Below are 57,671 nucleotides of genomic sequence, written 5' to 3'. Positions count from 1 at the left end.
TTTCACTCAGGAGCAGGGTCGTATCATTAGGCAGCAAACTAGTCTGCGTAATGATAAAAGAGTCGCAGGCCAACTGATTCGCCAGGATTTCTACAGAAATACCAGTATCGAGGGGATTACAGCTCTCTAAAAATACAAGTGTTGTGTCTGAATCGCTACAGCCAGCGGAACAGGTGCCAGGACTGAAGATTTCCAAATCCACTGTGCAATCGGTCTGGTCCAGATCAAAAACCGTAATAGTAGTTGAGGGAATATTAGCAGGGAGCGGCCCCAAAACAAAGGTACTGTCGTACAAACCAGTTGTATCTAACAGGCCGCTTATGCCAAAGCTGCTTCCATTATTGACACCTGACAAGGTAAGCTCCGCTGTGAAAAAATCATCCTGAGCGGTGCCCGGGGTGCTGTTATCCTCACAAGCCAGTACATTTACAGCAGCTTCAAGGGTACAGGAATCCGAGCAGGAAGCCGGAGGTGCAACGGTCAGAATGGAAAAACAGCTGGTCAGGTTTTCGTCAATAAAAGCCAGGTTGATACTGCCTCCTGATATGGGATAAGCTCCAATGACGGTAGGTATGCCAAATTCACCGTTCTCCATACCCGTAGGTGGAACCGTGAACCACCCCTCTGTGCCAACCGGATTGTTTACCTCAACGATGAATTCGAACAAGTCATCAGTAGGGTCGCTGGCTGTCCCGTTATCCAGGCAGTAGGTGTCCAGCAAAGTCACAGTCAATGCACACGAATCTGAGCAGGAACCCGGACTGGAAAGGTTAAAGCTACTGCTACAGTTGCCATCATTATTATCGGTAATCACTACATTAGAAATGCTAACGTCCGTACTTCCGGGAGGAAGACTAAATGTAGATGTCGTGCCGTAGGTACCTTGTGCCGGAGTGATTTCCCCGTTTACGGAGCTTAAGGTATAATTGCCTGCGGTATTGAGGCCATCAACCATCAAACTAAAAGTAACCCGGTCATCGTTTGGGTCACCGGGGGTGCCATTATCATCGCAGATAATATCCGTTGGGTTGACTTCCGTAAGCAGGCACTCATCTGAACAGGTGCCGGGATCTGCAATCACAAAAACCTGGCTGCAGCTGGGGGTACTTAAATCTCTCACAACAAGTGGCACATTCCCTCCTCCTGCACTTCCTCCGGGCATACTGAAAGTACTGGGTGCTCCGTAAATGCCTGTGCCGGAAAGCAGGTTGCCATTGGCTAGCTCCACCGTATAGCTCGTGCCGTACACAGAAGTGACCAGTAATTCTACTTCAATAAAATCATCATCAGGATCAGATGGTGTCCCGGCATCATTACATGTAACATGCTGTATATCCAAGCCGGTGATTTCGCAATTCTTGCAGACGTTGTCCACCGTGAGAATAAACTGGCAGTCCGCGACGGTACTGTCGGTAATAACAATTTCATACTGATCGGGTAAAGGCTCTGCCGGGAGGAAGCGGAAAGTCGTGGTTTCGCCAAAGTAGCCTACCGGGCTGCCAACAATCATTGCATTATCTATCTGAACACCGTAGATGGTGTCCAGGGCATTTCCAATGGGATTGAGGTCAAATTCAAGTATATCGTTGTCGCAGACTAAATTGGTAAGACCAGCCGATTGTATAACGCAGGTATCCGAGCACGGTGGTGGCGGGGCCAGATTTACTGTCACAGAGCAGTTTGGGGAGACCAGGTCGGTAAAGGTCACATCAATGGGCCCATCGCTGATTAAAAAGGGGCCAAGGCTGGCAATGTCGTCGTAGTCGCCCGCAGTATTACCATTTGGGGTATCTGAAATCCAGCTACTGCCGGACGCCGCAGTAGGATTGGTGATTTCAAATTCCACCCGGTAAGTATCATCATCAAAAATACCGGGTGTCCCACCGTCCTGGCAAAAAAGATTGACTTCGGTGGCTTCAATATTGCAGACCGCTGAGCAGTCTCCGGGGTCGAAGAGAAAAAAGGAAAGTGTACACCCGGGGTTGTTTTGATCGGTCAGCGTAATTGTTGTCCCCCCGTTACCCGCAGAGCCGATTGGGAGGGAGAAGGTCTGCAGCGTGTTATACAGCCCGTTTGATGGAGTTACAGTGGTTCCGGCGGCAGAGATGTTATACCCTGAGGCAGTGCTGATAGCCGGAACGTTAAGGGAAAAGGTGATAAAATCATCATTGACGTTGCTAATCGTACCGTTATTGTTGCATTGAATGCTGGCAAGGCCCTGGTCAAAGATGGTGCAGGCATCAGAGCAGTTTCCTGGTCCGTCCTGGGAAAAGGAGTAGGTACAGGAAGGGTCGTTGTTGTCAATTATGGTAATGTTGACGGCGTTGCTGTTGGCTGTTCCGGCAGGCAGTGTGAAAGTAGCAGGGCTGTTATAATTGCCTCCGGAGGGTATCGTACTTTGTCCGTTGGCTATAATTGTGTAGCCACTTCCCAGGTTTGTACCTGAGGGCTGAAGCGTGATGACCATTTGATCGTCAGCCTGAACGGTGCTCGTTCCGTTATCTGCACACTGTACATTCAGAACGTTGACCCCGTTGAGGTTGCAGTCATCGCACGGATTGTCCATAGCAAAGGTAGAAGTACAGGCACTGTTGTTCACATCTCTGATGGTAACGTTGTAAGTTGAGCTCTGCGGAGTATTGGGCAAAAAGCTGAAGTTTACAGGCGTGCCGAACGCGCCGGAGTTCTGGCCCAGAATTGTCCCGTTTGGAATGGTCAAACTGTATTGTGAACCAGTACTGCTATTGGGCGAAAGCGTAAAGTTGATGATATCGCCGTTTGTACAGCTTATGTTGCCGGGAGTGGCGTTTGTGATATCGCAGGGCAGTGGGGTGGAACAAGGGGCGGTGTTATTGACAAAAACCTGGGTAGTGCAACCGGGATCCTGAGTATCCGTGAGCGTTAGCGTGAAAGAGGGCGGTGCTGCTGCCGCATTAACCATTCGGAAAGTAGTAGGATTATTATATGTGCCGATCGTATTCAAAAAAGTCAGCCCCGGCCCGCTGATGGTGTAGGCATTACTGGTACTAATGCCAAATGGGTTAAGCGTTATCAGCAACTCATCATCATCGGGGTCATTGGGCGTATCCATATCATCGCACTGAACCCCCAGTAAATTGGGCGCTGTAATTGCGCAGGGCGAAACGCAGGTACCAGGGTCCTGAATAGAGAAAATGTATTGGCAGGTCAGATCGCCCTGATCTGTCAGTATAAATGAAACAGGGCCGCTTCCCGCTGAACCCGGTGTGAGCTGAAATAATTCCGGGGTATTGTAAAAACCACTGCCCGGCAGTACCAGGCCCGGCGATGCAATAAGGTTGTATTGAAGACTAACATCTGTACCTGAAGCGATGATTTCCATAGTGATGTAATCGTCCTCCTCCAGGCCTGGAGTATTGTTGTTGTTGCAGCTAACATCCAGGACTTCGACCTGTTGCACTTCACAAGTTGAATAGCAGGGATTGTCAAAAGTAAGGACAAAGGTGCAATTGGGATTGTTCTGGTCCGTAAGAGTGATTTGATAGGTCGGTACAGTCGGATCATTGGGGTCAATAACAAAACCATTGGGAAAGCCATATACTGCTGTGGATGGAGAGATGCTTCCCGAAGCAAATGCGACCGTGTACCCATTACCCAGGTTGTTGCCGGAAGGGTTCAGGAAGAGCGTGAGCCGGTCATCGTCAGGGTTGGTGGGCGTATCGTTATCCAGGCATACCACTCCGCCTAAGCCTGCACTTATAATACCACAGAATTCTAAATCGCCGGCCGAATTTATGGCGCTCCCCCGGCACGACAGAAAGCCAAGAAGGAGAAGCGGTATAAACAGAGCCGTTCGATAGCAGACTTGTTGGGGAATACCTTTCATCACGTGTTTGTTTGACGGAAACCTGACATCATTGCAACACGTATGCTCAGCTGCCTGAGATCAACACAGACTACGCCTAAAAAACCAGATAACCCCTAAATGATTTATTTACAGGGGGTTAAGGGTTTTGTGCATGAGTGCAGTGCTGTGAACATAAGTGTTGTTTATCGCCATCTTGCGACTGTAACGGGGGGTAAAGTCTCAGTGTTTTAGTATCTGGGTTTTTTCAGCTTCAAGCAGTTACCGTTCCGTCGCTTTCTTTACCTGCTAAAGAAAAACGGAGTAGAGTTTGGTGATAGGAAGTTTGTTTTGGGTTGTACTAACGTTGGTTTAGCAGGCTATATTTGTCTGAGCGGTAAATTGCTGTTGGTTTATACGGTTTAAACATAAAAAAGATGCAAAACCAGGACACAAAGGTAAAATACCAACTGGAAAGTGCACAATTATGAGCGCAAATAGGCACTTTAAAATTTCAGGAGGGCACCGTATCTACCCTCCTTATCCGCCTGTTAAGGGGCCATTGATGCCCTGAAGTCAATTATCGGATTAGTGTAATATCTCCTTTTTGCAGGATGATCCTCCCGGTTTGCAGGCGCACCTGTGCGTAATAAGTAAACACTCCAGGCCCCATTGGTTCTCCCCGGAACGTGCCATCCCAGCCCACTGCTACGTTATTCGCTGGAAATTCGGTTTGAGTAAAGACCTGATTGCCCCACCGGTCATAAATTTCCATGCGCTCTATACGGTCAATTTGGCCAGGTGCGCTGAACAGGGTAAACCTGTCATTACGGCCGTCTCCGTTCGGACTGAAAACGTTTGGAGCATAAATGTCAACCATCCGTTCTACTATGATTTGGACATTTGCGCTCACAGAGCAACTCCCGCCGAGGCTCGCAGTAAGCAACAGCGTTGTACTTTCGCTGGCTTCGAGCACTGGGTTTAGGCAATTGCTGCAGCTGAGTTGCCCGGCAGGGCGCCAGTCTATTGTCTCTGGCTCAAAATTGATCAATGGGCGGAGCGTGATGGTATCTCCTTCGTCTAAAATTAGTGGGCCGTCAATGCTTAATTCAGGGCTAATCCCCTCGGCAATGCTCACTGCCTGGGACACGGTACAGCCTAATGCATCTGTTAGTTCCACTGTGTAGTCGCCTGCCAATACATCAATTGTAACCGGAATGGCTGAAAAGACTTCCGGTATTTGTCCGGCAGCGTTGATTGTGTATGGCGCAAATCCGTTTTGCGGCGGCCCGATTTCAATAAGTCCGGTCAAGCCCTCACAAGCAGGGTTGGTTGTAGTGATTTCGGCTTCGGGTTCTGCAAACAATAGCGCAATATCAATGATTACTGAGTCACAGCCGTCAGCAATACTCTGAACCACCTCCTGTCCGACAGGGCGGTCCTGGTCATACACCGTGCCATTAATGACAACGCTTTCACCTGCACACAATGTATCTGTAACCAGCTGGTAATCCGGGTCACTAAACAGTAGTACCTGAGTGGTCACAATGGAATCGCACCCAAACTGATTGGTTAATATTTGGGTCACCGTACCTGTATCTGCCGGATTACAGGACTGGCTGAAGAATACGGTGGTGTCGCTGGGCAGGAGCGTGGTGGTCGTGATGACGGTGGAATCGCACCCGAACTGATTGGCCAGTATTTGCGCGACCGTACCTGTATCCGCGGGGTTGCAGCTTTCGCTAAAGAGCAGTGTGGTATCGCTGGGCAGGAGCGTGGTGGTCGTGATGACGGTGGAATCGCACCCAAACTGATTGGCCAGTATTTGCGCAACCGTACCTGTATCCGCGGGATTGCAGCTTTCGCTAAAGAGCAGTGTGGTATCGCTGGGCAGGAGCGTGGTGGTCGTGATGACAGTGGAATCGCACCCGAACTGATTGGCCAGTATTTGCGCGACCGTACCGGTATCCGCGGGATTGCAGCTTTCGCTAAAGAGCAGTGTGGTATCGCTGGGCAGGAGCGTGGTGGTCGTGATGACGGTGGAATCGCACCCGAACTGATTGGCCAGTATTTGCGCGACCGTACCTGTATCCGCGGGATTGCAGCTTTCGCTAAAGAGCAGTGTGGTGTCGCTGGGCAGGAGCGTGGTGGTTGTGATGACGGTGGAATCGCACCCAAACTGATTGGCCAGTATTTGCGCGACCGTACCGGTATCCGCGGGATTGCAGCTTTCGCTAAAGAGCAGTGTGGTGTCGCTGGGCAGGAGCGTGGTGGTTGTGATGACGGTGGAATCGCACCCGAACTGATTGGCCAGTATTTGCGCGACCGTACCGGTATCCGCAGGATTGCAGCTTTCGCTAAAGAGCAGTGTGGTATCGCTGGGCAGGAGCGTGGTGGTCGTGATGACGGTGGAATCGCACCCGAACTGATTGGCCAGTATTTGCGCGACCGTACCGGTATCCGCGGGATTGCAGCTTTCGCTAAAGAGCAGTGTGGTGTCGCTGGGCAGGAGCGTGGTGGTCGTGATGACGGTGGAATCGCACCCAAACTGATTGGCCAGTATTTGCGCAACCGTACCGGTATCCGCGGGATTGCAGCTTTCGCTAAAGAGCAGTGTGGTATCGCTGGGCAGGAGCGTGGTGGTCGTGATGACGGTGGAATCGCACCCGAACTGATTGGCCAGTATTTGCGCGACCGTACCGGTATCCGCGGGATTGCAGCTTTCGCTAAAGAGCAGTGTGGTGTCGCTGGGCAGGAGCGTGGTGGTCGTGATGACGGTGGAATCGCACCCAAACTGATTGGCCAGTATTTGCGCGACCGTACCGGTATCCGCGGGATTACAGCTTTCGCTAAAGAGCAATGTGGTATCGCTGGGCAGGAGCGTGGTGGTCGTGATGACGGTGGAATCGCACCCAAACTGATTGGCCAGTATTTGCGCAACCGTACCGGTATCCGCGGGATTGCAGCTTTCGCTAAAGAGCAGTGTGGTATCGCTGGGCAGGAGCGTGGTGGTCGTGATGACAAGGCTGTCGCACCCAGACTGGTTTTGGAGCAGATTCTCCACAGTGCCCGTATCTATCGGATTACAGCTTTCGCTAAAAATAACTGTGGTGTCAGAAGGCAGCAGGGAGGTCGTGGTAATGACGATAGAATCACACCCGGTCTGCCCTGTGAGGTTCTGGACCACAGTACCCGTGTCCAATGGGTTGCAGGACTGCAAGTCAATGAGCGTGGTATCGCTGTCCACGAGCAGAGTATTGGTGACAACGACCGAATCACACCCAAACTGATTGATCAGTACCTGCGTCGCTATTCCGGTATCCGCTGGGTTACAGCTGCTTTCCACGAGGAAAATGGAATCGGAGGGCAATAGTGTAGTCGCAGTAATGATGATGGAGTCACACCCGGTCTGCCCGGTGAGGTTCTGGACCACAGTACCCGTGTCCAATGGATTGCAGGACTGCAAGTCAATGAGCGTGGTGTCGCTGTCCACGAGGACGGTATTGGTGACAACGACCGAATCACACCCAAACTGATTGATCAGTACCTGCGTGGCTATTCCGGTATCCGCTGGGTTACAGCTGCTTTCCACGAGGAAAATGGAATCGGAGGGCAATAGTGTAGTCGCAGTAATGATGATGGAGTCACACCCGGTCTGCCCGGTGAGGTTCTGGACCACAGTACCCGTGTCCAATGGATTGCAGGACTGCAAGTCAATGAGCGTGGTGTCGCTGTCCACGAGGACGGTATTGGTGACAACGACCGAATCACACCCAAACTGATTGATCAGTACCTGCGTGGCTATTCCGGTATCCGCTGGGTTACAGCTGCTTTCCACGAGGAAAATGGAATCGGAGGGCAATAGTGTAGTCGCAGTAATGATGATGGAGTCACACCCGGTCTGCCCGGTGAGGTTCTGCACCACAGTACCCGTGTCCAATGGGTTGCAGGACTGCAAGTCAATGAGCGTGGTGTCGCTGTCCACGAGGACGGTATTGGTGACAACGACCGAATCACACCCAAACTGATTGATCAGTACCTGCGTGGCTATTCCGGTATCCGCTGGGTTACAGCTGCTTTCCACGAGGAAAATGGAATCGGAGGGCAATAGTGTAGTCGCAGTAATGATGATGGAGTCACACCCGGTCTGCCCGGTGAGGTTCTGCACCACAGTACCCGTGTCCAATGGATTGCAGGACTGCAAGTCAATGAGCGTGGTATCGCTGTCCACGAGCAGAGTATTGGTGACAACGACCGAATCACACCCAAACTGATTGATCAGTACCTGCGTGGCTATTCCGGTATCCGCTGGGTTACAGCTGCTTTCCACCAGGAAAATGGAATCGGAGGGCAGCAAGCTAGTTGCCGTTATCACAATAGAGTCGCAGCCTTCCTGCCCGGTGAGGTTTTGTATCACAGTGCCGGTATCCAAAGGGTTGCAGGACTGTAAATCAAATAGGGTAGTATCGGCTTCACAAACCACGCTGCAGGGATCGGGAGGTACAACCAACAGGTTGGTGCTACAGCCTGGGTTGAGCTGGTCGGTAATGGTCAGGCTAAAGCTCCCCTGGCTAATCAGGAAGGGACCCAGGTCTACATCCTGATTGTAACTGCCGGTCACCGGTCCAAGGGGCGTTTGTGCGGTCCATCCTGCTGCGCCAACCGGGTTGATGATTTGTATGGTCGCCTGAAAGAAGTCATCTTCCGGCACGCCTGTAGGTATGCAGGTTATTTCCGTCACGAAGGCGTTGATGGCACAGGCATCCGAGCAGGTACCGGGGTCGCTCAGCTGTACGGTAGTGGTGCAGTTGCTGTCTGAGGCATCAGTCAGGATGAGGGTGACAGGGCCGCTGCCCGCACTGCCCGGCAAAAGGGAAAAGCTGCCAAGGCTGCCAAACGTGCCGGTAGAGGGCTGTACGGCCTGCCCGGGCGCTGAAATGGTATAACTGCCAGCGGTGCTAACGCCATCTGCCAGAATGGAAAAGGTAATCAGGTCATCCGTGGGGTCCCCCGGCGTACCGTTGTCCGCACACTGCACATTGGAAACAGCTGCGGAAGTAATCAGGCAGGCATCGCAGGGGTTGTCGAGGCTCACCGTTTGAGAACAGGTGGGATCATTACTGTCGGTAATGGTTAGGGTGAAGTTGCCCTGGGAGAGGTTATTCGGCAAAAATGAAAAGGGGCTAACCTGCCCGTAATTACCGTTTGTTCCTGCGGTGAGGACTCCTCCGGGGATGTTGACTTGGTAGTTGGTCCCAGTCCCTGTGCCATTCACCAGCAGTTCAAAGTCAATAACGCCATTATCGCAAATTGGAATGATGACGGTTGGTGTGTTTAGGTTGCAGGGTTCCACCGAGCAGGGGGCGGGGTTGTCTATGGTAAACTCCAAAAAGCAGTCAGGATGATCTATGTCGCTCAGGATCAGGGTAATGGTAGGCCCTGTATTCGCCGCACCCAGCAGCTGGAAGGCCGTTATCACTCCGAGGTTGCCGAACCCAGGCGTCACAGTGACATCAGGCGAAGAAAGATTGTACCCGATAGGACTCAGTGCCACCCCAATAGGGAAGAGCTCCAGCAGCACGAAATCGTCGCCAGGATTACCGGGGGTACCGGCGTCATTGCAGGTTAGACTTATCACACCGGGGTCGGTGAAGGCGCAAGTCGTATTGGAACAAGTGCCTGGGTCGGGCAGCGTTACCACGATAGAGCAACTTGGGTCATTACTATCCGTAATTGTCAAAGTGATAGGGCCGTTGCCGGCAGTACCCGGGCTGGTCAGGAAAGTGGTGGTAATACCGAAAGGGGCTGTGTTTGGCGTGACCGTGCCGTTTGACGCCGTCACGGTATAGCTGGCGCCGGTGTTTTGTCCGGAGGGGTTAAGGGTAAACTGTATTAAATCATCTGTGGGGTCGCTGGGCGTGCCGCTGTCGTTGCAGTCCTGACCGCCCAGGCCAGCAGAGGTAATAGTACAGTTGGGGCAGGGGTTGGGGACTACCGTTGTGGTTGTGCAGCTAGGGTCACTCGCATCCGTGACTGTCACGCTGAACTGGCTCACATTGGATGAGGTGGGGATAATTGTAAAAGCCGTAATCTGCCCGTAGTTGCCGTTATTGCTGCCGGAGATAGTGCCGCCGGTAACGCTGACCGTATAATTGGCTCCGGTGTTATTGCCATCCACCAGCAGCTCAAAGACCGGGTTGCCGTTGACACACTGATTTGTGACTACCGTGGATTGAGTGAGCTGACAGGGCGGAGGAGTGGAACAGGGAGCCGGTGGGACAATGGTCACGGATATAGTCGTACAACTGGGGTCATCATTATCCGTAACGACTACCGGGAAGCCACCTCCGGAAATAGGGTAGGGCCCCATAGTGGTCACCACATTATAGTCCCCGGTGGTCCCTAAAGGATCATTAGCGGTCCAACCGTTAGGGCTGGTCCCGTCACCAACGACTTGCAGAATGAAGGTGAAGGTGTCGTCACTTGGGTCGTTGGGGGTGCCATTATCACTACAGGTGACGTTGCCAATTTGGGCGTAGTTGATGTCACAGGGGGGCGCTGTCGAGCAGGGCGGGGGCAAATTGATAATCGTATTCGTGAAGCAATTGGGGTCGTCATTGTCTGTAACGATAACGCTAATACCAGCGGGTGGGCCAATACCAGTGAGCGTAAAAGTAGTCTCGCTCCCATAATTGCCTCCCGGAGGGCTTACCGTGCCGCCGCTGACAGAAACGGTATACCCGCTGCCCAGGCCCGAACCCACTGGGTTCAATGGGAATGTATAAAAGTCATCACTGGGGTCAGTGGGCGTTCCGTTGTCGTTGCAAGTGGTAAAACCAAGGCCCGGATTGGTTAAGTCGCAGGCAGAAAAACAGGGGTTGTCAAAAGTAAATGTCAAGCTACAACTGGGATCGTTCTGATCCGTAATGGTGATTTCAACAACACTTGGCGGTGCACCGGAAAACTGAAGCAAGAAAGAAGTGGTTTGTCCGTATTGGGCGAAACTTGAGGGGAGAAACCCCTGTGAAGTGGATACCGTGTAGGAAGTTCCATTGCCCGTTGCTGTTGGGTTAAGGGAAAAAAGTACAATACCACTACCGTTGCAGGAAAAATTCAAGCCAGGATCTGTAATGTTGCAACTGACTTGTGATGCACAGGGGTTTTGTAATGTAACTGTAAAAGAGCAATTGGGATCAGTGTTGTCCTCAACTATAATTTCAAACTGAGCCTGGTTGATATCATTAGGTTCGAGGTTGATAAAAACTCCATTTGGATAGCTATAGGGCCCTGGGTCAACAATAATGCCATCTGGTGACGAGACATTGAAAAAAGTACCTGGTCCTGAACCCTGCACATTAAGCTGAAAGCCTACCTGCCCAAACCCAAATGGGAAACATTGAATATTGGATAAGACGACATTTGAAATATTGCATTGTCCAATAAGCTTTACCGGGGAAAACATGGTGATCAGAAATAGTACAGGCAGCAGTAACAGTTGATTAGGACGCATTGGACTGTGGGTTTGTTGATTGCTCTGACAATGAGACAATACAACCCCAATTAGGTTTGTCGCTATTTGGACAGAAATAAATCTTAAGCTCTCCTTGGTATGGATGACCCTGTAAATTGATTTTTCGCGGCCGAGTCAGTGTCACTTGCTGAGGAATTTTCCAGGCACCGTTGGCAGTACTCATTTTTTTTCCTTTCTTTAGTAAGCGTAAACGCAACTTTTAAAACGAGCCTGAACCAACCACTTGGTATGACCCAAAACAGCAACCGCTTCTGGTACAAAGACAGCATTATCTACGCCCTGCCCCTGCATGCCTTCTACGACAGTAGCGGTAACGGTATCGGCGACATCAATGGCCTGATTGAAAAGCTGGACTATCTTGAAGATCTGGGCGTCACTTGTATCTCTCTGCTACCCTTTTATGAATCTCCCCTGAAGGATGATGGCTATGATGTCTCCGACTTTAAAAGCGTACATTCCAACTATGGTAACCTTGATGACTTTGAACGCTTCCTCGAAGAAGCGCATAAGCGCGGGCTTGAGGTCATTATTGATCTCATCATGAACCACACTTCCACCGAGCACGAGTGGTTTCAGCGGGCCCGTCAGGCACCTAAGGGCTCACCGGAGCGCGACTTCTACATCTGGAGCGATACGCCGGAGCCTTACGCAGAAGCGGGTATCATCTTCAGCGATTATGAAACCTCTAACTGGGAATGGGATAACGTCGCTAAAGCCTATTACTGGCACCGTTTTTACAGTCATCAGGCTGATCTCAATTACGAAAATGAGCAGGTAAGGGAAGAAATGCGCAGCGTAATTGATTTTTGGTACAACCTGGGTGTGAATGGCGTTCGGCTGACTTCGATTATGTTCCTGTTTAGGGAAGAGGGGACCAACTGTGAAAACCTGCCTCAGGTCCACGAATACCTCCGCGAGCTGCGCAGCTATGTGGAACGCAAGCATCCGGGCAAAATCCTGATCGCAGAAACCAACCTTTGGCCGGAGGAGGCTGCTGAATACTACGGAGAGGGCGACGAGTGCCACATGAATTACCACTTTCCGCTTATGCCACGCCTCTACATGGCCCTGCAAACGGAAGACCGCTACCCGATTATCGACATCCTGGAGCAGACGCCTTCCATACCGGAAAACAGCCAATGGGCGCTTTTCCTGCGCAACCACGATGACCTCATGCTTTCTATGGTGACGGAGGAGGAGCGGGATTATCTCTATAAGGTGTTCGCACAAGACCACGGGGCGAAGATTAATCAGGGGATCCGCCGCCGCCTCGCGCCGCTCCTGCTCAACGACCGCCGCAAAATAGAACTGCTCAACAGCCTTTTGTTCAGCCTGCCTGGCACACCGGTCATTTACTATGGTGATGAAATTGGCATGGGCGACAATATTTATCTTGGCGACCGCAACGGTGTACGTACCCCTATGCAGTGGAATGCGGACCGCAATGCCGGCTTTTCCGCCGCCAACCCGCAGAAGCTTTTCCTGCCCGTTATCCGTGACCCTTTGTACCGCTACGAGGCTATTAATGTAGAAATTCAGAACCGCAATTCCTCCTCCCTGCTCTGGTGGATGAAGAACATCATCTCTATGCGGAAACGCCTGAAAGCGTTCAGCCATGGTTCCATTGAGTTCCTGGACTCTATGAATGGAAAAGTTTTGTCCTTTATCCGGTCCTACGAAGGCGAAAGCATTCTGGTAGTGGCCAACTTGTCCAAGTTCTCACAATCTGTTGAATTGGACCTGGAACGCTTTGAAGGGGTCCGGCCAGTGGAAATTTTCAGTCAGAATAAGTTCTTCGAAATAGGGGAGGAGCCTTACAAATTCACGGTAGGCCCCTACGGCTATTTCTGGTTCCTGATGGAGCAATCGGAGGAAGCTGATGAATTGCCAAAAGAGCGGGCCGTCCCCGAGGTAATCTCTGAAGTAGGCTGGGGCGACTTTTTCGAAAATTATACCACCAGGCGCCGCTTCGAGAAGAAAGTACTACCGGGTTATCTGCAGTCCTGCCGGTGGTTTGGCGGGAAGTCCAGGAAAATCGTTTCCCTGGAAGTCAGCCACTTCCCCAAAATAGAAGTAGACGATACAGCGGCTTACTTCCTGAGCATTCGCGTGCGCTATACGGATGGACTTCCCGAAACTTACTTCCTGCCCCTGACCTTCCTGAGCAGCGCAGAGGAAATGGTGCATTTTCTAAAGAATGAACCCCAAAGCGTGGTCTCCTACTGTAAAACCCCACAACGGGAAGGGATACTGATCGATGCCATTTACCACGAAGCCTTTAGGAATGAACTATTCTGGCGCATTAAGACCAACGCCAGTATCAACGTGAAAGGCGGACAGCTCTCTTTTGAGTCCGGAAAAATCCTGGACGAACTGCGCGTGGAACGGGAGGATGTCAGCTCGGAAGTACTCCGGGCAGAACAATCCAACACTTCTGTCATCTACAACAGTCAGTTTTTCTTCAAGATTTACCGGAAGCTCGATACGGATATCAACCCCGACCTCGAAGTGGTGCGCTACCTCTCAGAGCAGACCGCTTTTGAAAATTCGCCACGCTACGGTGGGGGCATACAGTTTCAGGATACAGTGGAGCAGACCTTCACCATACTGGGGTTGCTGCAAAATAAAATCCCCAATCAGGGCGAAGCATGGACCATGATGCTGGAAGCCCTCAACCGCTACTACGAAAAGGTGCTGGCTAAGGTTGAACGGGACAATCCGGCTCCTCCGCTGGTGAAAGCCGATCGGTTCTACTTTGAAGACACGCCGGAGCGCCTGCAGCGCCTCATAGGCAGCGTGATCTACGAGCGGGCGGCTCTGCTGGGCAAACGTACTGCTGAGATGCACATTGCCCTGGCCTCCGAAACCACCGAGGCGGACTTTGAGCCCGAGCGTTTTTCCCAGCACTATCAGCGGTCCATCTATTCTCAGCACCGCAAACTGGTGAATGAAAAGCTGACCGCCCTGGAGCGTCGCCTCCCCTCCCTGCCGGAGCATATTGCCACAGAGGCACACCGTATACTGGAGATCAAGGACGAAATTATGGATTGCTTCAGTCAGATTTACGCCCGCAAAATTGAGGCGACCAAGACCCGCGTGCACGGCGATTATCACCTCGGGCAGGTGCTCTTCAACGGTCGCGACTTTTTCATCATCGACTTTGAAGGAGAGCCCATGTACTCCATTAGCGAGCGCCGCCTCAAGCGTACGCCCTTTAAGGATGTGGCGGGCATGATCCGTTCGCTACACTACGCCGCTTACGGACAGCTGGTGCTCAATCAAAATTACCGCAAAGCCGATATGCCTCAGCTGGAAGAGTGGGCCAATCAGTGGTTCCATTACGTCAGCCAATACTTCCTGACGGCGTACCTGGATACCGCGCAGGGGCATAGCTTTGTACCGGAAGATAAAGAATCTATGGAATTGCTGTTGCGGACGTACATTCTGGAAAAAGCAATCTACGAAGTCGGTTACGAAATGAATGCCCGGCCAGAATGGCTGCGGATACCTATTCGTGGTGTACTTTACGCTATGGAAGGCTACATCGGACCGGATACCCCAGCTGCCGATCAGAAACCAACTTAGGTGATGAATGCCGTTGAAGCTTATATCCTGGACCTGGAGCAGCCACAGCGCAGTATCCTGGAATACCTCCACCAATTGCTCATGGCGCATCCGGAAGTAACCTGCCAGATCCGGTATAAGATCCCATTCTACAGCCGGAAAAAATGGGTGTGCTATGCCAATCCCCGGGACGGGGGCATCGAGCTGGCTTTCATTCAGGGCGCTGAGTTGTCGAACGAACAGGGGCTGCTGCAGGCCCGCGGGCGTAAAATGGTCACCGGCGCCGTGTTCCAATCGGTGGACGACATTCCAGAGGCTGCCCTGCTGGAGGTCATTCAGGAAGCCTTATTGCTGGATGAGGTGGCGCCTTACAACGGTCCGAAGCGGAAAAACCGCAAAAGGTGAGGTAAAGTTATCGAGAAAGTTGTACATTGTAGACGCATTCTAATAATGCCATTCACCAAACCTCTGTAGCCATGTTCATCAAAGCCCTTTCTGTATTAGCCCTCCTATTTACATGCAATGCCCTGTCCGCACAGGCTCAGGAAACGGAGCGCACTGCTGCGCCCGTAACGAAGGTCGTAGATGAAATGCCCCGCTTTTACAGCTACGAGTGTGAAAGTATAATGGATGAGGATAAGCGTAAACAATGCGCTGATATGGCGATGCTGGAAACCGTCTATAAAAACATCACTTACCCGCCCAATGCAAAAAAGGATGGTATAGAAGGGACGGTAGTCATCAGCTTTACGATTGATATGGATGGTATGACCTCTGATTTCAAGGTTACCAGGAGTATACGAGAAGACCTGGATCAGGAAGCACTTAGGGTGGTTAGAGATAAATTAGTGGAATGGGAGCCTGGAAAACAAAAAGGAATGCCCGTTAATACTCAGTTTAACATGCCAGTGCGCTTCCGGCTGAAATAAAGAAATTCTGAATTCTCATTATCATAAAATTATACTATGAAAACCCCGTTTTTATTCGCGCTCCTGTGCTTTACCCTATGCTCTCTGTCTTTATCTGCCCAGCTGGAGTCCGGTTGTGACCTAGTCTTTCAAGTGGGTGCCCCTACGCCCGTTGCTCAGGGCTGTGAAAATAAGGTGCCTCGCAGTCTTCAAATAGAGTGTACAAAGTCTGCTATTAAGGATCATATTGAGAACCGCCTGGTCATGCCACTTGCGTTGAAGAACAGGCGTGGAGAAATAATCAGTAAATCCTGTAACTTCAGTTTTGTAATTGATAAGGAAGGCAAAGTCGCCTCTGTTAGGCAGAAGGATTGTGATAACTTTTGGTTGCATGCGGTAAAGCAAGCTTCTGATGGATTTCCAGCACTTACACCTGGAGGATACAACGGTGAAAAGCAATGTGTAGCACTCGATATTGGCATCAGTTTCCGAGAAACGGTCTTTAGCGATCTGGTGCTGGCTTCTTTTACTGACGAGCTAGGTAATTCTATTTTTTCTTCTCCGAAAAAAGAGGAGTACGAAGCTATATTCAAGGTAGTAGAAGACATGCCTCGGTTTTATTCAGCTGATTGTGAGGAATTGCCTACAAAAGCGGAACGAAAGGCATGTGCAGCAAAAGCCATGCGGGAGGTGATTTACTCAAATTTGAGGTATCCTGAGGAAGCCAGAGAGTTAGGAATTGAAGAAACGGTAGTAGTTCAGTTCCGGATTCAGAAAACAGGGGAATTAACTCACGCCAAGGTCGTCCGGGCGCCAAGAGAGGATTTAAGCGAAGAAGCTCTGCGATTGGTTGAGGAGCACTTCACTGCTCCATGGGTACCAGGAAAACAACGAGGGCGTCCAGTGCCCGTTCAATTTAACTTACCGATCAAATTTGAGCTAAATAAGTAAGGCCAACTATTGCCACCGCGTAAAAGCATTCGCCAGCACCTTCCCATCCGCCGGGCGAAAGATGCGGTGGCAGTAAACGCCCGCTTCAATTTCCTGCACTTCTGATTGGAGCGCATCCGCCAGTTGCCCTTCAGCCCGGTATTCGATGTCCAGAAATGTCAATTGGCGTTCTGCCAGTACCGCAGCGGGCACAGGGTCCAGCATCCACTGTATATATAAGGTGTTATTGAGGTGTTGATTGAAGTCGAGGTCATGCCAGTGCACGGTATAATCTTCCTGATAGTCTGTAGCCTTCAGTTTTTCCAGTTGTCCGGAAATGCGGGGCAGGCACTGCTCCCGGGGTGGCATCCGCTCGTTAAAAGCCAGTACAAAGTCAGGGGGATTGGCCATGCGCCGGGTTCGGGTATCCATGAGAAGCCAGGTCGAGGCAGATTGGGCAATGGGCTCGCCTTCCTGTGTCTCCACCCAAAAGTCGCGAAGGGCAAAAGCCCGGAGAAACCCTGCCGGATAGGTATGTATCCGGATGGGCTCATTCAGGTCAGGCAGGCGCTTTACCTCAATTTGCTGCCGGGTAAGCACCCAGGAAATATGATGAGGCTCCAGGTCCCAGTAGGACATACCGATCTGAATCACATTCTGCAAGGCCGCCTCCTGCATGAGGCGGGAAAGCGCAGGCACCGTCATGCGTTGCTGAGCATCAATCTCATAAGCTCTTACCTGATAATCATGTGTATAAAGCAGGTCGGTATCCACCATTTTTTTTTGCGCTAATATAGGAAGCATCGGTTTAAATCATCCAGTAGCCCTGTCTAAGAGCTTCGTATTCAGCAGAAAGCCGGAGGGCAATAAATTTTTCCAAAAATTCCAGGATGAGGGCCAGAGCGTGCTTCCTTTCGGCCACCGTTGGGCCGGGCGGCTAAAAATTCGGGAAATTCGGCAGTAGAGGCAATAAAAATAGGATGACGTAGTGCTGTCCCCCACCTTATGGGAAGAAACCGAGCTAAAAGAACTATTATCAGGCAATTATTTTAAAAGGCCCTTTTGGATTTCCCTGAAAAAGATATACCTTTGCAATCGCTTTTCGAGCAAGGTATGTTAACCTCTGCCGATTAGGTATTGTTAAATACAACTCAAACTTAATTAGGATTATGCCTACAATCAATCAACTTGTACGCAAGGGCAGAAAGAAAATTGTGGCCAAGAGCAAGTCTCGCGCTTTGGACGGATGTCCACAAAAGCGTGGGGTATGTACGCGTGTTTATACAACAACGCCTAAGAAGCCGAACTCGGCCTTGCGTAAGGTTGCTAAGGTCCGCCTGACAAACGGCATTGAAGTGATCTGCTATATCCCTGGTGAAGGGCACAACCTGCAGGAGCACTCCATTGTACTGGTGCGCGGCGGTCGTGTTAAAGACCTTCCCGGTGTACGTTATACTATCGTACGTGGCGCACTCGATACTGCGGGTGTTGAAGGCCGTCTTCAGGCACGCTCCCGTTATGGTGCGAAGCGTCCGAAGAAGTAATTATGTTTCAACATATTTGCGAAACCTCTAATTCAGAGTAATGAGAAAAAGAAAGCCAAAGTTAAGAATCATCCAGCCGGACCCGCGTTATAAGGATCCGATGGTGACCCAGTTCGTCAATAATATGATGCTGCAAGGCAAGAAAGGAACTGCCTTCCAGATTTTCTATGACGCAATGGACCTGATGAAGGAGCGTACTGATCAAGATGAGCATGCCCTTTGGAAGAAGGCGCTGAACAACGCAATGCCTCAGGTGGAGGTTCGCAGCCGCCGTATCGGTGGTGCAACTTTTCAAATCCCTACTGAGATTCCTGCCAAGCGCAAGATTGCGATTGGTATGAAGTGGTTGATTAAGTTCGCCCGTCAACGGAGCGGTAAGGGAATGGCAGAAAAGCTGGCTGCTGAGCTGATCGCAGCAAGCAAGGGAGAAGGAGCTGCTGTTAAGCGTAAAGAAGATACGCACCGGATGGCAGAGTCTAACCGTGCATTTGCCCACTTCCGCGTATAATCCTTCTTAATACTTTTCAATAATTCAAAAATCCCTTTCGAGGAGTAGTCATGGCACAAAAAGATCTTAAGTACACTAGAAATATTGGTATTGCCGCGCACATCGATGCCGGTAAGACGACTACTACCGAGCGTGTCCTTTTCTACACCGGCCTTAGCCACAAAATTGGCGAGGTGCACGATGGTGCAGCTACCATGGACTGGATGGAGCAGGAGCAGGAGCGTGGTATTACCATCACTTCGGCTGCAACGAAAACGTCCTGGAAATGGAAAGAGCAGGATTATGTCGTAAACATCATTGATACCCCGGGTCACGTTGACTTTACCGTTGAGGTAGAGCGCTCCCTTCGTGTATTGGATGGCGTTGTCGCTCTGTTCTGTGCCGTATCTGGTGTGGAGCCTCAGTCTGAAACTGTATGGCGTCAGGCTAACCGTTATAAAGTACCACGTATTGGTTTCGTCAATAAAATGGACCGTTCTGGTGCAGATTTCTTCAACGTTGTTAATGACGTGAAGGAGAAGCTGGGTGCCAATGCAGTACCTCTGCAGGTGCCAATCGGTGCTGAAGAAACCTTCGAAGGGGTTGTTGACCTGATCACCAACGAAGCGCGTATCTGGAATGAGGACGACATGGGCATGACCTATCAGGTAGTTCCTATTCCGGAAGAATTGAAGGACACAGTGAGTGAATATCGTAGTAACCTGCTCGAAGCTGTAGCAGAATATGACGAGGAGCTCCTGGAAAAGTTCTTCGAGGATGAAAGCAGCATTTCTGCAGATGAAATTCGCGCAGCTATCCGTGCAGCAGTGATCGATATGAGCATCATCCCTATGATGTGCGGTTCTGCCTTTAAGAACAAAGGCGTACAGGCCGTTTTGGATGCCGTTTGTGCGTTCATGCCATCTCCGGTTGATGTGGAAGCCATCACAGGTACTAACCCGGACACAGAAGCAGAAGAGTCCCGCAAGCCGGACGTTAATGAGCCATTCTCAGCTCTGGCGTTCAAGATCGCAACGGACCCATTCGTAGGCCGACTGGCTTTCTTCCGTGCTTACTCCGGCCGCCTCGATGCTGGCTCGTATGTACTGAATACCCGCTCTGGTAAGAAAGAACGGATCTCCCGTCTTTACCAGATGCACTCTAATAAGCAAAACCCGATCGACTACGTTGAAGCAGGAGACATTGCGGCTGCAGTAGGTTTCAAAGACCTGCGTACCGGTGATACCATCTGTGATGAAAACGCACCAATCGTTCTGGAAAGTATGACTTTCCCTGAGCCGGTGATCGGTCTGGCAATTGAGCCTAAGTCTCAGAAAGATCTGGACAAGCTGGGTATGGCACTGGCAAAACTGTCAGAAGAAGACCCGACCTTCCGCGTCAACTACAACGAGGAAACGAACCAAACGGTTATCAGCGGTATGGGTGAGCTTCACCTGGAAATTATCGTGGACCGCCTGCGCCGTGAATTCAAAGTAGAAGTAAGTCAGGGTGCCCCACAGGTAAACTACAAGGAAGCACTAACTTCAACAGTAGATCACCGCGAGCGCCTCAAGAAGCAGTCCGGTGGTTCCGGTCTCTTCGCAGATATGCAGTTCGAAATTGGCCCAGCCGACCAGGAGTTCCTGGACAGCGAAGCATTCAAGGATGGCAAGGAAAAGCTGCAATTCGTTTGGGACATCGTTGGTGGCTCGATCGACAAGAACTATCAGAAGCCTATTAAGGATGGTTTCCTGCAGATGATGGACAACGGCATTCTGGCCGGCTACAACATCGACAGCATGAAAGTCCGTGTTTACGATGGTTCTATGCACGCAGTGGACTCTAAGCCAATCGCTTTCGAACTTTGTGCGAAGGAGGGCTTCCGCGAAGCAGCGCCTAAGACCAATCCGGTAATCCTTGAGCCAATCATGAAGCTCGAGATTGTAACGCCGGAAGAGTTTGTAGGTTCCGTAATCGGTGACCTCAACCGCCGTCGCGGCCTGCCAAAAGGACAAGAGCCACGTGCAGGTGGAGCAGTAAGCATTAAGGCTGATGCCCCACTGTCAGAAATGTTTGGATATGTAACTTCTCTTCGTACGATCACTTCAGGTCGTGCCAACTCTACGATGGAGTTCTCACACTATGCTGAGGCACCATCAGGAATCGCGAAGGAAATTATCGCCGGCGCGAAAGGAGAAGTTAACGCATAAATTTGTAAGCAGAGTTAAAACAAGGTGCAGCCCAACGGGGCTGCACTAATATCATCACTTATTTAGCTGAATTGAAGGCATGAATCAGAAGATCAGAATCAAACTCCGCTCCTACGATCACAACCTGGTAGATAAATCTACAGAAAAGATCGTAAAGACGGTGAGGAACAGTGGCGCCGTAGTTACTGGACCGATTCCGCTGCCCACGAAGAAGAAAATCTTTACCGTGCTCCGTTCGCCGCACGTCAACAAGAAAGCTCGTGAGCAGTTCCAATTGCGTACCCACAAACGCCTCATCGAAATTTACACGCCCACCCAGAAGACAGTAGATGCCCTGTCCAAGCTGGAGCTGCCGAGTGGGGTTGACATTCAGGTTAAACTAACGTAAGAAAGTATCATCGACCCGTCTTCACAGGCGATTATTGATACTTACTGAAAAGGCTGCTGGCAGTGTAATGTCCGGTTTTAGGACATCCCTGCCCCGGTTTTAGGTTAGCGGATCGGTTAGACAGCTTCTGCTGTTAGCCTTTCTGTCTGTATTTAGCCTGTTATTGACGAGTTTTAAAAACCATGTACTGATGAACGGTATTATCGGTAAAAAAATAGGAATGACCAGCATCTTCGACGGGCTGGGCCGCAATATTGCTTGCACTGTCATTGAAGCGGGGCCCTGCGTTATTACGCAGGTGAAGACCACTGAGACTGACGGTTACAACGCTGTGCAGCTCGGTTTTGGCGAAGCAAAGGTCAAGAACACATCTCAAGCACTTCAAGGGCACTACGAAAAAGCCAAGACTGGTCCTAAGCGGGACCTCGTAGAATTTCGCGATTTTGATGTCGTTGAGAAAGCCATTGGTGACCTGCTGAAAGTTGAGGAAGTCTTCAGGAAGGCGATCTGGTCAGCGCAGTAGGAACCTCCAAAGGCAAAGGATTTCAGGGTGTCGTTAAGCGTCACGGATTCGCTGGTGTAAATGATGCGACCCACGGTCAGCACAACCGTCAGCGGGCACCGGGTTCTATTGGCGCTGCTTCTTATCCTGCCAAGGTTTTCAAAGGAATGCGTATGGCTGGCCGTACCGGCGGTGATCGCATTAAGGTGAAAAACCTGCGGGTAGTGAAGCTGTTCCCTGAACAGAACCTTATCCTCGTGAAGGGCGCCGTGCCTGGTCACAAGGGATCAACGGTAATCATTGAAAAGTAATTCATTCGTGCGTCGTAACGCCAGCCTGTAGCCATTGGGTAACAGCGCCGGAGCGTGCTTAAACACACAAAGCAATGAAACTCGAAGTTTTAAATATCCAAGGTCAGCAGACCGGTCGCGAGATTGAGCTTCCGGAAGACGTTTTCGGTGTAGAACCGAACGAGCATGTCGTATATCTGGCCGTAAAGCAATACCTGGCTGCTCAACGCCAGGGTACGCACAAAGCGAAGGAGCGTAACGAAATCGCTGGTTCTACTAAAAAACTGAAGCGTCAGAAGGGTACAGGTACCGCACGTTTTGGTGATATTAAGAACCCGGTCTTTCGTGGTGGTGGCCGTATTTTTGGCCCACGTCCCCGCAAGTACAACATTACCTTGAACAAGAAGGTAAAGCTGCTGGCCCGCAAGTCAGCGCTTTCTTCCAAGGCTAGTGCCGGTAAGATTTTTGTTATCGAAGACTTCTCTTTTGAGGCTCCGAAGACCAAGGCATTTGCGGACATCCTCACAGCACTGAAGGTGGCTGATCAAAAGCCGGTTGTGGTGACTTCTGACTACGAGAAGGAGGTTTACCTCTCCAGCCGCAACCTGCCTAAGACTAAGGTAGTGCGTGCCAGCGACCTCAACACTTACGAAGTGATGAACGCCGGTGCCCTCATCCTGTCTGAAGGTGCAGTGGAGAAGATCAAAGAAGCATTTGCTAACTAAGAGAAAGCGCTGTCCGCAAGGATACCCTTTCCATAACTATAAGTAACCATGGCAAAGACTATTCTGGTAAAGCCACTGATTACAGAAAAGTCGGAGATGCTCTCTGAGGATCGCGGCAAGTACACTTTCATCGTCAATAAAGATTGCAACAAGATTGAAATCAAAAAAGCGGTGGAGGACATGTACCAGGTAACAGTGGAAAGTGTCAATACAATGATTATGCCAGCGAAAGCGAAGAGCCGCTCTACGCGTTCCGGCATTCTTTCGGGCCATAAGCCTGCATACAAAAAAGCAGTCGTTACCCTTTCTGAGGGCGAGGAGATTGATTTCTTCGGCGACATTTAATTTTATCATAGTCCAGGGGCAAAGCCTTGGGCGGTATCAGCTGCTACCAAACGTGCGATAGGACGGTTCATCTGTTCATCCGTGGAATTGCTCGGGCAGCCCAGGTTATCGTCAGGCATGTATCTCTGGAGCTGAAAAACAGAAATAATGGGTATTAAGAAACACAAGCCGGCAAGTCCTGGTACCCGCTTCCTGATGACGAATACGTTTGCGGAAGTGACGACGGATAAGCCAGAAAAAAGCTTGCTTGCTCCGATGAAGAGCAAGGGCGGTCGTAACAATCAGGGCCGTATGACTTCCCGCTACCGTGGTGGTGGGCATAAGCGCCGTTACCGTATCATCGACTTTAAGCGCGACAAGGACGGTATGAAGGCAACTGTAAAGACGATCGAGTACGATCCAAACCGCAGTGCTTATATTGCGTTGCTGGAGTATACCGATGGTGAGAAGCGTTATATTATTGCGCCTAACGGGCTGCAGGTCGGTTCCGAAGTTGTTTCCGGCGAATCTGCTGCACCGGTTACGGGCAACACGCTTTATCTCAAGGATATTCCTTTGGGTTCAACCATTCATGCGATCGAACTCCGCCCAAGCCACGGTGCTGCTATGGCAAGGTCTGCAGGTACTTACTGTACACTGATGGGCCGTGAGGGTAAGTATGCTGTTGTTAAGCTTCCTTCCGGTGAAGTCCGCCGTGTGTTGTCTTCCTGTAAAGCAACAATCGGCACAACTTCCAACCCTGACCACAACCTTACGATTGATGGTAAGGCAGGTCGGAGCCGCTGGAAAGGCCGCCGCCCACGTACACGTGGTGTCGCGATGAACCCTGTCGATCACCCAATGGGTGGTGGTGAAGGCCGTGCTTCAGGTGGTCACCCACGTTCCCGTAACGGTCAGCCTGCAAAAGGCAAGAAGACGCGGAAGCCTAAGAAGCACTCCAACAAGCTCATTATCACTAAACGTAAATCAGGCAAGCGCCGCTAAACAGGCATGGATCAGGCGGTGCAGAAATTGCGCCGCCTGATCTTCGCCTGAAGCGTCTGCTCATAAATAAATCAGACAATGGCAAGATCGATCAAAAAAGGGCCTTACATTTTCCATAAACTGATGGATAAAGTAGAGAAGTCCAAAGAGTCAAAGAAGAAAAAGGTTATTAAGACCTGGTCCCGTTCTTCTATGATCTACCCTGATATGGTAGGGGAGACGATCGCAGTACATAACGGTAAGACTTTTGTGCCCGTGTTTGTTACTGAGAACATGGTAGGTCACAAGTTGGGTGAATTCTCACCTACACGGACCTTCAAAGGCCACACAGGAAACCGTAAGAAGTAAACCTTAAAGTTGCCCGTTTGCAGGCAGCGCAAAATTAAGAATAATGGAAGCAGTAGCTAAACTCAAAAGTGTTCCGATGTCAGCCCGCAAAATGCGGCTGGTCGTGGACCTGATTCGCGGTAAAAACGTGGAGGATGCACTGGATATCCTTCGCTTTACCAAGAAGGAGGCCGCTGTATGGCTTGATAAACTCGTACTTTCCGCGATTGCCAACTGGGAGGATAAACTGGGCGGCATGGAAAATGCGGATGATTACGATCTTTACATTAAAACCATTTATGCCGACGATGGCACGATGCTGAAGCGATTCCAGCCAGCACCTCATGGTCGTGCACACCGTATCCGCAAGCGTACCTGCCACGTTACTATGGTGGTGGAGAATGCGACAGCACTGAAGAATGGTGCCGAAACCGGTGATGCCGTTGAGGTAGAGGAAGTGGAAGACGCAGCAGTAGAAGAATAAGCTTTAATAAAATTGTAATACCATAGATATGGGTCAGAAGACAAATCCAATTGGTAATCGCCTGGGCATCATCCGCGGTTGGGAATCCAACTGGTTTGGCGGTCGTGACTACGCTGAAAAAGTTGTAGAGGACGAAAAAATCCGTACGTACCTTCAAGCTCGTGTTGCCAAAGGCGGAATTGCCCGAATCATTATCGAACGTACGCTGAAGCGTATCACGGTTACCATTCATACCTCTCGCCCGGGTATCATTATTGGTAAAGGTGGTTCTGAGGTGGACCGTATCCGCGAAGAGCTCAAGAAGCTGACGGGTAAGGACGTTCAGATCAACATCATCGAGATTCGCAAGCCTGAGCTGGATGCTGCTATCGTTGCAGAATCAATTGCTAAGCAGCTCGAAGCGCGTATCAACTACCGCCGTGCCACCAAAATGGCTATTCAGTCAAGCATGCGTGCGGGAGCTGAAGGCATCAAGGTTCGTATCGCTGGCCGCTTGAACGGTTCTGATATGGCTCGCCGTGAAGAATTCAAGGAGGGGCGTACACCGCTGCACACTTTTCGTGCAAACATCGACTACTCTTTGAAGGAAGCGCTGACCGTCTATGGTAAGATTGGCGTGAAAGTATGGATTTGCAAGGGCGAGATCCTTGGTAAGCCGGATCTTTCTCCTCATGCTGGCGTTCAGGAGCGTGGTGGTAAAACCACTGGTGGCAACGATCGCCGTGGTGGTGGCAACCGCCGTGGTGGTGGAGGTGGAAGAAATCAGCGCCGCCGTTAGAATAATTCAGAAAAACGCTGTACCTTTGCCGAGCTTTTCGGGAGCGCGGTCAGGTATGACCATTTTTAAGAGGTTTAGACGCTTAAATTTAGTGTAAGATGTTACAGCCAAAAAGAACGAAATATCGCAAGCAGCAGAAAGGTCGCAATAACGGGCTTTCTTATAAGGGTAGCCGCATCGATTTTGGCTCCTTCGGTCTGAAGACGATGGATGCCTCCCGCATCACCAACCGTCAGATTGAGGCTGCACGTATCGCGATGACTCGTTATATGAAGCGTGAAGGTAAAGTCTGGATCCGTATTTTCCCGGATAAGCCAATCACTGCAAAGCCGCAGGAAGTACGTATGGGTAAGGGTAAAGGTGCTCTTGACCATTGGGTAGCCGAGGTAAAGCCTGGCCGAGTGTTGTTTGAACTGGACGGTGTCTCAATGGACATTGCCCAGGAAGCGCTTCGCCTGGCAGCTCAGAAACTGCCTGTTCGTACCAAGTTTGTGGTTCGCCACGACTACGCGGGATAATCCATTTTAAAAGGACTATTTAATTCGATTATATCATGGCAACAAAGAAATTCCTGGAGCTCCAGGATTATTCGGACGCAGACCTGCAAAGCGAACTGGACACTACTGTTGCTCAGTACCAGAAGCTAAAGTTTGACCACGCTATCCGCGGTCTGGACAATCCGCTCGTACTGCGCGAGGTGCGCCGGGACATCTCTCGGCTCAAGACGGAGGTTCGCCGCCGCGAGCTGGCTTCAGCGGCTCCTGAGGCAATTGCCGAGCGTTCAAAAATCCGTGCCAGAAGACGGCGCAAGAAATAACTGATTTAGCAAAGGTTTCAAAGTACCGCATAAAATGGAAGAAAGAAATCTGAGAAAAACCCGTATTGGCGTGGTAGCCAGCAATAAGATGGACAAAACCATCAGCGTTTCTGTTCAGCGTAGGCTGCAGCACCCTATCTACGGTAAGTTCGTGAAAAAGAGCCGCAAGTTTGTGGCCCACGACGAAAACAACGATTGTAATATTGGGGACAAGGTCCGTATCATGGAGACCCGTCCGCTCAGTAAGCGCAAGCGTTGGCGGCTCGTAGAGATTATCGAGCGTGCGAAGTAAATTTTAATTGCCCTGGACAGGCCGCTAGTCATATAGATTATGCCTGCCAGTTGAAATTCTTTAAATTATACAACGATGATCCAGCAAGAGTCCAGGATGAGAGTTGCGGACAACAGCGGTGCCAAAGAGGTGCTCTGTATCCGTGTGCTAGGCGGTTCTAAGCGTCGTTATGCTTCAATTGGTGACCAAATCGTAGTTTCTGTGAAGGAAGCAACACCAAGTGGCAATATCAAGAAAGGTACGGTTTCTAAAGCGGTAGTTGTACGCACCAAAAAAGAAATCCGCCGCCGTGACGGCTCCTACATCCGTTTTGATGACAACGCCGTTGTGCTTCTCAACGCTGCTGATGAGCCCCGGGGCACCCGTATCTTTGGCCCTGTAGCCCGTGAACTTCGCGAACGCGATTACATGCGTATCGTTTCATTGGCACCTGAGGTACTTTAATCCAATTATTGAAAGCGATCATAAGTCGATATACCATGCAAAAGAAATCACATCAAGGCAAAAGGTTCGCACCTAAGCTGAAGATCAAAAAAGGCGACCGCGTCGTAGTGATTGCTGGTGCTCATAAAGACCGCAGTACGGTTCGGGAAGTACTTGAGGTACTCCCAAAAGAAAACCGTGCTATCGTAGAAGATACGAATATGGTCAAGAAGCACACTCGCCCAACTCAGGACAATCCTGGTGGGATCAACGAGGTACCTGCGCCTATCCATATTTCTAACCTGATGCTGGTAGACCCTAAGTCAGGTGAGCCTACCCGTGTGGGCAGAAAAGAAGAAAACGGTAAGCTGGTACGTTATTCTAAAAAATCCGGAGAAATTATTAAGTAATGAGCTACACTCCAAGACTGAAGAAAAAGTATCGGGAAGAAGTAGTACCTGCACTCATGGAGCAGTTTCAGTACAGCTCTATCATGGAGGTACCTCGCATTGTCAAGGTTAGCTTGAACCAGGGTGTTGGGGATGCTACTCAGGATAAAAAGCTGGTGGACAACGCAGTGGAAGAGATGAGCATCATCGCTGGTCAGCGTGCTGTGTCAACCAAAGCCCGTAAATCCGTTTCTAACTTTAAGCTGCGGGACGGAATGCCGATCGGTGCCCGTGTTACCCTTCGTAACATTAAAATGTACGAATTCATGGACCGCCTGATCACTGTAGCGCTCCCTCGTGTACGTGACTTCCGTGGTTTGAATGACAAAAGCTTTGACGGGCGCGGTAACTATTCCATGGGTATCACAGAGCAAATCATCTTTCCTGAGATCTTAATGGACAAGGTGAACAAGATCACTGGTATGGACGTCACTATCGTGACTACAGCCAAGACCGATGCGGAAGCCCTGGCATTGCTCAAGATGATGGGTATGCCGTTCAAGAACCAACGCAACTAAGTAATTCAATCATAGCAATTTACTCATAATGGCTAAGAAATCAATCATCGCTCGCGAACGGAAAAGAGAAAAAATGGTAGCAAAGTATGCTGCCCTGCGTAAGCAGCTCAAAGAGGAAGGTCGCTGGGAAGAGCTTGATAAGCTCCCACGCAATTCCAACCCGATCCGCCTGCACAACCGTTGTAAGCTGACCGGCCGTCCAAAGGGCTACATGCGTCAGTTCGGCCTGTGCCGTGTGAAATTCCGTGAGATGGCGCTCGAGGGTAAAATCCCCGGCGTGACAAAAGCGAGCTGGTAACTTTATCGAAGTCAATCATAGTCGTCTGCAAACCCGGAAAGCAATTAGGGTTTTGACGGCTTCTATAATCAGGATAAAATGGCAGTATCAGATCCAATAGCAGATTATCTTACGCGTATCCGCAATGCTCAGCAGGCGGGTCACCGTATTGTTGATATCCCTGCGTCCAAGCTGAAAAAGAGCATGACGGAGATTCTCTATAATCAGGGATTCATCCATAAGTACAAGTTCCAGGAAGAAGGCTTCAATGGACAAGGCTCTATCCGGATTGCATTGAAGTACGATCCGCGTACCAAGCAGCCTGTGATCCGCAAGCTGGGGCGAATCAGTACTTGCGGTCTCCGTAAGTATTCTAAAGCCGCTGATCTTCCAAGGATCATTAACGGCCTGGGTGTCGCAATTGTGTCTACTTCCAAGGGAGTAATGACGGATAAGCAGGCTCGTGCCGAGAATGTAGGCGGAGAGGTGCTCTGCTACGTTTACTAAGCCACTTTCATCGTTGTTTGAAAGTTCCAAAATACAGTTAAAATGTCAAGGATAGGAAAAGCACCGATCAGTTTGCCAAGTGGCGTTGAAATTAACGTAAGCAAAGGTAACCTGGTAACGGTAAAAGGACCTAAAGGTGAGCTGACTCAGCAAATCGATCCGGAAATGGAGATCGCAGTTGAGGATGGTGAAATCAGTGTAAAGCGCCCAACGGAGCAAAAGCGCCACCGTGCAATGCATGGTCTGAGCCGCTCCCTGGTAGCCAATATGATAACCGGTGTTACCGATGGCTTTGTTAAGGAGCTGGAATTGGTAGGTGTGGGTTATCGTGCTGCGAACACAGGTCAACTGCTGGAGCTGACTATTGGTTATTCTCACCCCATCATGTTTGCACTTCCTGATGAAGTCAAAGTGACTACAGCGATGGACAAAGGTAAGGCACCTGTGGTACGGCTGGAGTCTCATGACAAGCAGCTACTTGGTGAAGTTGCCAACAAAATCCGGTCTTACCGTAAGCCTGAGCCTTACAAAGGTAAAGGTATTCGCTTCGCTGGTGAAGAAGTTCGCCGCAAAGCTGGTAAGTCTGCTAGCAAGTAATTGAACTATTGTTCACTGTTTATCATAGGTTGGATCTTGGGTTTGGAGCCCGCTCTTTACACTAAGGTCAAAAATTAAGTGAATCATGCAATTTTCAAAGCGTAATCGACGCAAGCGCATCCACTGGCGCATCCGGAATAAAATTACCGGCACGCCTGAGCGCCCGCGTCTCAACATTTACCGTAGTAATAAGTATATCTACGCGCAGCTTATTGATGATATTCAGGGGCATACCCTGGCTTCCGCAAGCTCACGTGAGGAAAGCGTTTCAAAAAGCGTTAACAAATCCGAGCAGGCGAAGGAAGTAGGAAAGCTTTTGGCAGAGCGTGCCAAGGCTGCCAATATTGATAAGGCTGTTTTTGACCGCGGCGGTTACCTGTACCATGGCCGTGTGAAATCCCTGGCGGAAGGCGCACGTGAAGGTGGTCTGCAATTATAATCATCTACAACAACATAAGTAATGGCAAAGAGAAGTTCCAACAGGGTTAAGCCCGCTGAAACCGAACTCAAAGAAAAACTGGTCAACCTCAACCGCGTTGCAAAAGTAACCAAAGGTGGTCGTACCTTCAGTTTTGCCGCTATCGTTGTCGTAGGCGATGGTAACGGTACAGTTGGTCATGGTCTGGGAAAAGCCCGCGACGTATCTGAGGCAATTTCCAAGGCAGTTGATGACGCGAAGAAAAACCTCGTGAAGGTGCCACTGCACAACGGTACGATTCCTCACGAGCAAAAAGGCAAATACGGTGCTGGTCGCGTACTAATCAAGCCTGCAGCCGATGGTACCGGTGTAATTGCCGGTGGCGCAATGCGTGCTGTATTGGAAATTGCAGGCGTGCATAACGTACTGGCGAAGTCAATGGGCTCACCTAACCCGCACAACGTGGTTAAGGCGACAATTGACGCACTGAAAAAACTACGCAGCCCAATGACAATTGCCAAGCAGCGTAATATTTCAATGGAAAAACTTTTCAACGGATAAAATCATCCGCATCTGCCCGGCAGAACTGAATCAATCAGATACTGCCTAATGCAGAATAAAAAGCTGAAGCAATGAGTAAGATCAAGATCACTCAGGTAAAAAGTGTTATTGACCGCTCCAAGAAGCAAAAAGCAACGATGCAGGCGCTGGGGTTGAGAAAAATCCGTCAAAGCGTTGTTGTTGAGGAAACAGCCCAGATCAAGGGCATGGTGAATAAGGTCAGTCACCTGATTACAGTTGAGCCTGCGGGCTAAACTTTTTTTTAAGCTTAAGGAAAAAGTTTGTAAAGCCGTTAATAGCGGATATCTTTGCAGACCATTCTTTAAAAGAGAATAAACGATAATCGCAATGGAACTACATAGCTTAAAGCCTGCCGAGGGTGCAGTCAAAAAGCGCAAAAGAATTGCCAGAGGCATAGGTTCTGGGCACGGCCGCACCGCTACCCGCGGTCACAAAGGTGCTAAGTCTCGTTCCGGCTTCAAAAATAAGCGTAATTTTGAAGGTGGTCAGATGCCTCTTCAAATGCGTTTGCCAAAAATCGGTTTCAACAACCACAACCGTAAGTCTTATACTGCTATCAATCTGGATAACCTTCAGGCGATGTCAGAAAAGTACGGGGTTGAGAAGTTCGATATGGAAACCTTAATTAAGCTGGGTGCTGCTGGCAAAAATGACCTGGTCAAAATCCTGGGTAACGGCGAGCTGAAAGGCAAGTTCGAAGTTGTTGCTCATGCTTTCTCCAAGTCGGCCAAAGCCGCTATCGAAGCAGCTGGTGGCTCTGCTACTGTAGCTGAGTAATTATACTGTGCCGCGCTACGCGGCGCTTTATTTTTTGGGGCTACGGTCCCACGGGGTTTTTGAGAAGAGCTGATAGCCGCTCTTCAATGTGGTAGACAGGCTATAAAATTACGCAGATGAAAAAGCTAATCACTACTTTACAGAATATCTGGAAAATCAAAGAGTTGCGTAACCGCATTCTCTTTACCTTAGGTATGCTCTTTGTTTTCCGCTTTGGCTCTTATATCGTGCTGCCAGGTGTCATTCCCGAGGTGCTTGATAATGCAACTCAGAATAACAACTCGCCAAACGACCTGCTTGGGCTGATCAACGTATTCACTGGTGGCGCTTTCAATAACGCCGCTATTTTTGCATTGGGTATCATGCCTTATATTACGGCATCTATCATCATTCAGCTGCTGGGCTTTGCTGTACCTTATTTTCAGCGCCTTCAGCAGAAGGAAGGGGAGTCAGGCCGTAAGAAACTCAATCAGATTACCCGTTTACTTACTGTTGCCATCACTTTGGTACAGGGCGGTGGTTACCTGACTTACATCAATAGTCTTGGTGCCGTTGACCCAACTATTCCGCTCAGTATTTTCTGGATTTCCAATATTATCATTCTTTCCACAGGTACTGTTTTCTCCATGTGGTTGGGCGAACGGATAACAGACCGGGGTATTGGGAATGGTATTTCCTTATTGATCACTATTGGTATCATCGCTACTTTGCCTCAGGCTCTGGTATTCGAATTCCAGTCTCAGTTGGAGAACAACGGTCTGATCATCTTCGTACTGGAGATGGCTGCGCTCTTCGGAATTGTTATGGCTACTGTACTGATCGTACAGGGAGTCCGCCGTATCCCGATCCAATTCGCTAAGCGTATGGTAGGGCGTGGTTCCAACCAAATGCCTGCGCAGGGAGCACGGGACTACATACCGCTTAAGGTAAATGCTTCAGGTGTAATGCCGATCATCTTTGCTCAGGCATTGATGTTCCTGCCTGCTACTGTTGCTCAGTTCTTTGCCGGGGAAGGAAGTGATCTGGCGACAAGCCCTGTTTTGCGGGCACTGAATGACTTTACATCAGCACCATACAATATTATTTACTTTATTCTGGTGGTGCTGTTTACTTATGTATACACGGCGCTGTTGGTCAATCCGCAACAATATGCAGAGTACCTCAAGCGTCAGAATGCCTTTATTCCTGGTATCAAGCCAGGTAAGCCAACGGCAGACTTCATTGATGCGGTAACTACCCGTATTACTTTGCCAGGGTCTATTTTCCTGGGTATCATTTCTATCTTGCCTGCTTTTGCAGCTGGCTTCGGAGTAAACATCGCTTTTGCAATGTTCTTCGGGGGTACTTCACTGCTGATTTTGGTAGCAGTAGTACTTGATACTCTACAGCAGATCGAGAGCCATCTGCTTATGCGCCGCTATGATGGTCTTGTAAAGTCTGGTAAGATTCAGGGCCGGAGCCGTATGCAGGGTATAGGTGCTAATATGTAAGCCCTTTCCTGCTGAGAAAAGCTGGTCCTTCTGGAAAAAGGGAAAGGATTGAAGAATATTATATGTCCCGTACCGCCGCAGAGTCTAATGTGCTCTGCGGCGGTATGGTGCTAAAAGGAACAAAGGTTTCTTCTGCGCCTTATAACAGGAGAGTAACCGCATGTTTCCTTAAATAATGTAAGATCTCAACATGGTTTTTTACAAAACAGAGGAAGAGATAGAACTGCTGAGAGAGAGCAACCGTATCGTGTGCATGGCGCTTGCTCATGTTGGCAGTATGCTGCGGCCGGGAATGACCGGTGCTGAAATTGATAAAGCTGCGGAGGAGCTGATCCGGGATCACGGCGGTGTCCCTTCGTTTAAGGGGTATCAGGGTTTTCCAGGAAGTTTATGCGTTTCTGTCAATGAACAGGTCGTGCATGGTATTCCCACAAAAGATCAGGTATTCCAGGATGGAGATATCGTGTCAGTGGACTGTGGGGTACATCTGAATGGTTTTCACGGTGATTCTGCTTACACTTTTCCGGTTGGAGAGGTGGACGAGGCGGTCATGGAACTTTGCCGGGTCACTAATACCTCCCTTTACAAAGGGATTGATGCGGCAATTGTAGGCAACCGCATTGGAGACATAGGCTTTGCCATACAACAGTATGCTGAGAGAGAGCATGGATATGGTATTGTCCGTGAATTAGTCGGGCATGGTATAGGCCGTGAACTGCATGAAGCCCCTGAAGTGCCTAATTATGGCAAGCGCGGGCGCGGACCGGTACTCAAGCATGGATTGGTTGTCGCTATTGAGCCGATGGTCAACCTGGGGCGCAAGGAGGTTCGCACCGAACGGGATGGCTGGACGATTTACGCTAAAGACCGCAAGCCTTCTGCCCACTATGAGCACTCTATTGTAGTGTTAAAGACAGGGCCACAACCCTTGTCGGATCATAGTATTATTGAAGAAGCTTTGGAGAAAAACCCGGATGTTCAGTACGTGGGGGTGATTTCTCAGGCGGTATAAGCCAGCAAAAGCTGTTTATAAGATCGGTGTAGAGGAGGATTTTGATTTTTTGTGCCTATTACCGTGAAAGTCAGATAAAAATGATTATCTTTGCACACCGAAATTCCGAGTATGTCCAAGAAGAACTTAATTAAGCAAGACGGGATTATAGAAGAAGCTTTGTCGAACGCAATGTTTCGGGTAAGGCTGGAAAACGACCATGAGATCGTTGCTACGATATCTGGAAAGATGCGCATGAATTATATCCGCATTCTTCCAGGAGATAAGGTTGCAGTAGAGATGTCCCCTTATGATCTGTCCCGTGGGCGGATCACCTATCGTTACAAGTAAGACCGTTCTTGCATATTACTGTCTAAACAGAAAAACGACCATCATGAAAGTTAGAGCATCTGTTAAAAAACGCTCCGCCGATTGTAAGATCGTTCGCCGTAAGGGTAAGATCTACATTATCAACAAAAAGAATCCTAAGTTCAAGCAGCGTCAAGGCTAAACCCAGCCCGCTGATCTGCATTAACTGAATCAATTAAATAGCGTAAAATGGCTCGTATTGTAGGTGTCGATTTGCCTCGTAACAAGCGCGGTGTCATTAGCCTGACTTACATCTTCGGAATCGGTCGCTCCAAAGCAGCGATGATCCTGGAGCAGGCAGGTATCGATGAGAATGTAAAAGTAGAGGACTGGACGGATGAGAACGTCCGTTCGCTCACCAGCATCATCACTGATGAACATACCGTTGAGGGTGAACTGCGTTCTGAGGTACAATCCAACATCAAGCGTTTGATGGATATTGGCTGCTACCGTGGTTTGCGCCACCGTAAAGGTCTGCCCCTTCGTGGACAGCGTACACAGACCAATGCCCGTACTCGTAAGGGTAAGCGTAAGACTGTTGCGAACAAGAAGAAGGTAACTAAGTAATCATTTTCGTCAAGGCACATGATGGCTGCTCATTGCAGCAGTGCATCCGCTGTAGATACGAAACCTTGTTAAATTAATTTCCAATGGCAAAGGGAAAAGGAAAATCAGCCGCAAAGAAGACTAAGAAGCGGAACATGAAAGTGGAGGCGGAAGGAATGGCTTACATTCAGGCTTCCTTCAACAACATAATCATCTCATTGACCAACAAGCGTGGTCAGGTGATCTCCTGGGCTTCTGCAGGTAAAGCTGGCTTCCGTGGCTCTAAGAAAAATACGCCTTATGCTGCGCAGGTTGCTGCTGCAGATGCGTCCCGCACTGCTTACGATGCAGGGCTCCGTTCCGTTGAGGTATTCGTCAAAGGACCTGGTTCTGGCCGTGAGGCTGCTATCCGGGCTATTGACGTGGCAGGTATCAAAGTAACTCGCATCAAAGACGTTACACCTGTACCACACAACGGCTGCCGTCCTCCCAAGCGCAGAAGGGTTTAATTAATCGAAAATAGTTTATTCTGATGGCGAGATATACTGGTCCAAAGACAAAAAAAGCAAGAGCGCTCGGTGAGGCGATCTATGGTGCCGATAAATCATTCGAACGCAAGAAATACCCTCCGGGGCAGCACGGCAACGGTCGTCGGCGCAAGCAAAAGTCCGACTACGCCCTGCAGCTCATGGAGAAGCAGAAAGCTAAGTACACTTATGGCGTGCTGGAGCGTCAGTTCCGTAACCTTTTCGAAAGAGCTAACAGTGGTTCAGGTGTAACCGGTGAAGAATTGCTTCGCCTGTTGGAATCTCGCCTGGACAATACGGTTTTCCGTCTTGGTCTTGCTCCAACCCGCCGCGCTGCCCGTCAGCTGGTTACACACCGCCACATTACTGTAAATGGTGTGATCACTAACATCCCATCCTGTTCATTGCGCCCTGGCGATACTGTCGCCGTACGGGGTAAGTCTCAGGGAATGGAGGTCGTTAGAGATGCTGTGGCTGCAAAGTCTGATATCCGCAAATTCGCATGGCTGGAATTCAATCCTGATACCATGCAGGGCAAATTCCTTGAATACCCAGAGCGTGAGCAGATACCGGAAAAGATCAACGAGCAGTTGATTGTAGAACTGTACTCTAAATAATACCGTTGCAATGTACCTGCCTGCAGGCGGGCTGATCGCAGCGACATGTACGAAAATACTAAAAAGTGCCTTCCGCAAGGAGGGTGCTTTTTAGGCGTACATAGGCAACCGTTTCTGCACCCGTTTTATTCTTCCATTTAAAGAACGAAGGTCAAATATATGAGTATCCTAAATTTCCAGAAGCCGGACAAGATTGTAATGCAGAAAGCCAACGATTTCGAGGGGCTTTTTGAATTCAAACCTCTTGAACCGGGCTTTGGCCAAACCGTAGGTAACTCCCTGCGGCGTGTGCTGTTGTCTTCCCTGGAAGGCTTCGCGATTTCTGCTGTCCGTATCGCGGGCGTCGAGCACGAGTTTGCTACGATCCGTGGTGTGGTTGAAGATGTGGTGGAAATCATCCTTAATCTTAAGCAGGTTCGCCTCAAGCAGCTGCTGAGCGAAGAAGAAATTACCACTGAGAAAGTATACCTGACCATTAGCGGTAAGGAAGAGTTCCGGGCCGGCGATATTGAAGAGCATACTAATGTCTTCAAAATCATGAACCCTGACCTTCTGATCTGTCAGATGGAACCGTTCGTTAACCTTGAGGTGGAATTGACGGTGACTAAAGGTCGTGGTTATGTTCCTGCCGATGAAAACCTGCCTAAAGATGCACCAATAGGTGTAATCCCGGTGGATGCCATCTACACGCCAATTAAGAACGTAGCTTACCGTGTGGAAAATACACGTGTAGGTCAGCGGACTGACTACGAGAAACTTTCCATTGACGTGAAAACGGATGGTACTATCCACCCTGAAGACGCGATCAAGGAAGCTTCCCGTATCCTGATTCAGCACCTGATGCTGATCACGGATGAGAATATCACTTTTGATGATGCTTCCACCCGTGAAGAGAACATCGTCGACGAGCACATCTTGCATATGCGCAAGCTGCTGAAGACCTCACTCGAAGACCTGGATCTGTCTGTACGGGCCTACAACTGCCTGAAAGCAGCAAAGATCAACACACTGGCAGAGCTGGTGAAGTACGATACGCACGAGTTGCTTAAGTTCCGGAACTTCGGTAAGAAGTCACTGGTAGAAATCGAAGAGCTGCTGCAGGATAAAGGCCTGACCTTCGGTATGGATCTTTCCAAGTACAAGCTCGACGAAGAATAATAAGGATTCAACAGGTGGTGTAGTGCCCTTACCGGCACTGCTCCTCGTTTTTTATAACCCTGTGATTACTGCTTTTCCAAGCGGACCGACCTGTGGTCTATGCCTGAAACGGCTCCCGAAAAGTAGGTGTCACGATGTAAATCAATCTCTACAATGAGACACGGTAAGAAATTCAATCATCTTGGCCGCAAGGAAGGGCACCGTAAAGCCCTTATGCGCAACCTCGCTTCTGCTATCATTGAGCACAAGCGTATCAACACGACGCTGGCCAAAGCTAAAGCGCTTCGTGTATACCTTGAGCCCCTAGTGACCAAGGCACGGAAAGGGAGTGCTCACGATCGTCGCGTCGTGTTCAGCTATCTGCAAAACAAAACAGCAGTTACGGAGCTTTTCGGTCCAATCGCTGAGAAAGTCGGGGAACGCCCGGGTGGCTACCTTCGTATTATCAAGACAGGCTTCCGCCGCAGTGATGCAGCTGAAATGGCTATGATCGAGTTTGTTGACTACAACGAAGTATACACTGCGGGCAAAAGCGAAGGTGGTGGCCGTCGCCGTCGTCGTCGTGGTGGCTCCGGAAAAGGCAAAGGTGCTGAAACTGCAGCCGCAGCGGCTACTGCAGCAGCTGCAACATCTGCAGCGGCTACTGAGGAGGAAGAGTAATTATTACCCTCCCGGTCCATTTACATCTTTGATGAAAATCAGGAAAGGCAGGTCTCGGAAGAGGCTTGCCTTTTCTGATTTATGGAGGTCATACTTATGGAACCAAGAAGTGGGTGGAATGATGGAAGCCCGGTTTTGTACAACTGGGGCAAAAAAAAAAACGCCAGGTGCAAAAACTTGCACCTGGCGTTGCTCTTTACCTGTTAGGGACAGCGTTTAATTGGAGCTAATCGCATAGCTCAAGCCAAGGATCCAGTATGTCTGCAGGGGATTGTCCTCCCTGCCCGCAGCAAGTGCTTCCTGCTTATTATTGCGCAAGCCAATATCAAGCCCAATGCCAACACCTTTGTAAGCAGTGCTGAAGGTATTCACCCAAGTGTAATTGGATAAATCCTGACCTTCATAGCTTAAGAAGGCAGACAAGTTGGATTTCCAGTTGAAGCCTTTTACAATGGTTTTGGTGTAGTCGGCTACGACTTTAGCGCCCAGAGAAGACTCGAAATTGAACTCGTCATCGGCAAAGACAAAGTTGTAGTTGAGTGGATGAACAACGACTACCAGGTCTGTAACCGGCGTCCATGTGGCACCCACACCAAGGTCAAGATAGCCCGGGTTATTCAGTTTACCGTCCAGCACGGAAGTCCGGTATTCCCCAAGTGTGGAGATAGCCAGTTTGGGCGACAACTTGTAGCCATAAAGGGAGACTACGTTGAAGGCATCCGCAGCGACCTGGAACTCATCGGTATCATCAGGGTTATCCTTGTTGTCAAACTTCAGCCAGCCCAGGGTTAGATTGGCGCTGTTTCGCCAGAAGGCGTTTTCCCAATCTCCATTGATAAAGGCGGTAGACGTGAGGCCGATGTTGATGGCAGAAGTGCTGGGTTGGTCCTTAGGCAACCAGCTGTCAAAGTTGGAGATGTTCAGGCCTACATTGCCAAGTAAGCCTTTTTTCCAACGCGGGTAAGGTGTAAGCTGGTCTGTGAGGTTGGCAACATCAGACTGCAGCTGGTTGACCTGCTTCTCCAGCGCTTTAAATTCTTTCTCCAGAGAATCCAGTTGGGCACTTTTTGCCGCTTTTTCTGCTTGTAATTCTTCAGTTGTTTGGGCGTTTATCCCGGCCGGTAGAAAGAAGAGCGTGGCCAGCGCCATGATAAGAAATCTTTTCATCAGGTGTTTGTTTAAGTGAGATGAATAATACAAATCTAGTAAAGCAGGAATTGCTATACCAGTGCAACACGGTAAAGTAGACGTGTATCTGCTAAATAGTCACGCAGGAGGGGAAGTTTACGGCTTATTCAGAAAATGTGAAGGAGGATGCCCAAAGCGTTTGGCAAAAACCCGGCTGAAATAATTAGGGTAAGCATACCCCAGGTGATAAGCGATTTCGGCAATGGTGGAATAGCTGCCTTCGTTTATTAGCTGCCGCGATTTCTGGAGGCGTACTTCATTGATGTACTCGGAAGGCGTTAGTCCTGTGAGTAGCTTGATCTGACGCTGAAGTTGCCGTTCACTGGTGTGCAGCTCATGCGCCAAATCCTTGACTTTTACCTCTCTGCCTTTATCCACCATATTCCAAAGCGTCCTCTCCACTCCGTCAAGCCAATCTTTTTCATGTTGTTTGAACTCATCTTGCCGGGGCGCCTCATCGGTATGGTCTACAATTGCGGAAGAATGCCGGGCGGAAAGGCGGGCAGTAGCATTTTTAATTAAGGTATGAGCAATCGCTTTCAACTCTTCTACGTGGAATGGCTTTTGGACATAGTCGTCTACTCCGATATTCAGTGCCTTTATTTTTGCCACAGGGTCACTCTTGGCACTAACAACGAGTACTGGTATGAGCCGGAACCGCTCATTGGCCTTGAGCTTTTTGATTAAGGCCAGCCCATCTACCTCTGGCATCATAAGGTCCGTAATAACGAGTGCAGGGATAATGGCACTTTGTTCAAGAAACCGGAGTGCCTCTTTGCCATTATCTGTTGTTACCAGTTCGAATTGCTGATCGAAGATAGTGCCTAACAGCGCTTGGACTTCCGGGTGGTCCTCTACAATCAAAATCAGTGGCTTCTGAGTATCGAAATCGCCAGGGCCGGCATTAGTATGCACGGGCTTACTGTTTTCTGACCGTGAAGAACTTAATGAAGGCGCTGCATCTGAGATAGGATGAACCGGTAGGCAAAGCATTATAGTTGTCCCGGTTCCGGGGGCACTCCGCAGCTTAATGGAGCCATCCATCGCTTCGGTGTAGTCCTTCACAATAGCGAGCCCAATGCCCATACCACCTGAACTTGAATCTATCTGGTAGAAGCGCTCAAAGATACGATTTTGATGAGATTCGGGGATGCCCGCACCGGTATCCATTACAACAATATCCACACCGGTGGCATTCTTACCGGGGCTGACTGCTACCTCTATGCGCCCTCCCTTTGGAGTGAATTTGAAAGCGTTGGCGAGTAGATTATGGCAGATGTACTCCAGTTTAAGAGCATCCGTGGCGTATGAATCGTAGAGCTGCTCGTCTAATGTGAGCTGGAAGCTAATTTCTTGAGTTACGGCAAGGTCTTCGTAGTTTTGGCACACTTCTTCCAGTAGCCTTTTTAGGTCAACGGGTTGGTTCTTGACTTTCAGCAAGGCGGCCTCCTGTTTATTGACTTCCAGAAGCTGATCTATCAGCCGTATCAATCGGATATTATTGTGTTCTATCGTTTTCAGCCCCTTCTCGGGGTTAGGGTGCTGTTGGCTTTTCAGCAGTTGCAGCGAACCGGAGATCATTGTCAGTGGAGTCTTGAGCTCATGGGCGATATTGGTGATGAGTGTAGTCTTGATTTGACTGAGTTTTTGCAGCTCCACGGCCTGCTCCTGGACTTTTTGGGTGCGTCTTTTTATTTCTTCCTGGAGCTGGAGCCGGTCTTTGCGCAAACGCTGTGTGCGCCAGCGGAAGAACAGAAGCAGAGTGGCGATCAGTGCTAAAACAGACCAGACAATAAAGCCCGTATTCTGATAAAAAGGCGGCGGCACCCTGATATCAAGCTTGTATATATCTGTAGAGTAGGCGTCCTTCCCTTTTCTGCCTCTTACTTCCAGTGTGAACTGCCCTCTTGAAAAGCCGGAAAGATCGAGGTCACTTCCCCGCATAGGTGTCCATTGGTTGTTTTGCCCAATAAGCCGGTAATCGAATTGTTCTAAATCTACAGCCGCATAGTCCAGGATGGCGAATTCAAGGCTTAACTTATCATTGGATGAGCTAAGTGTGATGGATGACTGAGTGGCAGGTAATGCCTTTTTTATTCCATCTGCATCAAATAGCTCAATTTTTAGGGGCCAAACGGGGTACGCGTGGTCAATTGAATCTGGTATATTGAGCGGATCGAATTTTACAATACCTCCAAGTGTGCCTAGAAGCAGGTGTCCATTCGCCAGCTGATGATGAGAAGAAAGGTTGAACTCATTATAGGGAAGCCCGTCCTTTGTGGTGAAAGTGAATAATTGTTCTGATTCCGGATGAAAGCGGATTAACCCATGGTAGGTAGGCATCCATAAGAAGCCTCTTTTATCCGGGTAAATGGCAAGGATTCGATCGTCAGAAAAGCCAGCCTGATAATGATACCTTTTGACATCCGGGGTCCCGGGTTGCCATCTGTAAAGCCCCTTACCGAATGTGCCCAGCCAAAAAGTGCCATCAGGTGCTTCATAAAGATGATTGACGGTAGTCCCGTCGGTAATGTGCCGGTAATCCTGAAAAGTATCTATTGATTCCTGATATAACAGCAGGCCTTCATTTGTACAAAGCCATAACCCTTCGCTATTTTCATGAATAGACCGGATTTCGGTACGGTCTATCAGGGGGCTAATGTGTTTTTTGATTAGTGTATCTTCCTGATGCGGCTTATACAGAAGGCCTGCCGAAGAACCAACATAAAGGATACTGGTTTGCCTGGATCTATGCACCCAGTTCGTAGAGACCCTGTTGCCTCCTGCATCTGCTTTCAGTAACTGAGTGGTTCCGGTTACTGTATTGCCTTTAAGAATGTCCGGGCGGTATGTACCGGACCACAGGATGCCATCTTCATATAACAAATGTATCCCTCCTCTGGTGTCAAATAAGATTTTGGATGTATCTGAATCGTACAGATAAGTGTAAAAGTCGTTGTAATAAATCTTCCCCTTTTCGTCAGATGTTATTCCTCTAAGGTTAGCAATCTCACGCTGAAAGCTGTGAATGCGCTCGAACAATACTGGCTTGAGTTTAAATAAATAAACACCATTAGCGGAGGCAATCCAGGCTTCCTGCTTTTCCTGATTGAGGCGTACCCCGAAATAGGTACTTGATGACAGCTGGACTGCTGCGGAAGCAATTTTTTGACCGTATCTTTTTGAGCGATCAGAGCTGGGAGTATAAACAGCGACTTCCTCAGTCGTAACGACCCATATATATTTTCCGGGAGTGTAGGAGGCACCCAGCAGAGCGCCTGAGGGTTTGGGGATAGTTATGCTTTGGTATTCCGCACCATTGGTAAATTGAATCTCTGTAAAGCTGCCTTCAGTTTTATATTTACAAGAGCAAGGGGTCGGTTTAAACCTGCTTCTCAGAAAGGTTTTGAGAGGCTTTTGCTCCCGGAATGGAGGAGACATGACATGGCAGCTGTCTATGGATTCAAAAATAAAATCTTTGCCAGCAGCGTAAAAGGTGTATAATTGATGGTTGGGGGCAGTTTGAAAAACAGCATCATACGCTTTACCGTCAAAGCTGAAAACCTTACCATCATGTAGTAAAAATACAATATGGTTTTCGGGAGTTCCCGAGATGGCCGCAACCTCCTCTTTTTTAAATGGGGCTCCTGTCGAAACAAGAAGGCTGTCGGCAGAGATCAACTGTTCTCCGGTGCTATCCCATATCGCAAATTTACCTTTAAATTCTGCCTGATTGGAAAATACAGCATAGCCATAGCTGTTTACCCAAATCAGCTGCCCGGGCCCTTCATAAATCCGTCCCGCTTTAAAGGAATTCCCCTCCATATTTGTGATGACAGGTTGGGCGTGTTTGCCATCGAATCCAAACAATCCTCCGTTAGTGGAAATCCAAACAATCCCTCTGCTATCTTCCAGCGTATGGTGTACAAGCAGGTTGGTCAGGCCATTCTCCTCATTGATATGCCGGGATAACAGCCTATACTTCTGCTGCGGTTGTGCAGACAGGTACATGGAGGCAAACAGGATAAGACCAAGTATTTTCGGGAGCTTATACAATAGGAAACGCTTGTTTGGTAAATAGGTCTGTTGGTATTTGTAAAAGTAATAATATCGCGACTCAATTTTCATCCCTTTCAGAAGAAGTGCCGGGCTACAGTGCGTTTTGTCGGGTTCGTATAGAGGCTTGTCCGATTTGTATCTGCTATCTGTCCTACCTTTGTCTCAGTTAAATGCACAAATCCACTGTACTCATGAAAAAAATCAACCTGTTACCGCGCTCCTTTCAGCGCCGGCTCTATTATCATTCCGCTTTTTACAAGCCTGTAAGACCCTCGTTGTCCAGAGCATGGAGGAGAACTTCTCAGCCAGAAGATTCTGATGGGACCGTACCCGGTTTCGAAGTGTTTTGCCGTAATCCATGTCACATATTCTGCATTTAAGGTAGAATTGTCTTGTGTTGATAATGAGACTTGAGAAATCTGGCATTACTTTTGTAGTACCTGCATTGAAATAACAGTTCGACCTGCAAACACTTCTTTTTAGGACACACTAAGACACTACTACAAAGGTCCTCGAATACAGCAGGTCAGGTAATTCTAATTACCCCTGTGTTTCGAGCTGTTAAAACCTCCATAAGTACAACAATCGTAATCTCGACTGCGCCATTGCGCAGCAGGTAAACCTATGTCAAAAACGAATGATCCATAACACTTAGCGGTTAAGCCCGCTGTAGTGAACAGTACAATTTTGCACAAACCATAGCAACATGAAAACCACGCTTACCCTATTGTCAGTTATTGCCGTACTTACATCAACCCTACTTGCCTTTAACCCCGGTGTTTTTTCTCTGGATAATTGGACTGATAGCCATCAGGATGCACCCGTTGTTCAGCAGAAGGACGAAGCACTAAGTATGCCAAATACTTTGATCCTGGATATCGGTATTATGGTCAGTGATGATACGCCTGAAACAGGAGTAGCTTTCACATATACAATCAGCTATTCGACTCAGAGCCTTGTGGAGGATGCTGACAACCCGGTTATTGAGGTGCCCCTGCCTAATGGGATTCAGGTTGTCAGTTTCGTAGGCAATGCTGAAGTGGGCAGCACTGAAATCGTCAATGTTATGGGCACGCCGACCTTTCGCATCAATATGAAAAATCCACTTGAAGCCGGTGCTGCGGGTATCCTCATGTTGGAACTGGTCATTCCGCCCGGGCAGGTCTGTGATGGCACAGTAATTCCCGCTGCTGTTACCTTCTCGGCGGATGACGCTGATAATAGCCCTGTAAGTGACCAGATAGATATCATCGTAAGCGCACCTAATGAGGAGTGGAACGTAAACGTAAATGCAGTGACAGTTGGTGTCCCTGGCTCTACTTCATTGTTTCAATTAGGCATCAGCCCATCGGCAGTTACGGGCTTTATCGCGCTCGATAACGCTACGCTCACCGCAGAAATCCCCGCTAATACCAACGTAGTGAATTGCTCAGGCTGCATGCAATCTGGCACGACACTAACCTGGGATGTCAGTAACGCCTCCGGGGCAACTTCCTTTCCCCTGGTTTTGGAATTTCCTTCTCCGCCTTTCGACTTTAGTGATAACTTTTCCATTGAAGCAATGCTCGACGGCACCACCATTTCAGACTGCCCAGTTAATGTGGATGATACAGATACCTATAACGGTATCCTGCCTTCGCCCAACCCGCTCATTCAGTGTGGCGTGGGCCTCTCGACTTTTGAAATCGGAGATCAGGGTGGTTACGTGGCCAATGCCGATGTGACCGGTAATGTCGAAGTGGATGACTTCACGGCAACCATTACTATCCCACAACAGATTCAGATTACGGGCATTAGGCCCTCCAGTTACTTATTTGAAGGCCTTCCTGTAACGGTGACTTACGAGACCAACCTCGGAGGCCCATTCCCATTAGGCAGCTTTAATACCACACTCAATGGTTCTGCCGGTGACTTTACGCCCCCGGTATTGGGCGCAGGTGAATTCCTGACCACTTTGGTTTACGAGTTCGGTACGGTGCCTCCCGGGTTTGGCCCTGTGAATGGGATAGTGCTGGACTATGAAGTGCTGGCTATTGATCAGCTTGGCAACCCGGTCATTGGTGCCAACCCGCGCATCACCAATCCGGTATACGTTTCCTGCCCGAATGCTGTTTACACCTGTATCTCTCCTGTGGTGGAAGTTTCCGCAAACTACGAAGGAGAACCGGTACCGAATGACCTGTGTGATGACAGTGCAGCTGTCACCCGTATTCCGCCGGTTGGGCCGGACTCTCCTAATAAATCAGCTTCCGGAAATGTATTCTTCGTCGGGGATGAAGTCACTTACACTCTCTCATTCAACGTTTGTGGCCCTGATCCCCTCGTGAATGGTTTGGTAACCGATGATTTGCCCGCTGGTGTTAACCTGGTGCCGGGATCGGTTGCCTATAGCTCTAATATCACTGATATTGGAACTCCGGCGCTCAACCAGATAGGCAGCTCCCTGACCTGGGACTTTTCCGGTATTGACCTGCCTGGCTCAACGGACGTGGAAGAAGATTGCGGAGCAACCTACACTATTGAGTATACTGTAGAAGTGACGGAAGTGGCCAATGGCCCTGGTAGTTCTACCCTGAATAATACCTTCACGATTGATGGTGATGATGTGGATATCGCACCGGAGGCAGAGTTGCCCGGAGATGAGGACAATATTACCATTCCGCCCATCGGCCCTACCAATTTGTCGAAGACCTCCCTGAATGGCTCAGACGGCAACCCCGAAGATACGATTACCTTCCGGTTGCGCTTTCGCAATCAGGGCCCTTTTGATGTCAACAACGTCGTCATTGTAGACGAACTGCCCATGGGGCTTGATTTTGTGCCTGGCACCATTCAGTACAATGGGGGGCTTACTCCTGCCGATAACGATGGCATGGTCTACAACAGCGGCAATCGTACCCTTACTTTTGAATGGGCCAGCCTGAGCGGGTCAGCTCCGGGGGAACGCTATTCGGAATTCTATGAAATCACCTACGATGTAGCCATCCCACGGGGCTTCCCTCCCGGGCCATTGCAAAACTGTTTTACCGTTTCCGGAACAGGCGACTACATCCGTCAGGACCTGCCCCTCGAGGATTGCGAAACGTTCACGGTAAACGCACTGGTGCAGACCAGCTCGCGGAAGGGCGTAAGGGGAGACTGTGATGCCGACTTTGTCTTTTTTGATCCCAACGGGCCGAATCCAACGCTCGATAACCTCAACGGTATCGGCCGCACTTTTCAGGGTGGAGCCGCTGACTGGAAACTCATCATCGAAAACACCGGCAACGTTGAGGTCAAGGATATCACGGTGATTGACATCATGCCATTCATTGGCGATGAAGCGGTTTCTTTCCCTGCTGACCGGGAGAGTGAATGGCGGACCAACTTCGTAGAAGTGATCTCTATGCCGGCCAATGCCACCGTGGAGTATTCCATAGAGCCCAACCCCTGCCGTGCCGACTTTAGCCCGGCCTACGAGCCTGCGGGTTGTACAGGCCCGTTTTGGAGCACGGCTCCTCCGGTTGATGTTACCGAGACACAAGCCTTAAAGTTTTTTCTGCCAACGCCGCTGGGGCCTGGTGAGCAAACGGAGATCGTATTTAGCACACAGGCACCGGTAGATGCACCCGAAGATGCCATCGCCTGGAACTCCCTGGCCTATCAGGGGCGGCGCACCGATACGGCAGACGAAGACTATTTCCTTGTAGCAGAGCCCAACAAAGTCGGTATCGCCATCAAAGCGGATACGGTCTCTGTTGGTAATTATGTATGGTCGGACGACAATATGGATGGCATCCAAAACGAGCCTGCTGAACTGGGCATCAACGGTGTGAGTGTAGACTTGTACCGTCTGGTCGGCACTAAAGATGCCGCGCCGGGAACAGGCGACGATGTGTTCGTTGGGACTAAACTGACCGGGGATAACTACTTCGGCAATCCGGGCTACTACCTATTTGCCAACCTGCCTGAAGGCCAGTACTATGCTGTTTTTGATGAAAACTCCTTCCCGCCCGGCCAGGTCCCTCCTGCGGATATGCCCACCATGCTTGATGCAGGCGGAAACGACGTTGTGGATAGCGATGCAGATCAGACCACCATGTTCATGACTGATCTGACACCAGCTTTGACAGAAACCGGGCAGGCAAAAGATACCACTTTGGACCTCGGGCTAATCGCCACAGATTGTGACCTTTTCCCAACCGTTATGGTGATGTGTGATGACCGCGGGACGGCTCAGGTGAACGACGACCGCTACACCTGGACGCTGCAGGTCAACCGGGAAATTAACAGTGCCTTAGACAATAACGGGACCTTTACGCTGCAGGTTATGAATGCAGATGGCCTGGAAATTGACGTGGTACCCAATCTGGCTTACGGAGTGGAGCACCCTATTGGAGACGAGTTTGGGCCCTTTCCGATCTCAGGTGGCGACCTGATGTTCGAAGTCAAAGACGATATAGATCTTAGCTGTGAAGCTTTTGGAACCGTAGAAGCCCCGGCCACTCTGAATATTGCTACCCTGAGTGCCACCGATTGTGTAGACGATGGCATGGGCAACCTTACCTACAACTTGACTGGCCAGGTGCAAATTGGTGGTGATCCGGCTCCGGGAGCGCGCCTCGAAGTATTCTTTACAGAAAGTGGCAATACGGAAAGCCAGATTTTTGATCCCATCGCCGAAGATGGAAACTACAATTTCTCCTTCATCGGATTGGTCTGCGACGGAGAATCCTTTGATGTCGAAGCCCGCTTTATTGATGGGATGGGAGACATGATTGAGGGTACCTGTACTGGCGAACGCCGTTTGCATGAGCCTTGCTATCTGGCAATTACGGACATTCAGATTGAAGACAACTGCCGTGCGGATGGCACTTACACCGTCAATATAATCGGTACTTACTACAACGGTACCGGAGATATGGATATCAGTATCGCTGGCAACTCTGCTTTTAGCCCAGCTACGCAAACCCTTAACCTGGCGAATCGCGCGGATGGAGTGGAGGAGACCCTGGCGTCATTCACCAAGGCCTGTGATGGTCAACTGCACGAAGTAACCGCCGCTTTCAATGGCAGCTGTATGGATACGGAAAACTTCGAAGGGCCAAGGGACCGTGACTTCGGGGATGTCCCGGATACCTACGGCACCACACTGGGCCAGAATGGCGCTTTCCATATCATTCATGACGACCTTTTCCTGGGCGATTGCGTTGACTCCGAGTTGGATGGTTCGCCTGAGTCGCAAGCCGGCGTGGATGGTACGCCTGCTGCTGGTGCCGGAACAGGAGGTGACGATGGCAGCGGGGTGGAAACCGAAATGGGCGAAACCGCTTTCAGTGAGTGTGTCAACGATGACGAAGACGGCATCCGTTTCCTTACTTCAATGGTGCCGGGCAACGAAGCCTGCGTGGAAGTAACCGCAACCAACAATACCGGTAGCCTTGCTGCGCTGCAGATGTGGGTCGACTTTGATGGCAACGGCAGCTTTAGCAGCGGCGAGGAAGTAGCCTTTACCGAGCCAATTGTTGGAACTGGAACGAATACCACAAATTACTGCTTTGAGGTGCCTGCTTCCGCTACCTTTCCCAATTTGGAAACCTTCGTCCGTGTACGCCTGAGCTCAGCGGGGGGATTGGATGCTACCGGGCCTGCCAATGACGGTGAGGTGGAAGACTACTACCTGGCATTCGCTAAAATCGGCGACTTCGTCTGGGAAGACCTCGACTACGATGGCATTCAGGATGCCGGAGAGCCGGGTATCCCTAATGCCGAAGTGAGCATTTCAGGTACAGACCTGAATGGAAATGCGTTTACGGCAAGCACAACTACCGATGGTACGGGCATGTACATGTTTTCTGGCCTGTTCCCGGGCGACTACATGCTGACCTTCACCACGCCCGCTGAACTGGTACCTTCCCCACAGGGTGAGGGTAATGATGATACGGTTGATAGCGACGCTGACCCGGGCACAGGAAATACAATTACCTATACACTCAATGCCGGCGACAATAACCCTGATGTCGATGCGGGTTTTTTCGTACCGGCTATCGAAGTGATAGCAGAAGAAATCTGTGTCGATGATGCGCCCTACGTCAATTACAGCATTACACCCATCGGTTTCACACCTTCCAACGGTGCAACCATCACCTGGATAGACCCGGATGTGGATACTGTGGTAACAGTACTGACCAATCAGCCGCTTTCCGGGACCCTCTTGTGGCCTGGTGCAGTGGTGGATAACGGCGTAGCTGTAGACTGGCCGGGCTGGGTACTGGTCGATGGTGTCTGGGAAAGAGTAGAGGATGGGCTGCGCCCTGAGCTGCGCCTGCGGTTCGATGTAAATCCCTCAGACTCTACGGTTGTGCTGTATCCTCCAGCCACTCCGCAATGCAGTAGTAACCCGACATTCGGCGAGCTTGGCGACTACGTGTGGGAAGACCTTAATGCCAATGGTATTCAGGACCCCGGCGAACCGCCTGTGGAGAACGTAACCGTAAACCTGTTGACGGAAAATGGCGACTTCATTGAGTCCACTATGACGGATGAGAATGGTTTATACCTGTTCGACAGCCTGGGGCCTGCCAGCTTTATCGTGGAGTTCATCACGCCCAATGGCTACGAGATCACACCTGCTGATAATGCCGGTATGGACGATACAGTAGACAGCGATGCTGGCGATGACGGGCAGACCGAGGTCATTACCCTGGGCAGCGGCGAGATGAACTATACCATTGATGCCGGTATCTACCAGCCAGCCAGCCTGGGCAGTACAGTCTGGGAAGACTCGAACGGCAATGGGCAGCAGGACAACGGCGAAGCAGGCGTGCCGGGCGTTACCGTCACTCTCTTCACATGTGTGAATGGAATGCAAGATGCCCCCGTGCCCGGCGCGGAGGTGATGACTGATGCCAATGGCAACTACGAATTTACTGGCCTGGTACCGGGCAGCTATACGGTTGTATTTGACTATAGCGGTATATTCGCCGCACAGGATTATATCTATACCCTTGCTAATATTGAAGGCAATACGGTTGATGCCCTGGACTCAGATGTTATTGACGAAAACGGGAACGTAAATTGTGTTACCCTGGCTTCAGGTGAGGATGACCCAACGATCGATGCAGGTATCTACCCGGACGAAGATGGCGATCTTGTCCCCGATGGCATTGACCCCGCAGCGGAAGAAGCGGACCCCACCGGCTATATTTACTGCGAGTCCACGGGCGAGATCATCCCGGGCGGTAGCATCAGCGTAGACGGTCCCGGCCCTGTGGATATTGTACAGGACGGCTCCAGCGGTTTCTACGGTTTCTTTGCCGTGTCTGTGAGCGGTACTTACACCATTCAGTTCACGCCCCCGGCAGGCTACGCCGTTTCTCCGGACTGTATGGAAGAAGGTGGCGTATTTGACGCGCCAGTTGGCGTAACCACGCTGGGCAGCGGCGAAGATGCCGGCAATCCGGGCTTCATGGAAGATGCCGCCTGCGGGAGCAACCCGTTTTACTATTCCATTGACCTGGAACCGGGCGTATTTGTCTTCAACAACAACATCCCGCTGTCCTGCGCGAGCATTGGAGACCTGGTGTGGGAAGACGACAACCTGGACGGGGTGCAGGATAATGATGAGGCTGGCGTTCCGGATATTCAGGTAGCCCTGTTCGAGTGCAATAATGGCGTAAAGGGCGACCAGGTAGGGGGCACGCAAACGGACAATAACGGCAATTACATTTTCACAGGCTTACCCGCCGGTGTGGAATACTGCGTGCTGTTTGATCTTGACAACTCCTCTAATACTGACGCGGAAAGCTATCAGTTTACGGAGCAAGACCAAACCAATAATGGCGGCAATGATACCAACGACAGCGACGCTAACCCCGCTGACGGCTGTACCCCCGGTATTACCCTGTCAGAGGGTGAAGAATATGAAGACTTTGATGCCGGCCTTTTCCGCCTGGACTACGGCGACCTCCCAGAGGATCCAGGCTATGCGACCGCTGATGCTAATAACGGCCCTGCGCACTCCGTGCCTACAGACGTGCTGCTCAAGCTGGGCAGCGTGGTCGATGCAGAGCCAGACGGGCAACCGAGCGCAGACGCCCTCGGCGACGGCGATGACGAAGATGGAGTAATTCTCCCGTTATTCAACACGGGTAATCCAGTAGATGTACCAGTGATGCTCATGAACATGACAGGCGAGGAAGCAAAGCTAGTGCTCTTTATCGACTGGAACGGAGACGGGGATTTTGACGATACCGATGAAATGTACGACCTCATGGTGCCCGATGGCGCTACGGAGGCTACTTTTGAGGATGTCACGCCACCATTGACCTCTGTCATAGGAGATCAGCAGGTAGGTGTACGCTTCCGTATCAGTACTGATATGGACGCCGTGATGAACCCAACAGGCATTGCGCCAGATGGTGAGGTGGAAGACTACCTTACCCCAATCCTCGGCCTGGATTTCGGCGACTTGAATGATACAGCCTTGGGCACTGGCGGCGACCCTAACGATCCACTTACCCCAGCCAATTACGCAACTTTACGGGAAGACAATGGGCCGCGCCACCGTATATTGGTCGATGTAGACAATAATACCTTGTTGAAAATAGGCGCTACCGTCGACGATGAAGCCAACGGTCAGCCCAGCGTTGATGCAGGCGCTACTGTGGGGGGCGATGACAATACCGCGACCCCGGACACAGACCCGGACGACGAGGACGGCCTCGACCTGGACAATATCCCGCTGTTCATCTTAACCCAAACAACGACGCTGGAAATACCAGTAATGAACATGACGGGAGAGGAGGCGACACTGGCGCTGTTCCTGGACTTCAATAAGGACGGGGCTTTTGACCCGTCTACCGAGCGCTTTAGCGTGCTGGTCCCAAATAATGCCACGGCAGTGAGCATAGATGTACCGATACCGGCAATGAGTGTAGTGGGGCAAGATGTAGGCCTGCGCCTTCGTTTGGCGAATAATCCAGATGATGTAGCTACTGCCCTTGGTCAGGCTCAAAGCGGCGAAGTGGAAGACTACATGGTACAGATCGTCGGCTTTGACTACGGCGACCTGCCGGTTTCCTACGGTACAGAGAGCCCCGATGCGCCAAAGCACATCGTCAGCGAAGACTTGCTCCTCGGGCAGTGCGTGGACGTAGAGCTGGACGGGCAGCCGGATAACCTGGCAGAAGGGGACGACAACGGCTCCGGGCTGGTCACTTTCGGCACCTGCAATGAGGCCGATGACGATGAGAACGGCATTGACTTTATTACGCCCTTGCTGCCAGGCACCGAAGCCTGTGTTTCCGTTACGGCAGTAAACAGCACAGGAGAGGATGCCGTCCTGCAGTTCTGGATAGACTGGGACGGCGATGGCTCCTTTGGTGCAGGAGAAGAGGTCTCCTTCTCAACGGGCAACACCATACCAAACGGTGGGCTCTCCGATGAAATACTGTGCTTCGAAGTGCCTGAAGGTGCTACTTTCGAAGGCGGCAGCGCTTACTCCCGCGCCCGCCTGAGCCCGGAAGGCGGCCTCGAGCCGGACAGCCAGACGGGCGAAATCCCATTCGGCGAGATCGAAGACTACCAGGAAACCCTCTACCTGGTGGGCAGTTATGTTTGGGAAGACCTGGACGGCGATGGCCTACAGGGCGATTTCTCTAACCCCTGCTTTAATGACTTGCCTATGGAACTGGAATGGGCAGGCGTGGACGGCGACCTTGCTACGGATGGAGACAACCGTATTTATACCATCGGCACCGGCATCTTTAATAATGTCGATGGGAAGTACGTCTTTGAAGGGCTCATACCGGGTACTTACGCACTTCGTATTCCTGATTTTCCAACGGGCTATGCACCTACTATTATTGGTGCAGGAAACGATGCCGACCTGGACAGCAACGACCCGGAGAATACCACCTTCACGATCCTTGAAGATGGCAGCCTGCGCACTGGCGAAGATGGCACCGGCGATCAGCCCGGCAACATTAACAGCTACCCGGACGATCAGGACAATTTGTCTTTTGACTTCGGCTTCCGCACAGAGGGCTACGAGGTGATCTGCAACTGCGACGGCTCCATTACGCTCGACTGGGAGCCTTTCTCCACCGGCAACAACTGGACGGTTGATGTAGAAGATGAAAACGGCAACCCGGTGGTCGACTTTGTGAATATGTCTTCCACTCAGGTCACCTTCGTACCAGGCACCCTGACGAATGGAGAATGCTATAACTTTGCGATCACCGAAAATCTGGGCAATGCCGAGGTGGAAGCCATCTCCGGCCTGCTGCATGCCAACTGCTACCCTGTGCCGGTACTCACCCTGAACGGCGAGGGCCCAAGCTGCCCAACGGCTACGGACGGCACGCTGACTATCGATTTGGAGGAGCAGGGCTGCAATGCCACTTACGATGTATACCTGATTGAAGCGGGCGTTGGAGAAACACTGGTAGGCTCAGCCATATCCCTTACTCAGCCAATAATTGTGGAAGATCTTGGCGAGGGCACTTACCGTGTCCGCCTTGAGCTTGTGGACCGGGGCAATTGTGCCTATGGCGAAGGCTGCCTGCCTGAGCTGTACGAGGAAATACTGACATTGGAAACTACCGATGATACGCCCCCAACGAAAACGGTTACAGACGAGGCCGGGCTGGAACCCCCGATGACGATCCTTTACGAAAGCATCCCGGAAGGGGAGTGCGGGGTGCAGTTCAACTGGTTTGTAGAGCTGGATGATGACTGCCTGAGCGATGGGGTGAGCCTGGAAGCGCAGATTACTACACAAACGGACAACCCTTCCGTATCCCCAAGTGCCAGCGTGACAGTATCCGATGAGGAGCCGCTCTACGTAGTGGCTGTCCATGCAGGCATTGGTACGAATGCCCTGCTCTTGATCACCTCAGATGAGGCGGGTAACAGAGATACAATGTCTTATGAGATCACGGTCGTGGACAGCCGCGCCCCGGAGATCTACGGCCCCGGCGACATGCAGGTGCAGATCCCGGGCTGCGAAGACAGCGCCCCTGTGAACTGGCAGGTATCAGCAATAGACGACTGCGGCCTGGATGTAATACTGGAGCAGGTCAGCGGCCCCGAAAGCGGCAGCGCCCTTGCACCGGGCATGTATACGGTGGCCTACGAGGCTACAGACGACTATGGCAATACGAGCCAGTACAGCTTTGACATCACCCTCACGCAGGCGCAAAGCCCTGCGCCGATCGTGGACGTGTCCGGCAACGGGCAGTTCGTGATCGAAGACTGTGCTGAGGACGGCTTTATCGTCTTCGCGGGCCATATTTATGACTGCGAGCTGCAGGCGGGCGATGTGCCCGACGGGCTGATCAGCATCAGCGGTGCGCCACTGGAGATCACCTACATCCTGGTGAACGAGGGCTATGCGTACTTCGAAGCCACGGGCAGCCTGAGCGCGGGCAGCTACCTGATTGTTACCAGCTACGAAGGGGTAACAATAGACCATGCTGTAGAAGTGGTGCAAGACCCGGACACGCCGGCGGTAATGACAATGCCCGGCAACCTGGCCTACCAGGTGCCGAACTGCGAAGGCGAGGCACCGGTAAGCTTTGCGGTACAGCTGGAAGACGACTGCGACCAAGACTTCAGCAGCGCGAGCTTCACGGTGAACGGAGCGCCAGCGCCCCCATTCGACGCAGCGCTGTCGGGCCCTGCGAACGGCTACTTCGCGTGGAGCCTGAGCCTGAGCCCAGGCGTGTACACCATCGTGGGCACGTATACGGATGGCGGCGGCAATACCACCGAGGCTACGGCTACGGTCACGGTGAATGCGGACGAAGACAATTCGGCCCCAATCATCGTGTACCCATCGCAGAACATTACGGAAGTGCTTGACCCCTGTGGGCCGGACGAGGCAGAAATCTGCTTCCAGGCCACAGCCATTGACGATTGCGAAGGAGATATCGTGCCCACGGTAACGGTGACAGGGCCTGGCGGCGTTGCTGTGCCGGTGACGGCAGACGGCACGGCCTACTGCTTCACAGCGGGCCCTGGCCAGTACACGGTGAGCATAGGGGCTGTGGACGCAGCGGGCAACAGCACAAGCGAAGCCTTCGGGGTGTCTGTCACACAAGACGATGCGCCGGAAGCGAACCTGGCGTGCAACGATGATATCAACGTGACGCTGGACGAGAACTGCTCCCGGGTGATCACAGCAGATATGGTGCTGGAAGGCAACTTCGGCTGCCTGCAGGAAGACGACTTCACCATCACCATCGTCAACGATGACAACCCCGCTAACGGCAACATCCTTGACGGGCACGGGCAGTGGATCTACGAGATCACCGGGCCGGACGTAACAGGCTTCGAGCCATGCTGGGGCTTCATCACTGGCGAGGACAAGACGGCTCCCGTCATTACCTGCCCACCCAACAACCCGGCGGACTTCCTGACTACCGCATTTGACACTTTGTACGGTGGTAATGCCGGTAGCCTGGCTCAACAGACCGCATTTATTGAGCAGGTTTATGCCTTTACTGGCGCGCCTTCCGCTACCGATAATTGCGGCACGACGCTGGATTTTACCGCTACCGACAGTTTTTCTGCTTCTGGTGACTGTGGTGATATTGTAATCACAAGAACATTCACGGTAACGGACTTAAATGAGAATTCGGATGCTTGCACCCAAATCATCACACTTCGTCCGCCTACGCTTGATGATGTACTGTTCCCGGATGATGTGGTGGAAATTGATTGTGGGACCGCATTTGAAGCTCTGCCAAACGGTGTGCCAGTACCTGAACTAACAGGTTTCCCTGAAGTTGATGACCTACCTGCTTTCGGCCCTCACGCCATTGATTTTAGCTTTGGCAATTTTGCTGCGGCCTATGAAGATGGCGCGATTGTTCAGGAGTGCGAAGGCACCTTCAAGCTTAACCGGGTCTGGACCATTTATGACTGGTGCGAGCCGGGAGCGATCGTAGAGTTTGTGCAATTGATTAAGGTAGGGGACTACACCGCGCCGGAAGTATTCTGCCCCGCAGGTCCACTGTCTTACTCTGCGAGCCCATTTTCGTGTGGCGGTTCCTTCGAAGTGCCAATGCCAGGCGTGAGCGACAACTGCTCTAACGTAACGGTATACACCGAGATCGTGACGACAACAGAGGAAGAGGTGATCAACCAGTACGGCCTGCCAACCGGACAGTTTGTGACCGACACCGTAGTGGTGCGCACAATCCAGCCTGGCGCGAACCGTTTTGTATCCTCTATCCCATTCGGCGGCCACTTCTTCCGCTATGTGGCAGAAGACGACTGTGGCAATGAGACGGAGCTGTACTGCCCATTCTCAGTGATCGACCAGATCGAGCCGGTGGCAGTATGCGACGACCAGCTGAACGTAAGCATCGGCGGCGGCAACATCGTGCCTGGCCAGCCAGCGCTTGCACGGGTGTTCGCATCTGACGTGGACGAAGGCTCATGGGACAACTGCGGTGATGTATCTATCGCGATCTTCCGCAACAACTTCAACCCGATCACTTACACTTGCGGCACGCAGAACAGCGTAACCGGCGATTTCGTCGACTTCTTCTGCTGTGACGTAGGCGTTACATCTGATATCACACTGGTTGTGACCGACCAGTACGGCAACCAGAACTCCTGCTGGCTGAGCGTTACGCCAGAGGACAAGATCAACCCATTCTGTGACGCGCCAGACAACGTAGTTGTGGATTGCGACGGCCTTCCATACGGCTTCGACGCATCTGACGCAGGCCAGCTGGAAGACCTGTTCGGTATGGCGACTGGCGCAGACAACTGCGGCGTAGCATCTGTACAGCAGGTAGCATCGAACGCTGACCTGGAGTGCGGCTACGGCTCCATCACTCGTATCTTCCGCGTCACTGACGTGAACGGCCTGAGCAGCACGAACAGCTGTGTGCAGGTGATCACGATCAATGAGGTGCACAACTACGAGATCTACTTCCCTGAAGATGCTGAGGCGAACTGCGGCACGCCAACACCAGACACCGTTGAGTACAACGAGCTTGGCTGCGGCCTGCTTGCAGTGACAAGCAACGACGAGCAGTTCTCTGCATCCGGCGACGAGTGCTACAAGATCTTCCGTACGTGGAAGGTGATCAACTGGTGCCAGTATGACGGCGAGAGCGACCCTTACATCGTAGGCCGCGACGAGGACTGCAACGGTGTTCCAGGCGATGGCGACCGTATTGCGAACAACGGCAACGGCTTCTGGCTGCTTGCACGCCCGAACGGCAAGATCTACTTCGACCAGGACACAGACGAGACACCTGACAACAACGTACCAGGCATCAACTTCTGTGGCGTATCGAACGACTACTACAGCTTCGAGTATGACGAGACTGGCTACTACCAGTACACTCAGATCATCAAGGTATACGACGACACCGCTCCTGAGATCAGCTTCACGCAGGCAGACGCATTCTGCTCACTGGACAACGTGAACTGTGATGCGAACGTGACTTATCCGTTCAGCATCGATGAGGACTGTACGCCAGACGGCCTGACGATCAAGGTGTTCCTTGACCCATTCCTGAGCGGCGACCTTGTGGAGCTGACAGGCGTGGTATCTGGTTCTTACCCAGACTACACGATCACAGTGAA

At 50.7% G+C, this 57,671-nt stretch carries 42 protein-coding genes and 1 pseudogene (2 of these 43 only partly in view); 38 read left to right on the top strand and 5 right to left on the bottom strand.

Features of this window, described 5'->3' with window-relative positions; translation table 11 throughout:
- Together ACO08I_RS10665 and ACO08I_RS10660 are read right to left on the bottom strand one after the other, a co-directional pair.
- Nucleotides 1-3,865, bottom strand: the 5' portion of a protein-coding gene (locus ACO08I_RS10665) for a gliding motility-associated C-terminal domain-containing protein (protein WP_421949294.1). 3,035 nt of this gene lie to the left of the window's left edge; 3,865 of the gene's 6,900 nt are visible here — the first part of the coding sequence; the start codon lies at nt 3,863-3,865; its stop codon lies beyond the left edge, outside the window.
- 538 nt (nt 3,866-4,403) lie between these two features.
- On the bottom strand, nt 4,404-11,333 hold the full coding sequence (locus ACO08I_RS10660; protein WP_421949293.1) for a gliding motility-associated C-terminal domain-containing protein: 6,930 nt from the start codon (nt 11,331-11,333) through the stop codon (nt 4,404-4,406).
- A gap of 249 nt (nt 11,334-11,582) precedes the next feature.
- Here ACO08I_RS10660 and treS point away from each other — a divergent pair, with 249 nt between their 5' ends.
- The 4 genes from treS (at nt 11,583) to ACO08I_RS10640 (ending at nt 16,777) form a co-directional block, all read left to right on the top strand.
- The gene (gene treS, locus ACO08I_RS10655; protein ID WP_421949292.1) at nt 11,583-14,939 is read left to right on the top strand and encodes a maltose alpha-D-glucosyltransferase; all 3,357 of its coding nucleotides are present in this window, start codon (nt 11,583-11,585) and stop codon (nt 14,937-14,939) included.
- A gap of 3 nt (nt 14,940-14,942) precedes the next feature.
- Nucleotides 14,943-15,323 (top strand): DUF1801 domain-containing protein, encoded by a 381-nt coding sequence (locus ACO08I_RS10650; RefSeq protein WP_421949291.1) that lies wholly within the window; start codon nt 14,943-14,945, stop codon nt 15,321-15,323.
- 71 nt (nt 15,324-15,394) lie between these two features.
- Nucleotides 15,395-15,847, top strand: coding sequence for an energy transducer TonB (locus ACO08I_RS10645; RefSeq protein WP_421949290.1), 453 nt, complete (start codon nt 15,395-15,397; stop codon nt 15,845-15,847).
- Between the two features lie 36 nt (nt 15,848-15,883).
- A complete protein-coding gene (locus ACO08I_RS10640; protein ID WP_421949289.1) occupies nt 15,884-16,777 on the top strand; it encodes an energy transducer TonB in 894 nt (297 codons plus the stop codon).
- Between the two features lie 6 nt (nt 16,778-16,783).
- On the opposite strand, the gene ACO08I_RS10635 is transcribed toward ACO08I_RS10640, so the two are convergent.
- Nucleotides 16,784-17,560 carry an acyl-[acyl-carrier-protein] thioesterase gene (locus ACO08I_RS10635; protein ID WP_421949288.1) on the bottom strand — a complete coding sequence of 259 codons (777 nt, stop codon included), beginning with the start codon at nt 17,558-17,560 and terminating at the stop codon, nt 16,784-16,786.
- A gap of 365 nt (nt 17,561-17,925) precedes the next feature.
- Here ACO08I_RS10635 and rpsL point away from each other — a divergent pair, with 365 nt between their 5' ends.
- The 33 genes and pseudogenes from rpsL to rplQ all read left to right on the top strand — a co-directional run bounded on the left by rpsL (nt 17,926) and on the right by rplQ (nt 37,835).
- Nucleotides 17,926-18,300 carry a 30S ribosomal protein S12 gene (gene rpsL / locus ACO08I_RS10630; RefSeq protein WP_044146964.1) on the top strand — a complete coding sequence of 125 codons (375 nt, stop codon included), beginning with the start codon at nt 17,926-17,928 and terminating at the stop codon, nt 18,298-18,300.
- Between the two features lie 40 nt (nt 18,301-18,340).
- Nucleotides 18,341-18,808 (top strand): 30S ribosomal protein S7, encoded by a 468-nt coding sequence (gene rpsG / locus ACO08I_RS10625; protein WP_044221795.1) that lies wholly within the window; start codon nt 18,341-18,343, stop codon nt 18,806-18,808.
- Between the two features lie 50 nt (nt 18,809-18,858).
- On the top strand, nt 18,859-20,997 hold the full coding sequence (gene fusA / locus ACO08I_RS10620) for an elongation factor G (RefSeq protein WP_282784287.1): 2,139 nt from the start codon (nt 18,859-18,861) through the stop codon (nt 20,995-20,997).
- Between the two features lie 79 nt (nt 20,998-21,076).
- The gene (gene rpsJ / locus ACO08I_RS10615) at nt 21,077-21,385 is read left to right on the top strand and encodes a 30S ribosomal protein S10 (RefSeq protein WP_044221801.1); all 309 of its coding nucleotides are present in this window, start codon (nt 21,077-21,079) and stop codon (nt 21,383-21,385) included.
- 190 nt (nt 21,386-21,575) lie between these two features.
- Nucleotides 21,576-22,198 (top strand): annotated as a pseudogene (gene rplC / locus ACO08I_RS10610) (50S ribosomal protein L3).
- A gap of 74 nt (nt 22,199-22,272) precedes the next feature.
- Complete coding sequence (rplD, locus tag ACO08I_RS10605) at nt 22,273-22,902, top strand: 50S ribosomal protein L4 (protein ID WP_044221808.1); 630 nt, start codon at nt 22,273-22,275, stop codon at nt 22,900-22,902.
- A gap of 48 nt (nt 22,903-22,950) precedes the next feature.
- A complete protein-coding gene (gene rplW / locus ACO08I_RS10600; RefSeq protein ID WP_044221811.1) occupies nt 22,951-23,247 on the top strand; it encodes a 50S ribosomal protein L23 in 297 nt (98 codons plus the stop codon).
- 147 nt (nt 23,248-23,394) lie between these two features.
- Nucleotides 23,395-24,231, top strand: coding sequence for a 50S ribosomal protein L2 (gene rplB, locus ACO08I_RS10595; protein ID WP_044146970.1), 837 nt, complete (start codon nt 23,395-23,397; stop codon nt 24,229-24,231).
- Nucleotides 24,232-24,309: 78 nt separating this feature from the next.
- Nucleotides 24,310-24,579: a 30S ribosomal protein S19 gene (gene rpsS / locus ACO08I_RS10590; RefSeq protein ID WP_044221816.1), complete on the top strand. Its 270-nt coding sequence runs from the start codon at nt 24,310-24,312 to the stop codon at nt 24,577-24,579.
- Nucleotides 24,580-24,622: 43 nt separating this feature from the next.
- Nucleotides 24,623-25,042, top strand: a complete 420-nt coding sequence (gene rplV, locus ACO08I_RS10585; protein WP_044221818.1) for a 50S ribosomal protein L22 — start codon at nt 24,623-24,625, stop codon at nt 25,040-25,042.
- Between the two features lie 28 nt (nt 25,043-25,070).
- Entirely contained in the window at nt 25,071-25,820 is a 750-nt protein-coding gene (rpsC, locus tag ACO08I_RS10580; protein WP_044221821.1) for a 30S ribosomal protein S3, read from the top strand.
- A gap of 98 nt (nt 25,821-25,918) precedes the next feature.
- Entirely contained in the window at nt 25,919-26,338 is a 420-nt protein-coding gene (gene rplP / locus ACO08I_RS10575) for a 50S ribosomal protein L16 (RefSeq protein WP_044221824.1), read from the top strand.
- A gap of 35 nt (nt 26,339-26,373) precedes the next feature.
- Nucleotides 26,374-26,637: a 50S ribosomal protein L29 gene (rpmC, locus tag ACO08I_RS10570; protein ID WP_044221827.1), complete on the top strand. Its 264-nt coding sequence runs from the start codon at nt 26,374-26,376 to the stop codon at nt 26,635-26,637.
- Nucleotides 26,638-26,671: 34 nt separating this feature from the next.
- Nucleotides 26,672-26,929: a 30S ribosomal protein S17 gene (rpsQ, locus tag ACO08I_RS10565; RefSeq protein ID WP_044146973.1), complete on the top strand. Its 258-nt coding sequence runs from the start codon at nt 26,672-26,674 to the stop codon at nt 26,927-26,929.
- Between the two features lie 75 nt (nt 26,930-27,004).
- The gene (gene rplN / locus ACO08I_RS10560) at nt 27,005-27,373 is read left to right on the top strand and encodes a 50S ribosomal protein L14 (RefSeq protein WP_044146974.1); all 369 of its coding nucleotides are present in this window, start codon (nt 27,005-27,007) and stop codon (nt 27,371-27,373) included.
- Nucleotides 27,374-27,408: 35 nt separating this feature from the next.
- Nucleotides 27,409-27,762: a 50S ribosomal protein L24 gene (rplX, locus tag ACO08I_RS10555; protein WP_345894674.1), complete on the top strand. Its 354-nt coding sequence runs from the start codon at nt 27,409-27,411 to the stop codon at nt 27,760-27,762.
- Nucleotides 27,762-28,319 carry a 50S ribosomal protein L5 gene (gene rplE, locus ACO08I_RS10550; protein WP_421949287.1) on the top strand — a complete coding sequence of 186 codons (558 nt, stop codon included), beginning with the start codon at nt 27,762-27,764 and terminating at the stop codon, nt 28,317-28,319. Before rplX ends, rplE begins: the two co-directional genes overlap by 1 nt.
- Before the next feature lie 28 nt (nt 28,320-28,347).
- Nucleotides 28,348-28,617 carry a 30S ribosomal protein S14 gene (gene rpsN / locus ACO08I_RS10545; protein ID WP_282784277.1) on the top strand — a complete coding sequence of 90 codons (270 nt, stop codon included), beginning with the start codon at nt 28,348-28,350 and terminating at the stop codon, nt 28,615-28,617.
- A gap of 78 nt (nt 28,618-28,695) precedes the next feature.
- On the top strand, nt 28,696-29,103 hold the full coding sequence (gene rpsH / locus ACO08I_RS10540; RefSeq protein WP_044221839.1) for a 30S ribosomal protein S8: 408 nt from the start codon (nt 28,696-28,698) through the stop codon (nt 29,101-29,103).
- 42 nt (nt 29,104-29,145) lie between these two features.
- Nucleotides 29,146-29,700, top strand: coding sequence for a 50S ribosomal protein L6 (gene rplF, locus ACO08I_RS10535; RefSeq protein ID WP_044221842.1), 555 nt, complete (start codon nt 29,146-29,148; stop codon nt 29,698-29,700).
- A gap of 85 nt (nt 29,701-29,785) precedes the next feature.
- On the top strand, nt 29,786-30,139 hold the full coding sequence (gene rplR / locus ACO08I_RS10530; RefSeq protein WP_421949286.1) for a 50S ribosomal protein L18: 354 nt from the start codon (nt 29,786-29,788) through the stop codon (nt 30,137-30,139).
- A gap of 21 nt (nt 30,140-30,160) precedes the next feature.
- Entirely contained in the window at nt 30,161-30,679 is a 519-nt protein-coding gene (rpsE, locus tag ACO08I_RS10525; protein ID WP_044221848.1) for a 30S ribosomal protein S5, read from the top strand.
- 71 nt (nt 30,680-30,750) lie between these two features.
- Nucleotides 30,751-30,933 carry a 50S ribosomal protein L30 gene (gene rpmD / locus ACO08I_RS10520; protein WP_282784272.1) on the top strand — a complete coding sequence of 61 codons (183 nt, stop codon included), beginning with the start codon at nt 30,751-30,753 and terminating at the stop codon, nt 30,931-30,933.
- Between the two features lie 94 nt (nt 30,934-31,027).
- Nucleotides 31,028-31,477 carry a 50S ribosomal protein L15 gene (rplO, locus tag ACO08I_RS10515; protein WP_421949285.1) on the top strand — a complete coding sequence of 150 codons (450 nt, stop codon included), beginning with the start codon at nt 31,028-31,030 and terminating at the stop codon, nt 31,475-31,477.
- A 116-nt stretch (nt 31,478-31,593) separates the two neighbouring features.
- Nucleotides 31,594-32,967 carry a preprotein translocase subunit SecY gene (gene secY / locus ACO08I_RS10510; protein ID WP_044221855.1) on the top strand — a complete coding sequence of 458 codons (1,374 nt, stop codon included), beginning with the start codon at nt 31,594-31,596 and terminating at the stop codon, nt 32,965-32,967.
- Between the two features lie 190 nt (nt 32,968-33,157).
- Complete coding sequence (map, locus tag ACO08I_RS10505; RefSeq protein WP_282784268.1) at nt 33,158-33,979, top strand: type I methionyl aminopeptidase; 822 nt, start codon at nt 33,158-33,160, stop codon at nt 33,977-33,979.
- A gap of 111 nt (nt 33,980-34,090) precedes the next feature.
- The gene (infA, locus tag ACO08I_RS10500; RefSeq protein ID WP_044221858.1) at nt 34,091-34,309 is read left to right on the top strand and encodes a translation initiation factor IF-1; all 219 of its coding nucleotides are present in this window, start codon (nt 34,091-34,093) and stop codon (nt 34,307-34,309) included.
- Between the two features lie 43 nt (nt 34,310-34,352).
- Nucleotides 34,353-34,469 carry a type B 50S ribosomal protein L36 gene (ykgO, locus tag ACO08I_RS10495; protein WP_044221860.1) on the top strand — a complete coding sequence of 39 codons (117 nt, stop codon included), beginning with the start codon at nt 34,353-34,355 and terminating at the stop codon, nt 34,467-34,469.
- 47 nt (nt 34,470-34,516) lie between these two features.
- Nucleotides 34,517-34,894: a 30S ribosomal protein S13 gene (rpsM, locus tag ACO08I_RS10490; RefSeq protein WP_044221862.1), complete on the top strand. Its 378-nt coding sequence runs from the start codon at nt 34,517-34,519 to the stop codon at nt 34,892-34,894.
- 83 nt (nt 34,895-34,977) lie between these two features.
- The gene (gene rpsK / locus ACO08I_RS10485; protein WP_044146985.1) at nt 34,978-35,382 is read left to right on the top strand and encodes a 30S ribosomal protein S11; all 405 of its coding nucleotides are present in this window, start codon (nt 34,978-34,980) and stop codon (nt 35,380-35,382) included.
- Between the two features lie 23 nt (nt 35,383-35,405).
- Nucleotides 35,406-36,017 carry a 30S ribosomal protein S4 gene (rpsD, locus tag ACO08I_RS10480; RefSeq protein WP_044221864.1) on the top strand — a complete coding sequence of 204 codons (612 nt, stop codon included), beginning with the start codon at nt 35,406-35,408 and terminating at the stop codon, nt 36,015-36,017.
- Nucleotides 36,018-36,176: 159 nt separating this feature from the next.
- On the top strand, nt 36,177-37,175 hold the full coding sequence (locus ACO08I_RS10475) for a DNA-directed RNA polymerase subunit alpha (protein ID WP_044146988.1): 999 nt from the start codon (nt 36,177-36,179) through the stop codon (nt 37,173-37,175).
- A gap of 153 nt (nt 37,176-37,328) precedes the next feature.
- Complete coding sequence (gene rplQ / locus ACO08I_RS10470) at nt 37,329-37,835, top strand: 50S ribosomal protein L17 (protein WP_345894673.1); 507 nt, start codon at nt 37,329-37,331, stop codon at nt 37,833-37,835.
- A gap of 216 nt (nt 37,836-38,051) precedes the next feature.
- Here rplQ and ACO08I_RS10465 read toward each other — a convergent pair whose 3' ends face one another.
- Nucleotides 38,052-39,002 carry a DUF3078 domain-containing protein gene (locus ACO08I_RS10465; protein ID WP_282784262.1) on the bottom strand — a complete coding sequence of 317 codons (951 nt, stop codon included), beginning with the start codon at nt 39,000-39,002 and terminating at the stop codon, nt 38,052-38,054.
- A gap of 117 nt (nt 39,003-39,119) precedes the next feature.
- Nucleotides 39,120-43,079 carry an ATP-binding protein gene (locus ACO08I_RS10460; protein ID WP_282784260.1) on the bottom strand — a complete coding sequence of 1,320 codons (3,960 nt, stop codon included), beginning with the start codon at nt 43,077-43,079 and terminating at the stop codon, nt 39,120-39,122.
- Between the two features lie 709 nt (nt 43,080-43,788).
- Between ACO08I_RS10460 and ACO08I_RS10455 the strand changes: the two genes are divergently transcribed.
- On the top strand, nt 43,789-57,671 hold the 5' portion of the coding sequence (locus ACO08I_RS10455) for an SdrD B-like domain-containing protein (RefSeq protein ID WP_421949284.1). 1,678 nt of this gene lie beyond the right edge of the window; 13,883 of the gene's 15,561 nt are visible here — the first part of the coding sequence; the start codon lies at nt 43,789-43,791; its stop codon lies beyond the right edge, outside the window.

Origin of the sequence: Phaeodactylibacter xiamenensis (assembly GCF_965229835.1) — a bacterium.
GTDB lineage: Bacteria > Bacteroidota > Bacteroidia > Chitinophagales > Saprospiraceae > Phaeodactylibacter > Phaeodactylibacter xiamenensis.
The sequence above is the reverse complement of the archived record's forward strand: the minus strand, read 5'-3'. Positions and strand labels throughout refer to the sequence as shown.

What these genes read in the sequence shown, in the direction of transcription:
- rpsJ (WP_044221801.1), top strand. Translation starts at nt 21,077, where the DNA reads ATGAATCAGAAGATCAGAATCAAACTCCGCTCCTACGATCACAACCTG.
- rpsE (WP_044221848.1), top strand. Translation starts at nt 30,161, where the DNA reads ATGGCAAAGAGAAGTTCCAACAGGGTTAAGCCCGCTGAAACCGAACTC.
- rpsQ (WP_044146973.1), top strand. Translation starts at nt 26,672, where the DNA reads ATGGAAGAAAGAAATCTGAGAAAAACCCGTATTGGCGTGGTAGCCAGC.
- rpsL (WP_044146964.1), top strand. Translation starts at nt 17,926, where the DNA reads ATGCCTACAATCAATCAACTTGTACGCAAGGGCAGAAAGAAAATTGTG.
- rplX (WP_345894674.1), top strand. Translation starts at nt 27,409, where the DNA reads ATGCAAAAGAAATCACATCAAGGCAAAAGGTTCGCACCTAAGCTGAAG.
- rpmD (WP_282784272.1), top strand. Translation starts at nt 30,751, where the DNA reads ATGAGTAAGATCAAGATCACTCAGGTAAAAAGTGTTATTGACCGCTCC.
- rplO (WP_421949285.1), top strand. Translation starts at nt 31,028, where the DNA reads ATGGAACTACATAGCTTAAAGCCTGCCGAGGGTGCAGTCAAAAAGCGC.
- rpsD (WP_044221864.1), top strand. Translation starts at nt 35,406, where the DNA reads ATGGCGAGATATACTGGTCCAAAGACAAAAAAAGCAAGAGCGCTCGGT.
- ykgO (WP_044221860.1), top strand. Translation starts at nt 34,353, where the DNA reads ATGAAAGTTAGAGCATCTGTTAAAAAACGCTCCGCCGATTGTAAGATC.
- rpsC (WP_044221821.1), top strand. Translation starts at nt 25,071, where the DNA reads ATGGGTCAGAAGACAAATCCAATTGGTAATCGCCTGGGCATCATCCGC.
- ACO08I_RS10660 (WP_421949293.1), bottom strand. Translation starts at nt 11,333, where the DNA reads ATGCGTCCTAATCAACTGTTACTGCTGCCTGTACTATTTCTGATCACC.
- rplD (WP_044221808.1), top strand. Translation starts at nt 22,273, where the DNA reads ATGAAACTCGAAGTTTTAAATATCCAAGGTCAGCAGACCGGTCGCGAG.
- secY (WP_044221855.1), top strand. Translation starts at nt 31,594, where the DNA reads ATGAAAAAGCTAATCACTACTTTACAGAATATCTGGAAAATCAAAGAG.
- rpmC (WP_044221827.1), top strand. Translation starts at nt 26,374, where the DNA reads ATGGCAACAAAGAAATTCCTGGAGCTCCAGGATTATTCGGACGCAGAC.
- rpsK (WP_044146985.1), top strand. Translation starts at nt 34,978, where the DNA reads ATGGCAAAGGGAAAAGGAAAATCAGCCGCAAAGAAGACTAAGAAGCGG.
- rplB (WP_044146970.1), top strand. Translation starts at nt 23,395, where the DNA reads ATGGGTATTAAGAAACACAAGCCGGCAAGTCCTGGTACCCGCTTCCTG.
- rplE (WP_421949287.1), top strand. Translation starts at nt 27,762, where the DNA reads ATGAGCTACACTCCAAGACTGAAGAAAAAGTATCGGGAAGAAGTAGTA.
- rplW (WP_044221811.1), top strand. Translation starts at nt 22,951, where the DNA reads ATGGCAAAGACTATTCTGGTAAAGCCACTGATTACAGAAAAGTCGGAG.
- infA (WP_044221858.1), top strand. Translation starts at nt 34,091, where the DNA reads ATGTCCAAGAAGAACTTAATTAAGCAAGACGGGATTATAGAAGAAGCT.
- rpsG (WP_044221795.1), top strand. Translation starts at nt 18,341, where the DNA reads ATGAGAAAAAGAAAGCCAAAGTTAAGAATCATCCAGCCGGACCCGCGT.
- rplV (WP_044221818.1), top strand. Translation starts at nt 24,623, where the DNA reads ATGGAAGCAGTAGCTAAACTCAAAAGTGTTCCGATGTCAGCCCGCAAA.
- treS (WP_421949292.1), top strand. Translation starts at nt 11,583, where the DNA reads ATGACCCAAAACAGCAACCGCTTCTGGTACAAAGACAGCATTATCTAC.
- rplP (WP_044221824.1), top strand. Translation starts at nt 25,919, where the DNA reads ATGTTACAGCCAAAAAGAACGAAATATCGCAAGCAGCAGAAAGGTCGC.
- ACO08I_RS10465 (WP_282784262.1), bottom strand. Translation starts at nt 39,002, where the DNA reads ATGAAAAGATTTCTTATCATGGCGCTGGCCACGCTCTTCTTTCTACCG.
- rplN (WP_044146974.1), top strand. Translation starts at nt 27,005, where the DNA reads ATGATCCAGCAAGAGTCCAGGATGAGAGTTGCGGACAACAGCGGTGCC.
- ACO08I_RS10650 (WP_421949291.1), top strand. Translation starts at nt 14,943, where the DNA reads ATGAATGCCGTTGAAGCTTATATCCTGGACCTGGAGCAGCCACAGCGC.
- map (WP_282784268.1), top strand. Translation starts at nt 33,158, where the DNA reads ATGGTTTTTTACAAAACAGAGGAAGAGATAGAACTGCTGAGAGAGAGC.
- rplQ (WP_345894673.1), top strand. Translation starts at nt 37,329, where the DNA reads ATGAGACACGGTAAGAAATTCAATCATCTTGGCCGCAAGGAAGGGCAC.
- ACO08I_RS10635 (WP_421949288.1), bottom strand. Translation starts at nt 17,560, where the DNA reads ATGCTTCCTATATTAGCGCAAAAAAAAATGGTGGATACCGACCTGCTT.
- rpsH (WP_044221839.1), top strand. Translation starts at nt 28,696, where the DNA reads ATGGCAGTATCAGATCCAATAGCAGATTATCTTACGCGTATCCGCAAT.
- rpsS (WP_044221816.1), top strand. Translation starts at nt 24,310, where the DNA reads ATGGCAAGATCGATCAAAAAAGGGCCTTACATTTTCCATAAACTGATG.
- ACO08I_RS10475 (WP_044146988.1), top strand. Translation starts at nt 36,177, where the DNA reads ATGAGTATCCTAAATTTCCAGAAGCCGGACAAGATTGTAATGCAGAAA.
- fusA (WP_282784287.1), top strand. Translation starts at nt 18,859, where the DNA reads ATGGCACAAAAAGATCTTAAGTACACTAGAAATATTGGTATTGCCGCG.
- ACO08I_RS10640 (WP_421949289.1), top strand. Translation starts at nt 15,884, where the DNA reads ATGAAAACCCCGTTTTTATTCGCGCTCCTGTGCTTTACCCTATGCTCT.
- rplF (WP_044221842.1), top strand. Translation starts at nt 29,146, where the DNA reads ATGTCAAGGATAGGAAAAGCACCGATCAGTTTGCCAAGTGGCGTTGAA.
- rpsM (WP_044221862.1), top strand. Translation starts at nt 34,517, where the DNA reads ATGGCTCGTATTGTAGGTGTCGATTTGCCTCGTAACAAGCGCGGTGTC.
- rplR (WP_421949286.1), top strand. Translation starts at nt 29,786, where the DNA reads ATGCAATTTTCAAAGCGTAATCGACGCAAGCGCATCCACTGGCGCATC.
- rpsN (WP_282784277.1), top strand. Translation starts at nt 28,348, where the DNA reads ATGGCTAAGAAATCAATCATCGCTCGCGAACGGAAAAGAGAAAAAATG.
- ACO08I_RS10645 (WP_421949290.1), top strand. Translation starts at nt 15,395, where the DNA reads ATGTTCATCAAAGCCCTTTCTGTATTAGCCCTCCTATTTACATGCAAT.